The organism is Vibrio sp. J2-4 (genome assembly GCF_021728155.1).
Lineage (GTDB): Bacteria > Pseudomonadota > Gammaproteobacteria > Enterobacterales > Vibrionaceae > Vibrio > Vibrio diabolicus.
In genome coordinates this window covers 115344-173014 of record NZ_JAKKCN010000002.1, presented here as the reverse complement: position 1 = coordinate 173014, position 57671 = coordinate 115344, and the positions used below count along the sequence as shown (strand labels likewise).

Below are 57671 nucleotides of genomic sequence, written 5' to 3'. Positions count from 1 at the left end.
TCGTTATCAAAGGTTTAGCTATAGTTAATGAGTACTTACCTTTCGATAAAATCGAGCCAAAAGCCATTGCGGAAAAAATTGGTCAATTTGCCACATCGTTTGGCTCTAACCTAGTTGCTATCAGCGCCAAAATTTTAGGAGACGCCACCAACTTCCTAATGAACTTCTTCCTGATGCTGTTTGTGCTGTTTTTTCTGCTTCGTGACCACGACAAAATTATCTCTGCGATTCGTCATATTCTGCCACTCTCACGTAGCCAAGAAGACCGCATATTGACAGAGATAGAGCAAGTTTCTAAATCAGCCGTGATGGGCTCATTCATGACAGCGATTGCTCAAGGTCTGGCTGGCGGTATCGGTATGTGGCTCGCTGGTTTCCCGGGGTTATTCTGGGGAACGATGATGGGCTTTGCATCATTCATCCCTGTGGTCGGAACCGCACTAATCTGGATTCCTGCAGCGGCGTACTTGTTCTTAACAGGCGATATGACTTGGGCTATCTTCTTGACGGTGTGGAGTGTGGTCGTCGTTGGTTCTATTGATAACCTATTGCGTCCGCTGCTAATGCAAGGCAGCGCAGGCATGAATACCCTAATGATTTTCTTCTCGTTACTGGGTGGTCTGCATCTATTTGGATTGATCGGCCTGATTTACGGTCCACTGATTTTTGCCGTGACAATGGTACTGTTTAATATCTACGAAGAAGAATTCAAAGACTTCCTCAACCAGCAAGACAACAGCTAGTCACAGCTTAATCACTTCAAGCTTGGGGCAGATTGTGCGAAAATCTGCCCCAATTATTTCTGATGAACCCAATTTATGTCTGCTTATATCGCTCCTAGCCAAATAGCTCAGCGTCAGCTCGAGTACTTCAACGGAAAACATGTTTTAGTTGCAGGTGAAGTCGAAGATCTCTTTCCACTTGAACTGACCAAACACTGTGAATCTGTGGAAGTCTTCACTTCAAACTACAGCTTCTACCGTCAAATTCGCACTCATAACAAGGTTAAAAGCCATTTTGGTTCTGAGTTTAATACTGAGACACAAGCAGACATGGTGCTTTTGTACTGGCCTAAAGCCAAAGCCGAAGCCGAATACCTTCTGGCGATGTTGATGGCGAAACTAGGCGTGAACACTGAAATTGTAGTGGTTGGCGAAAACCGCTCAGGTGTTAAAAGCATCGAGAAGATGTTCAAAGAGTATGGCCCGGTCAATAAATACGATTCCGCTCGTCGTTGTTCATTTTACTGGGGCACTTGCCTCAATGAACCAAAGCCGTTCAATCAAGCAGACTGGTTTAAAACCTATACGGTCACACTTGGTGAGCAATCACTGACTGTTAAGAGTTTGCCTGGAGTATTCAGTCATGGCGAATTCGATTTAGGTAGCCGCCTATTACTCGAAACCTTACCTACTCTATCAGGTAAAGTCCTCGACTTTGGATGTGGTGCTGGGGTGTTAGGTGCTTTCATGGCAAAAGCCAATCCAGAAATTGCGATTGAGATGTGTGACATTAACGCGTATGCCATCACATCGAGTCAAGCCACACTAAAAGCCAATGGATTAACCGGCCATGTATTCGCCTCTGATATTTACTCAGACACTGCCGACGATTATCGTTTTATCATCAGTAACCCACCTTTCCACAGTGGTTTAGATACGAACTACAACGCAGCAGAAACACTCTTGGGTCAGGCTCCAAAGTATCTCGATAACCATGGTGAAATGATCATTGTCGCGAATAGCTTCTTAAAATATCCACCAATTATTGAGCGAGCGTTTAATAATTGCGAGACGCTAAATAAGACCAATAAGTTTTCTATCTACTACGCGAAAAAGTCATAATCTTCCCTCGCGCAGGTACAAACCTGCGCGATTTTTTCTCAAAAACTCAACACTCATAAGAAAAACTGCGTCACCCTGCACGCTTTACAACTAACTTTCTTGTCAAAGAAAAAAAACTCGTTAATTTTGTTAATTCTATCTAGTTGAACTTCTTATCCGTTTTTAACGAGAACCTCGGCAGCGAAGTACATTTTAGAACTGCCCTTTATGAGTTGTAATCTTATCCATGTTTAAATTCTACAAAAAACAGAAATTTAAGCGCCTTCAGAGTACACTGATGACCGCATTTCTGGTGCTCAGTATCACACCTCTTACCATTACTGCGATCTTTTTCCTACAGTCCCACAGTAAAGATCTGCAAGAACAAAGCACCTCACACTTGTTGTCTGTTCGAGATACAAAACAACAGCAAATTATCGACTACTTTGAGGCACGGGAAACCGAAGTCATGGGCTTTGTGCGCTCTGAACTGGCTTACGCCAGTGGTGGTCGATTCTACGGTCTCGTCAATGCTTTTAGTCGTTTAGGCAATGACATTGAAGAATCTCGTAAAAATGCCCAACAGCGCTACATTGAAGGCAGCGGAGATCAAATCAAAACGTCAACGTTACCCGAGTCTTCCAACTATGTCGGAAGTGAACGTTACCGACTCTTACATAAACGTTACCACTGGGCCTACTTGGAGCTCCTCAAGCGCTCTGATTTTAATGATATTTTGCTGGTCGATATCAACGGTAATGTCACCTACTCGATCAACAAAGACGATAACTACGGAACAAACTTATTATCAGGCCCCTACAAAGACTCAGCACTTGGCAAAACCTTCAAGCGTCTAGCTGATGACGTCACTGAACGCCGTAAGGTGAATGAAGACTACACCCCTGTGATTGTGTCTGATTTCGAACTGGAAGGTGGTAAACAAGTCGCTTGGTTAGGTGCTCCAATTGTTCAGCAAGGCTACCTACACAGCTATGCTATGTTCCGCTTACCAAATAATGGCATCACGAAGTTAGCCGCAGACGCCAACCGAGAGTCATCCATTAACACCTTACTGGTTGGAAATGATCACCAACCTCGCACAATTAACACCAAGCAAGATGACATTAAGAACAGCTTAGAAGTGATCGATAAAGCACTCTCTGGTGCATTTGGCGTCGGCACTTACACGAACGGTTTAGGTGAAGAGATCATCGCTGCTTATGCACCGATTGAAACGCGTGGTGTTATTTGGGCACTCGTCGTGCAATTACCAGAAAACGAAGCTTTCGCTCGTATTCATCAACTAGAAAAACTGTTTGTTATCGCCATGCTGATCGCCATCATTCTAGTGGTAATCGCTTCCCATTATTTATCAAACTTTATTACTTCTCCGTTGCTGAAGTTAACTTGGGCTGCCGAAAAAGTGTCTGCCGGAGATCTTGATGACACCACCTTTAATACGGTTCGCAAAGATGAAATAGGCCGTCTTGCGCTGAGTTTTGAACGAATGCAACGCTCTATTCGAGAGAAAATTCAAACCATTAAGAAGCAAAATGAAGAGCTCGAGAGCAACATACAGATCATTCAAAAACAAAATGATGAACTGCAATTGGCCGACAAACTTAAAGATGAGTTCTTAGCCACCACTTCTCATGAACTCCGCACACCATTGCACGGCATGGTCGGAATCGCTGAGACTTTAGCGTCCGGCGCTAACGGTGCTATTCCTGCTAGCCAAAAATATCAGCTTGATATCATCATTAAAAGTGGGCAACGTCTCGCAAACCTTGTTGATGACTTATTGGATTATCATAAAATGCGTTACGGAAGCATGGATATCCAGAAGTCAGCGGTGAGTTTAGCCAGTGCAACGCGACTGGTACTAGAGCTTTCCAGCCATTTACTCGGAAATAAAACCATCCGTATCATCAACCAAGTACCAGCGGATTTGAAAGCGGTGTCTGCCGATCCTCAACGCCTTGAACAAGTGTTATATAACCTGATCGGTAATGCGATTAAGTACACCTCAGAAGGTAAAATCGTTATCTCCGCCAATGTGGTTGATGATCATGTTCGTGTGCAAGTTGTGGATACTGGGCAAGGTATTCCCGCAGAACATCTTGAACATATTTTCGAACCACTTATCCAAGCAGGACAAGACGCAAGTCGCTATCGTCAAGGTGCGGGGCTCGGGCTTTCGATTAGCCGTCAATTGATTGAGTTGATGGGGGGCTCGTTATACGTCAGCAGCCAGCCTATGGTCGGCACCACCTTCAGTTTCACGTTACCACTTGCCAGTGAAGAAGAGATCCAAACAACTCAAACCCTTGCAGCGCACGGACACTTCCAGATTCCTGAAATCGATGTAGAGAACAATGAAGACTTATCACTGCCAGAGAATCCAGACGGCCCGTTACTGTATGTCGCTGACGATGAGCCAGTAAACCTGCGTGTGCTTGAGAGCTTCTTACGTTTAGAGGGCTATCGCGTACGTACCGTCTCTGATGGACCAGAAACATTAGCACTCGTTGAGCAGGAAAAACCGGAACTCCTATTATTGGATATCATGATGCCAGGCATGAGCGGCTATCAAGTCTGTAGTGAATTACGTGAAACTTATGACCATGCCGAGCTACCTATCATTATGCTCACCGCGCTTAGTCAAACAGAAGATCGTGTACGAGGCTTTGAAGCAGGAGCCAACGACTATTTATCTAAGCCATTCAATAAACAAGAGCTAGCTGCGCGCATCCAAGCGCACTTAACGGCAAGCCAAGCTGAAATGCGCCACATGGAGAATAAGATACTTGAATCTGAACTTCGCCAACGAGCGGCTGTAGAGGCAAGCTTATTAGAAACTCAAGGGCGATTGTTGGAACAACTGGAATCGGCTCCTGAAGCGATTATCTGTTTGCGTGAAGATAAACGTATCCGGTTTGCTAATGAAGCTGCTTGCAAGCTATTCAAGCGTAACTTAGAACAATTAAAACGTTCATCTGCCGATGAGTTGATTGCACCTAAATATCTGACCGTCAAACAACCTCATTACTGTGGCAAGATTGATATCTATATTGAAGATATTCGTCAAAACATCGAAGCAGACATTCTTAAACTACCTGAAGGCTCAGGCTTAGATGTCATGTATATCTTTAATGTTGGCGGAGGAGCCAATGCCGCTCGCATACACAACCTAGAAACCGCAGTAGAGGTGCTTTCAAGTTATGCTTTTGATGGCGATAAAGACCAGCTGCAGAAGCTGAAAGAACTCGGTGGAGAGTTTACACGCCTTGCAGACAAAGCGCTTGGTAACAAAAAAGACAAACAAGAGCTAATGCGAGAAATTCTGGTCGACGCAATGACACATGCCTTAGAGTATTGGGAGTCAGTCACTGGTGAAAGTAAATTCGCATTTGCCGAACAAAGTGGCTTATGGCGCGTTTATCTTGACCGTAGCACTCTGCAAACACGCACTTTGGATAAATACATGCGTATAGAAACGCTGCCGAAAACGCCACGTTGGAGAACGGTATTGAGCTCGATAGAATTCATCCTTGAACACTGTAAAGAACAGAGTCCTGAGCGTGCGTACATCGAAGCTCAACGAGATAAACTACAGCGACTGTTGACCAGCTAATACCTATCAAAAAAACTAGCCCAGCGCATACGCTGGGCTTTTTATTATCCAAGCCTTCTCTTTCTCTAAAGACGAACAATACAGCGACTCTCTACCGTTACCACATTAAGATGCCGAATAAGCCTCTGGACAAAGTTGTCCATGGTAGGCATTCCAAACATACGCTTCTATCGATATAACCTACCCAAACTAGGTTGAGTCGAGCGAATAAAACACTTCATTTTCATAATAAAAAAAGAGCAATAAATGAGAGAAAACTGTCGATAAAAGAGACTATTTTTCAGATAACAAACGGTTTTTAACCAACAATTGACAGAGATTGCGAACTCAATCACAACAGAACGGCAGATTAATTTTTAGCTAATTAATTAACACATTTTCTGCATGTGAGCGAGATCTCCGAACCAGGAAGGGAATCATAAGGCTTTTATTTTAAAAAGATTACAGGTTAGCAACCACTAACACTTACTATTAACAAGGATATAAACTGCGACGCATATCAACGTTTATTTTTTGGTCTATCTCTAGTCAAAATTAGCCAAAATAACGTTTATAACGGAGAGTGACGATATTTTAACGTTTTTAACGAGAATCGAGTTTGATTATTTTCTGGATAAGGTGTTTTCTTACTCCTGCCTAAGGCCTACAGGCCACTCTTGGCGAAACTCAATGTTGTAATGAGTAATGCATAAACAAGAGGTAGGTCTTGGAGAGTGTTTATCAATTGATGACATTCAATTCCATTTAGTGAAATGAAAGCAAATAGTAAGGAACAGCTATGCTTGCCAATATTAAAAAAACAGCACTAGCAACAGCAATTATTGCAACGGCTACTACAGGTTTTGCATCGGTAGCTACTGCGGCTGAACGCAGTGAACTGACTATCCACCCTAAAGAGTTTACAACTTTCGTTCGTAACTTTAACCCTTTCTTGGGTGCAACTAACCTGCACACAACAACCGACTTTATTTACGAGCCGCTCGTTGTTTTTAACGAAATGCACGGTAACACGCCAGTATTTCGTCTAGCAGAAAACTTCACCATGGCTGATGACCTAATGAGCGTGACCTTCGATATTCGTAAGGGCGTAAAATGGTCTGACGGCAAAGCGTTTACCGCTGATGACGTAGTTTATTCTTTCAACCTAGTTAAAGAGAAGCCAGAGCTAGACCAATCTGGTATCAACTCTTGGGTAACTGGCGTAGAGAAAGTTAACGACTACAAAGTTAAATTCCGTCTAAGCGAAGCAAACTCAAACGTTCCTTACGAAATTGCGAAAGTACCAGTTGTACCTAAGCACGTATGGAGCAAAGTGAAAGATCCAGCAACATTCACAAACGAAAATCCAGTAGGTAGTGGTCCATTTACCGAAATCGACACTTTTACACCGCAACTATACATTCAGTGTGAGAACCCGAATTACTGGGATGCTGATAACCTAGATGTAGACTGTCTACGAGTGCCACAAATCGCGAACAACGACCAATTCTTGGGCAAAATCGTTAACGGCGAAATGGACTGGACATCTTCATTCGTACCAGACATCGACCGCACTTACGCTGCTGCAAGTCCGAATCACCACTACTGGTACCCACCAGCGGGTACTCAAGCGTTTGTAGTGAACTTCAAAAACCCAGACGCGGCGAAAAACGAAGCACTTACTAACGTTGACTTCCGTCGTGCGTTCTCTATGGCGCTAGACCGTCAAACGATTATCGACATTGCATTCTACGGTGGCGGTACAGTAAATGACTTCGCTTCGGGTCTAGGCTACGCATTCGAAGCTTGGTCTGACGAAGAGACGCACAACAAGTACAAAGGTTACAACACATACAACGCCGAAGGTGCGAAAAAGCTTCTTGCTAAAGCAGGCTTCAAAGATGTAAACAAAGATGGCTTTGTAGATACACCATCTGGCAAGTCTTTCGAGCTTCTCATTCAATCGCCAAACGGTTGGACTGACTTTAACAACACTGTACAACTAGCTGTTGAGCAACTAGCAGAAGTAGGCATTAAAGCACGTGCTCGTACTCCAGATTTCTCGGTATACAACCAAGCAATGCTAGAAGGTACATACGACGTTGCTTACACCAACTACTTCCACGGTGCGGATCCACACTTGTACTGGGACAGCGGCTACAACTCGAAGCTACAGTCTGGTGACGGTATGCCTCGCTTTGCAATGCACTTCTACAAGAACGATAAGTTAGACGGTCTTCTTAACAGCTTCTACAAAACCGCTGATAAGCAAGAACAGCTAGAAATCGCTCATGGTATCCAGAAGATCATTGCTCAGGACCAAGTAACCATTCCTGTGCTATCAGGCGCGTACATGTATCAATACAACACAACTCGCTTCACTGGTTGGTGGAACGAAGAAAATCCTAAGGGCCGTCCAAACATTTGGGCAGGTATCCCAGAGCGCCTACTTCACGTGCTGGACCTAAAACCAGTTAAATAAGTAGAAGTTCATTTCAAGCGGCATACATCCCGTGTGCCGCCTATAAAAATCCCTTGTTAACGAAACCAATATGTGGCGCTCGTCGTCAGGGGATTTTTCGCTCTAAATTTCGCTAGGAGCGACCTGAAACCAGAAACAGGGAAAAAATCTGGGTGAGTAAGGTGTGAGTTATGGGTTATTTTTTAAGACGTTTGTCGTTCTATCTTGTCGCGCTCTTAGTTGCAGCGACGTTAAACTTTATTATTCCGCGAGCAATGCCTGGTGACCCAGTTACCATGATGTTTGCTAACGCTTCTGTACAGGTAACGCCAGAACGAATCGCAGCAATGAAAGAACTGCTCGGTTTCGTTGATGGGCCGATTTACATTCAGTACTTTTCGTACATTAAAAACATTCTAAGTTGGGAGCTAGGTACATCAATCCAGTTCTACCCTCTTTCAGTTAACTCTTTACTAGGTAGTGCATTTGGCTGGTCTCTCTTCCTAGCTGGTACTGCGGTTGTACTTTCTTTCTCAATCGCTTCTGTACTCGGTATTTTTGCCGCATGGAAGCGTGGTAGTAAATACGATGCATTCGTAACACCTGGTACATTGATCATTCAAGCTATCCCACAGATGGTTATCGCAATGTTAGCGCTGTTTACCTTTGCGATTGGCCTAAAATGGTTCCCATCTGGCTATGCTTACACGCCAGGTACTATCCCTGATTGGTCAAGCTGGGAGTTCATCAAAAACGTGGGTTACCACGCAGTACTCCCTCTATTCTGTGCAACCATCGTTCAGATCGGCGGCTTCCTCGTCAATATGCGTAATAACATGATCAACCTTCTTGCCGAAGACTACATCACGATGGCGAAAGGCAAAGGGCTTAGCGAGAACCGTGTCGTCTTCAATTACGCCGCACGTAACGCGCTACTTCCAAGTGTAACCGCGCTATCTATGTCTTTGGGTATGGCCATTGGTGGCCAATTGATCATCGAGATGATTTTCAACTACCCAGGTTTAGGCACCGTGCTACTTAACGCAATTCACGCTCGTGACTACCAAGTACTTCAAGGTCAGTTAATTATCATGACAATGTTCATGCTGTGCTTCAACTTAATGGCTGACATGCTGTACATGATTCTAGACCCTCGCCTACGTACGGGAGGCAAATAATCATGAAAGAACTATTCAAACTTATTTTAGGCAACTCATTCGCTCGAATCGGTCTTGGTATTGTTACCGTATTCGTATTCGTTGCGATCGCAGCTCCTTTACTTACGAAACATGCGCCAGACAAGCGAACCGGTAATCCACACGAATACCCAAGCTTTGTCGTAAAACAAGCGCAAAATAATCCTGATGGCTGGGTGGCTAAAAATCTAGCAGATGATCGTCGTACGCTGATTATGTCGAAAAAGGCTGATCACGTTCTAGGAACTTCACGTATGGGTCGTGATATTTGGTCACAAGTGGCTTACGGTGCTCGCGTATCGCTAGGTGTCGGCTTTGGTGCTGGCATCATCGTATGTTTCCTAGCAACGGTCATTGGTATCTCGGCAGGTTACTTCGGCGGCAAAGTGGATGACATATTGAGTGCAGCGATGAACATCATGCTGGTAATCCCTCAATACCCATTACTCTTTGTACTGGCAGCCTTTATTGGCGAAGCAGGTCCACTCACCATTGCCTTGATTATCGCTGGTACCTCTTGGGCGTGGGGCGCACGTGTTGTCCGTTCTCAAACCATGGCTCTGCGCGAGAAAGAGTTTGTGAAAGCCGCTGAAGTATTGGGCGAGTCTTCATTCCGCATCATCTTCGTTGAAATTTTACCAAACCTAATCCCGATTGTCGGTGCAAGCTTCATCGGCTCAGTAATGCTCGCTATCAATACTGAGGCTGTAATCTCGTTCTTGGGCCTGGGCGATGCCAACACCATCAGTTGGGGCATCATGCTCTACAACGTGCAAACCTCATCAGCAATGTTGATTGGCGCATGGTGGGAAGTATTAGCACCTTGTATCGCCTTAACTCTTTTGGTGACTGGTCTTGCTCTACTTAACTTTGCCGTTGATGAAATTGCTAACCCACAGCTTCGTTCTCACAAAGGCATGAAACGCTGGAAGAAACTGGCAGAGAAAGACAAGAAAGAGCGCGCGCCTGAAATGGCACCACAAAATGCACTATGGAGCGGAGATAAATAATCATGACTGCACCACTAATTTCTATCCGTAACCTATGCGTAGATTACATCACAGATGCGGGCGATGTCCGCGCCTGTAACAACGTTAGTTTTGACATTGCGCCAGGTGAAGTCTTTGGCCTGGCTGGTGAATCTGGCTGTGGTAAATCCACAGTTGCTTTCTCGCTCATGCGTCTTCATAAGCCGCCAGCATTCATCACTGGTGGTGAGGTCATCTTCAACGGAGAAGACATCATCAAGTACAGCGATGAACGTATGCAATCATTCCGCTGGAGCGAGATGTCGATGGTGTTCCAAAGTGCTATGAACGCATTAAATCCGGTGCTTACGATGGAAGAGCAGTTTTGCGATGTCATCATGCGCCATACCAACATGACACGTGAACAAGCGAAAAAGCGCGCCGAAGGATTGTTGGAAATCGTTGATATTCACCCAAGCCGCTTGAATGACTACCCACACCAATTTTCTGGTGGTATGCGCCAGCGCTTAGTCATTGCGATTGCTCTGGCTCTCAATCCAAAGATGATCATCATGGATGAGCCAACGACGGCACTCGATGTTGTGGTTCAGCGTGAGATCTTACAAAAAATCTATGCACTGAAAGAAGAGTTCGGCTTCTCGATCCTTTTCATTACCCACGACTTGTCACTCATGGTCGAGTTCTCGGATCGAATCGGCATTATGTACTCTGGTGAGTTGATTGAAGTCGCCCCTTCTAAGCAAATTCTGGAAAGTCCTTACCACCCTTACACCAAAGGTTTGGGTAGCTCTTTCCCTCCACTAACTGGTCCTAAAACCAAATTAACTGGTATTCCAGGCAACCCTTTGAACCTATTAGAGATTCCTCAAGGCTGCCGCTTCCAAGCTCGCTGCGACCGCGTCCACGAAGCTTGTACACGAGTACCAACTCAGCTGCGTCAAATTGAACCTGGTCGTTTTTCAAATTGCCACTTATACGGCGACACGATTGCTCAAGCTAAGGTTTAACAACAAAAAATAACGCTAGCTAAGAACAAAATTACACTGGAGAGAATTATGAGCAAACAACTCGGCGAACTGCTGATTGAGGGTAAACATGTCGTTAAGGACTTCCCTTTAAATAGTAACTCAATAAAGCAGTCAAAAATGCGCGCGATCAACGACGTATCATTCAAGATGTACAAGAGCCGCGGTTTGTCAGTAGTAGGTGAATCAGGCTCTGGTAAATCTACTACCGCTAAAATGATAGCTAAAATGTACGCCCCTACAGAGGGTGTGATCGAATACAGAGGTCGTGATATCCAAGATATTACCTCTCGACATGACTTGATGACATACCGTGAAGGCGTACAAATGGTATGGCAGGACCCATTTGGCTCACTAAACCCTACACACAATATCTTTCACCACATTGCTCGCCCGTTGCTGATCCATAAAAAGATTGCACCAGGCAACAAAAAGGAACTGGAAGAACGTGTGTATGACCTACTAGAACAAGTTGGTCTGATTCCGCCAAAAGAAACCGCGCAAAAGTTCCCGCACCAGCTATCTGGCGGTCAACGTCAACGTGTAAACCTAGCTCGTAACATCGCTGTAGGTGCAGAAGTGGTATTGGCAGATGAGCCAACATCAATGCTGGACGTGTCAATTCGTGCTGGTGTTTTGAACCTGATGGAAGAGATGAAGTTCGAGAAGCAAATGTCTCTGCTTTACATCACTCACGACATCGCAACGGCGCGTTACATTGCTGAAGATCTCGCGGTTATGTACGTAGGTCACATGGTTGAATGGGGGGATACTGAGGAAATCATTCACGATCCTCAACACCCATATACGCAACTGTTGGTATCTGCTGTGCCTGATCCATCGAAGTCTATTCACGAGAAGCTGAAAGGCAACAAAGGGGAAATCCCACTTTGGACACCGGATTCAGTCGGCTGCCCATTTGCAGGACGCTGCGTACACGCAACCGATAAATGTCGCGAACGACTACCAGGCGTCACTCAGCTTTCTGAGAACCACTTTGTTCGCTGTTACTTATTTGAAGATTAATTATAACGAGGGTCAGGTTCAGCCTGACCCATTCCTGTTTTATCGTTTCCCGGAGACATTGAATGCTGCTACTGACTAACCACATTGGTTATGAACATCTGGGCCCAAAGAAAGCCATTGTCCAGACCGAACAACCACACTTGTCTTCTTACACTGCTCAATTGATTTGTGCCACTAGCGAGCAAACCGTGGCAACTTTTGCGGTTGAAGAACAAGGTAAAGTGGCGAACTGGCATCAGGGCTATTTCTACCTCATCGACTTTTCATCTTTCACAGATTCAGGCGACTATTTCCTGCAAGTGGAAGATACGCGCTCTTCCTCTTTCACCATTGGCGAACATATTCTGTTGGATCAAACTTTGTCGGATGTGATCCACTACTTCAAATCACAACGTTGTGGTGGAATTTTCGATCAACAAGATCGACAAGTTCCAGTGCTCAACGCCAACCAAACGGTTGATGTACACGGAGGCTGGTACGACGCATCTGGAGACGTTAGCAAATATTTAAGTCATCTTTCATACGCTAATTATTTGAACCCTCAACAAACCCCAATGGTGGTTTGGAACATCCTAAAAGGGCTTTCATTGCTTGAAGGAAGCGAAGACATTGCAGCCTTCACACGTACACGTCTTATTGAAGAAGCCCTGTTCGGTGCAGACTTCCTTGTTCGTATGCAAAACGAAAAAGGCTTCTTCTACATGACGGTCTTTGATAAGTGGAGCAAAGATACTGCGCAACGAGAAATCTGTGCCTACGAAACGCAACTTGGTCACAAATTTGATGACTACCAAGCAGGCTTTCGACAAGGTGGCGGTGTCGCCATCGCAGCGCTGGCCGCGGCGTCGCGTTTAGGTGTTCACGGCGAATACGATCAACAGAAATACCGCAACGCTGCTGAAAATGGTTACTGGCACTTAAAAGAGCACAATACGCAGTACCTCAATGATAATGAAGAAAACATTATCGACGAATACTGTGCGCTACTAGCCAGTGTAGAACTGTTTAAAGCCACCAAAGAAACTCGCTACTTGGAAGAGAGCCGTTTGTGGGCACAACGCTTAGTTGTCCGCCAAATGAGCGACGAGCAGATTCAACACTTTTGGTCAGCAAACCAAGACGGCAGTCGTCCATACTTTCACGCAGCTGAAGCTGGCCTACCCGTTATTGCCTTGTGCGAATATCTATCAATTGAAGACGACTCCGTACAGACAGAATCTGTAAAACGCATCGTTAACCGAGCGTGTGAGTTTGAGATCAAAATATCGAATAAAGTGACCAACCCATTCGGTTACCCTCGCCAGTATGTTAAAGGCGTAAATGAGTCAAAACGCGATGCATTTTTTGTCGCACACAACAATGAATCCGGCTATTGGTGGCAAGGCGAGAATGCTCGATTGGGCTCACTCGCGACCATGGCGTATCTTGCTCAACCGCATATAGCGTCGCAAGAAATACAGCAACAACTTTCCGTATTTGCTCAAGATGCATTGAACTGGATTGTAGGCTTAAACCCATATGACATGTGCATGCTTGATGGTCATGGTCGTAACAACCCTGATTACCTTCCTCAATATGGTTTCTTCAACGCTAAAGGCGGTGTGTGCAACGGAATCACTGGCGGCTTTGAAGACGAGGAAGACATCGCATTTAACCCACCAGCACAAAAAGACGACATGTTACAAAACTGGCGCTGGGGTGAACAATGGATCCCGCATGGCGCTTGGTACTTACTCGCGATAATGAGTCAAGCTCAGCATATTTCTCAGTTGGCAACCTCTAAAAATATTAAGGAACAATAATCATGGGGATGTATTTTGTTGGTATCGATGGTGGCGGCACGTCATGTCGAGCCAGGATTAAAGATTCACAAGGTAATTTTCTTGGCGAGGCCAAAAGCGGAAGCGCCAACATCATGCTAGGCGCTGAAATTGCAATGGCTTCGATTCTTGAATCCATCACTTCAGCTGCCGAGCAAGGCGGCCTGACACAACAAGATTTTGCATCGATGCATGTCGGCTTAGCCCTTGCAGGTGCTGAGCACAAAGCATCTTGGCAAGCCTTCATGTCTCTTCCTCATCCGTTTGCCAGTATGACTCTTAATACTGATGCTTACGGCGCGTGCGTTGGTGCACACAATGGCGAAGATGGCGCAATCATGATCGCAGGAACGGGCTCTTGTGGCATCTATCTTAAAGGATTGGAGCAGCACGTTGTCGGTGGTCGTGAATTCCCTATTTCGGATCAAGGTGGCGGCGCAGTGATGGGGCTTCACCTAGTTCAACAAGTTTTGTTAGCAGAAGATGGCATCAGAGAGAAAACGCCTCTAGCACAACACGTCATGGCGCATTTCGAAAATGACGTTGATAACGTGGTGGCTTGGTCTAAACAAGCGCTTCCTCGTGATTATGGGCAGTTTTCTCCTGCAATTTTCCAACATGCAGAACAAGGTGATGCACTGGCAATTGAGATGCTGAAGCAAACTGCAGCTGATATAGAAATGTTTCTCGTGGCATTAAACAAGCGCGGCGCAACGCGTATTTGTTTAATGGGCAGCATTGCTGAACGTATTTTACGTTGGCTTTCGCCACCCGTTCAGCAATGGGTTGTTGAACCACAGTTTGACGCGATTGAAGGCGCAATTATGTTTGCAGGGAAGCCTGAACATAACCTTTACTCGCTCAATGCGGCGTAGGAGTAGATATGGAATATCGTGTTGATCTCGTCGTCCTATCAGAGCAAAAGCAAAACTGCCGTTTTGGACTGACTTTCCATAACTTGAGCGATCAAGATCTCCACAATTGGAGCCTGATTTTTGCTTTTGATCGCTACATTCTGCCGGATAGTATTTCGAATGGTCAGCTCAAGCAAATTGGCAGCTACTGCACCCTCAAACCAGAAGGGTTGGTGCTGGCAGCTAACCATCATTTTTACTGCGAGTTCAGTATTGGTTCGAACCCATTCCGTTACTATTCTGATGGATTCAATGAAGCCTTGGTCAACTTTGAAGTCAACGGCAACCTTCAGCGAGCTCAAGTCGATGTCACGCCGATCGTATTGGCTTCACCGTACCGTGAACGTAATGAGATCCCTTCCAGCTTGACGCATGCACAGCCTTTATTGCCAAAACCAAACCATATAGAAGTCAGCGATCACTGCTTTAGCTTTAATCATCAAGCTGGCGTTGCGGTTTATTCAAACCTAGCCAATGCAGCTAAAGAGTGGTTACTTGAAGAGCTTAAGCGCATTCATCAATTTGAGTTCGCGTCAGACAATGGCAGTCAGATCATCTTCAAAGGCAACCCAACCTTGGATGAAGGCGCTTACAAGCTGAAGGTAGCAGAAGAGTCGATCAAAATTGAAGCTGGCTCTTCGTCTGGTTTTACCCATGCTTGTGCAACGTTATTGCAACTGATCAAAGTTGGCGATCAACCAGCCTCAATGGAAGTGGTTTGCTGTTCAATCAAAGACCGACCACGTTTTCGTTACCGCGGTATGATGCTAGATTGTGCACGCCATTTTCACTCCGTTGAGCAAGTCAAACGTTTGATCAACCAGTTGGCTCACTACAAGTTCAATACATTCCATTGGCACCTTACCGATGATGAAGGTTGGCGAATTGAGATCAAATCATTGCCTCAACTAACCGATATTGGCGCATGGCGTGGGTTGGATGAAACCAATGAGCCACAGTACACGCACCTTGCTGAGCGTTACGGCGGTTTTTACACTCAAGAAGACATCAAAGACGTGGTTGCCTTTGCTTCGAAACGAGGCATCACTGTAATCCCTGAAATCGATGTACCAGGCCACTGCCGAGCTGCCATCAAGTCGTTACCACACCTATTGGTAGAAGCAGAAGACACCACCGAATACCGCAGCATTCAGCATTACAACGACAACGTCATTAACCCAGCTCTGCCGGGGAGCTATGAGTTTATCGACAAAGTGTTGGAAGAAGTCTCCGCGTTGTTCCCTGCCCCTTATGTTCATATCGGTGCGGATGAAGTACCTAACGGCGTATGGTCAAAAAGCCCTGCGTGCCAAGCCCTAATGGAGCAACAAGGTTACAGCGACTACAAAGAGTTGCAAGGGCACTTCTTGCGTCATGCCGAAGACAAACTTCGCAAACTTGGCAAGCGCATGCTGGGCTGGGAAGAAGCACAGCATGGCGACAAAGTCAGCAAAGATACGGTGATCTATTCGTGGTTAAGCGAAGAAGCGGCGTTGAACTGCGCGCGCCAAGGTTTCGATGTGGTGCTACAACCGGCACAAACCACCTACCTAGATATGACCCAAGACTACGCACCAGAAGAACCGGGCGTGGATTGGGCGAACCCGTTGCCGCTAGAAAAAGCTTACAACTATGAACCACTCGCTGAAGTGCCAGCCGACGATCCAATACGTAAACGCATTTGGGGCATTCAAACAGCATTGTGGTGCGAAATCATCAACAACCAGTCTCGTATGGACTACATGGTCTTCCCGCGCTTAACCGCAATGGCAGAAGCATGTTGGACAGACAAACAACACCGAGACTGGACCGACTATTTATCACGTTTGAAAGGACACCTACCTCTGCTTGATTTGCAGGGAGTGAATTACCGTAAACCGTGGAAGTAATACAAAACTGATGTCGAAACATCACGCTTGAAGAGTTTTTAAATTTTGGCTGCAGATGCAGCTTTGTAAAAAGGAAAGACACAAATGAAATACGGCTATTTCGATAACGAGAATCGTGAATACGTCATTACTCGCCCTGATGTACCTGCTCCTTGGACCAACTACCTAGGTACAGAAAAATTCTGTACCGTTATCTCGCATAACGCAGGTGGCTATTCGTTCTACAACTCTCCAGAATACAACCGTGTTACTAAGTTCCGTCCAAATGCGACATTCGATCGCCCAGGACACTACGTTTACCTACGTGATGATGAGACGGGTGATTACTGGTCAATCTCTTGGCAACCAGTTGCCAAAAGCCTAGACGAAGCGAACTACGAAGTTCGTCATGGTTTGTCGTACTCTAAATTCAAGTGCGAATACAGCGGCATTAGTGCAACCAAAACACTCTTTGTACCAAAAGGCGAAGATGCAGAAATTTGGGATGTGGTCATCAAGAATACCTCTGACAAACCGCGTACGATCAGCGCATTCTCATTTGTTGAGTTCTCGTTCAGCCACATTCAATCTGATAACCAAAACCACCAGATGTCTCTCTACTCTGCTGGTACGTCATACAACGAAGGCGTGATTGAATACGACCTGTACTACAACACTAACGATTTCGAAGGCTTCTACTACCTAGCGTCGACGTTTGATCCAGATTCATACGACGGTCAACGTGATAGCTTCCTAGGTCTATACCGCGACGAAGCAAACCCACTAGCAGTAGAACAAGGTAAGTGTTTTAACACCGCACAAACGTGTTACAACCACTGTGGCTCTCTGCACAAGCAATTTACTATCCAACCAGGTGAAGAAGTTCGCTTTGCTTACATTCTGGGTATCGGTAAAGGTAACGGTGAACGTCTGCGTGCTAAGTACCAAGACCTTGCAGAAGTCGATAATGCATTTGCTGGCATCAAAGCACACTGGGATGAGCGTTGTGGCAAGTTCCAAGTGAAATCGCCAAACGAAGGCCTAGACACCATGATCAATGCTTGGACGCTATACCAAGCAGAAACATGTGTGGTTTGGTCTCGCTTTGCTTCGTTCATTGAGGTCGGCGGGCGTACTGGCCTTGGTTACCGCGATACGGCGCAAGACGCAATATCCGTTCCTCACGCGAACCCGAAAATGACTCGTAAGCGCATCGTTGATCTACTGCGTGGTCAAGTAAAAGCGGGTTACGGCCTACACCTATTCGATCCTGATTGGTTCGATCCTGAAAAAGCAGATGTTAAACCATCTAAGTCTCCAACAGTTGTTCCTACTCCATCTGATGAAGACAAGATCCACGGTATTGAAGACACTTGCTCTGATGATCACCTATGGCTAGTACCAACCATCTGTAAATACGTGATGGAAACCGGTGAGCACAGCTTCTTCGACGAAGTGATTCCTTACGCGGATGGTGGTGATGCAACCGTGTATGACCACATGAAAGCTGCGCTAGACTTCTCTGCTGAATACGTGGGTCAAACGGGCATCTGTAAAGGTCTGCGTGCCGACTGGAACGACTGTCTAAACCTAGGTGGCGGTGAATCTTCAATGGTGTCTTTCCTACACTTCTGGGCGCTACAAGAGTTCATCGACCTTGCAAAATACCTAGGCAAAGACGCTGACGTTGAGAAGTACACCGAGATGGCGGCAAACGTGCGTGAAGCGTGTGAAACACACCTTTGGGACGAAGAAGGCGGCTGGTATATCCGTGGTCTAACGAAAAATGGCGACAAGATCGGTACTGCGCAGCAAAAAGAAGGTCGTGTACACCTTGAGTCAAACACGCTAGCGGTTCTGTCTGGCGCGGTTTCTCAAGAGCACGGCGAAAAAGCGATGGACGCGGTCGACGAGAACCTCTTCTCTGAGTACGGCCTTCACCTAAACTCACCATCTTTTGCAACACCGAATGATGATATCGGCTTCGTAACTCGCGTTTACCAAGGCGTAAAAGAGAACGGTGCAATCTTCTCGCATCCAAACCCATGGGCTTGGGTTGCTGAAGCAAAATTGGGGCGCGGTGACCGTGCAATGAAATTCTACGATGCACTAAACCCATACAATCAGAACGACATCATCGAAAAACGTATTGCAGAACCATACTCATACGTTCAGTTCATTATGGGTCGTGACCACCAAGACCACGGTCGTGCAAACCACCCATGGTTAACAGGTACATCTGGCTGGGCTTACTTCGCTGTTACCAACTTTATCCTTGGTGTGCGTACCGGCTTCGATGGTCTGACTATCGATCCATGTATCCCAACGGACTGGCCGGGCTTCGAAGTGACTCGCCAATGGCTAGGTGCAACTTACAACATCAAAGTCGTTAACCCAGACTCAGTCAGCAAAGGCGTGAAGTCGATTACTGTGAACGGTAAAGCAGTAAATGGTGCCTCTGTACCAGTTCAAGCGGAAGGTTCAGTAAACGAAGTGATCGTAACACTAGGTTAATCGCTTAAAAATGCCCCAATGCACTTTTGCTCTTTAGCTTGTGCATTGGGCTCGCTAGCAAAATTTTAAGGCGCGGTGTATTGCCGCCCTTATTGAGGTTCGAATCATGATCAAATTTGGTACAGGCGGTTGGCGCGCATTCATCGGTGAAGAATTCACTAAAGATAATGTTCGTTTGGTTGCTCAAGCAGTTGCAAACATTACGAATAACGAATCTGTTGCTGATCGCGGCTTTGTCATTGGCTATGACCGACGTTTTCTGTCTGACAAAGCTGGCCGTTGGTTTGCCGAAGTTTTAGCAGCAAACGGCATCGTCGTTAGCTTTATCGATAAGTTTGTTCCAACGCCTATCGTAATGTTTAAAGCGAAGGAAATGGGCTGCGCTTACTCTGCATGTATTACGGCATCGCACAACCCGGCCGATTACAACGGCATTAAAGTCTTCATTGAAGGCGGTCGTGATGCAGATGAAATCATCACCCAAAAAATCGAATCACAAATCGATACGCTCACTGCACAAGATGTAAAAAGTGTCGATTTTGAACAAGCGGTTGAAGATAAGCTGATTCAAATTATCAACCCGATGAACGAATTCGTAGATTCGATCATTAACTTTATTGATATCGAGTCGATCAAAAAAGCCAACCTACGCGTTTTGATTGACCCGATGTTCGGTGTTGCAAAAAATGCGCTGCAAACCGTATTAATCAATGGCCGCTGTGACGTAGATGTGATTAACGATGGAAAAAACCCAGACTTCGGTGGGTTAATGCCTTCGCCAAGTGCTGCAACACTCTACCGTTTGATGCACCTAGTAAAAGAGCAAGGTTACGATATTGGCATCGGTACCGATGGCGATGCGGACCGTCTTGGTATTATTGACGAAAAAGGTAACTTCATTCATCCGAATGAAGTCCTGATTCTACTTTATTATTACTTATTGGAGTACAAAGGTTGGACAGGTTCCGTGGTACGTAACATCGCGACGACTCATCTTCTCGATAAAATTGCTGAAGACCATGGTGAAAAATGCTTTGAGGTACCAGTAGGCTTTAAGCACATCAGTTCTCAAATGGAAGCGGATGACTCACTGATTGGTGGGGAAAGCTCTGGCGGCCTAACCATTCGCGGCCACATCAAAGGTAAAGACGGCGTATTCGCATCAAGCCTATTGGTGGAAATGATTTCAGTAACAGGCAAGAAACTTTCTGAGCTACTGGATGAAATCTATGGCAAGTACGGCTACGCGTACATGGCAGAAGGTGATTGCAAGTTCAAACCGGCGCAAAAAGAGGTACTGTTCAACAAAATTTATATTGAAAAGCAGTTGCCTGAGTTTGAGTTTGAAATCGAAAAAGTCAGCTATGAAGATGGTGCGAAAGTCTACTTCAAGAACGGCGGTTGGATCATCGCACGCTTCTCTGGTACTGAGCCGTTACTACGTATTTTTGCAGAAATGCACGATAAGGACACTGCGGAACGTGTTCTTCAACAGTTTAAAGACTTCTTATCTTTATAACTGACCTTGTGCCCGAGCACTTCGGATAAGCTTGTCATGTAATTCAAGCTGTCGCTAAGGGGAAGAATACTTGCCCGGCATCACTGCCGGGCTTTTTTATTGTGTAGGAAGACATAAGAGAATAGTAATTATGCGAATGCCAGCACGCCCTGCGTTTCAATTTTCACTGCAACAGACTCACCAATATTTAATGCCTGCGATGCTGTAGCCAACAAACGGTCGCCATTCGCATCAATCACGTAACGGCAATGGTCACCCATAAAGTGCTGCTCCAGCACCGTTACTGAGCTCTCTTCATCGGATTGAATTTGTACATGTTGCGGCCTTAGCAACAAAGAGCATTCAGACTGCACTGGGATCTCTTGTTGGGCTGTGGCTTCAACCACACCCAAGTGGGTTTCATATTCTGAATCCGAAACTCGTTTAGCGGCCAGATAGCTACCACCACCTAAGAAATCCGCAACAAACTTACTTGAAGGCTGGTAGTAAAGCTCAGATGCCGTGCCATATTGCTCGATAACACCATTGTTCATCACTGCCATTTTATCAGCGAAGGCAAAAGCCTCTTCACGGCTATGCGTAACAAAAATGGCAGTCACGCCTTGCGCCTTAAAAATCTTACGGATCTCACTTATCAGCTCATGGCGAACTTGCGTATCAATATTAGAGAACGGCTCATCTAGCAACAATAAGTCTGGGCTGTAAGCTAATGAGCGAGCAATCGCAACACGCTGCTGCTGTCCACCAGACAACTGATGTGGATAACGATCGCCATAGCCTTGCAAATGCACGAGCTCGAGCATCTCTTGAACTTTGCCATTTTTCTCTTTTGTCGAGTAATGCTTTAAGCCAAAGGCAATATTTTGCTCCACCGTCAGGTGAGGAAAAAGCGCATAATCTTGGAAAATCATCCCGATATTACGCTGTTCTGGTGGCAACCAGTTCTCCCCATCATCAATCGTGACGCAATTTAAGCTCATTTCGCCTGACGTTAATGGCAATAGCCCTGCAACGGCTTTTAATAGTGTTGTTTTTCCGCAACCACTTGCACCTAGTAAACAGACAATTTGCCCTTGTTCTACCTCAAGAGATAATGATTCGAGTACGGTTTGATCATCATATTGGCAAGTTAGGTTTTTAATTGATAATGCGCAGCTCATCAGTGATTTTTCTCCAGTGAACGGTTAACAACAACAAGCGGGATCAACCCAACAAGAACCAACAGAACCGCAGGCAAAGCGGCCAATTCTAAATGCTCATCCGAGGCGAAGTTATAAACGTATGTGGCTAGTGTTTCAAAGTTAAATGGACGAAGTAATAGAGCCGCATTGAGCTCTTTCATCGACTCGATAAACACTAACAGAGCCGCAATCAGTGCACCACGTTTAACCAGCGGAAAGTGCACACGCCACAGCATGGCATTAGGCTTACAACCCATGGTGCGAGACGCCATATCTAACGAAGGCGAAATTTTATTTAAATTACTTTCGATACTACCAATCGCCACCGCTGAAAAGCGCACAACCATGGCAAAAACCAGGGCGAACATGGAGCCAGAAAAAATAAGTCCCGGTCTTCCCCATTCCATGGCTTTAGCAAGGTCGTTGACGCGGTGATCCATAAACAGTACTGCGACCATCACACCAATCGCTAATACGGTTCCTGGCACTGCATACCCCATCGAAGAAAGACGCATAAATGCCAAGCTTTCGCGCTTGCCATTGACGCGATGGGTAAAGTTAACGATCAGTGCGACAGCAACACCAATAATGGCGGCAATAACCGACACGACCAAACTATTCCATGCGTATTCACGAAACTCGGGGGTCCAACTCTGCGCAAAGTAAGTTATCGCATAATCAATCAGCTGTAGTAATGGCAAAATAAACGCGACCGAAACCAAGCCCCAACACCAAACCAGCGCGGTCCACTTTTTCCAGCCCGTCAACTCATAACGAAAATCTTCGTGACTGTTAAATTGGCTTTGAAAAAGCTTTTGTTTACGACGACTGTAGCGTTCGGCACTGAGAAGCAGTACTACAATGACGAGCATCATGGCAGAAATCTTGGCTGCAGCATTAAGATTAGAGTACCCCAACCAAGTATCGTAGACCGCTGTGGTTAACGTATTCACAGCGAAGTAACTTACAGTACCAAAGTCACCGATAGTCTCCATTGCGACCAATGATAACCCCACTGCGATAGAAGGTCTTACTAACGGCATCGAGATGCGCCAAAAGCTTTCCCATGGAGAGCATTTGAGCAAACGCGCGCTTTGCAACAAAGAGACATTTTGCTCCATAAATGCAGCTCGACACAGCAAATACACATAAGGGTACAGCACTAAAGCCAACACAAAGGTCGCGCCAGGCAAGGTGCGAATATCAGGGAACCAATACTCGCCAGGTCCCCATCCGGTTACATCACGCAAAAAGATCTGAATCGGTCCTGCAAAATCAAACCAATCAGTAAAAATATAACCAATGATATAACCTGGCATCGCAAGAGGTAGCACCAATGCCCACTGCAACCATTTTTCGGTCGGCAGTTTACACATGGCCATTATCCAAGCGCTTGGTATACCAAGAATTAAGGACAACACCATTACGCCAATAGTGAGCGCAACCGTGTTAAAAATATAAGTCGGCATGACTGTCGCCATTAAATGGGCAAACAAATCATCCGTTTCACCAATTGCGGTGTAGAAGATCGCTAAGATCGGCAAAACCAGTAACAGAGTTATTACCCCACTACTGGTTTTCCATAAAGAGTGTTTATCTTTCATCGCCTAATTACTGCAAGGCTGTATGAAATACAAATGCTGTTGCAAATACATCTCATATCCTTTAATCAAATGGGGGTACTGTTATACCCCCACAAGGAATTAAAGGTCAAATTTCACTTCGTCTAATAGCTTAATTGCCGCTTCGTGGTTGGCTGCAATATCGTCTAGAGAAAGCTTGTCTGCTTTAAAGTCACCCCAAGATTCCACAAGTTCAGAACGCTTCACGCCTTCTTTAACAGGGTACTCGTAGTTAACTTCTGCGTACATCTGCTGCGCTTTGTCACCCGTTAGGAATTCCATTAGCTTCACAGCATTGTCTTTGTTTGGAGAGTACTTCGCCATCGCCATACCAGAGATGTTTACGTGAGTGCCTGTAGTCTCTTGGTTAGGGAAGTTGATGTAAACTGCATCTGCCCAAGCTTTTTGCTCTTTGTCATTAACCATTTTACCTAGGTAGTAGCTGTTACCTAGAGAAACATCACATAGACCTTCTTTGATCGCTTTAACTTGTGCACGATCGTTGCCTTGTGGTTTGCGAGCAAGGTTTGCTTTCACGCCTTCCAACCACTCTTTGGTTTCTGCTTCGCCATTGTGAGCAATCATTGCTGAAACTAGAGAAACGTTGTACGGGTGCTTACCGCTACGAGTACAAATTTTACCTTTGAACTCTGGCTTAGCCAGATCTGCATAGTTGAAATCTGCGCCTAGTTTACCTACGCGATCACGTGAAGAGTAAACACTACGTGAGCGTAGAGTTAGAGCAAACCACTCATTCTCTTTATCTTGGTATTGAGCTGGTACGTTTTCTTCAATGATTTTGCTATCTACTTTCTGAACTAAACCTTTGTTTGTCAGTTCAGCTAGACGACTGATGTCTGTCGTAAGGATAACGTCAGCTGGGCTGTACTCGCCTTCTTGAGCTAGCTTTTCTGCTAAGCCTTTTTTAGCAAATTTTACGTTTACTTTGATGCCAGTTTCTTTAGTGAACTCGTTGAACATAGGTTCAACTAGGAAAGGTTGACGGTAAGAGTAGACGTTCACTTCTTCAGCAGCCATTGCTGTTGGAGCTAAGGTTGCGCAAGTTAATGCTGAAAGAGTTAGCAGTTTTTTCATTGTTTAATCCTTTACCATGCTAATGATAACGTTTATCAGTTGCGTTATTATATGTATGTTCAATAAGAAGACAATGACAAATATTAAAAAACCTGCTCATCGGAGCAGGTTTTTATATGTTGAGAGTGTAACTATTTATTACAGGCTATTGATTACTTCACAGTGACAAATTCTGGGTACGCACCGACGCCACAATCATGCATGTCCATACCTTCCATTTCTTCATCTTCCGTGACGCGAATTCCAACGGTTGCTTTCAAGATAGCCCACACCACTAGGCTAGCACCAAATACCCAAGCAAAGATAACGACAGCACCTAAAAGCTGTGCACCGAATGTAGCATCGCCGTTACTTAGTGGTACGACCATCAAACCAAAGAAGCCACAAACACCGTGCACTGAAATCGCACCGACTGGGTCATCAATTTTCAGTTTATCTAGGCCAATGATGCTGAATACGACTAGCGCACCAGATACTGCACCGATAGCAACCGCATATAATGGCGATGGTGATAGAGGATCTGCAGTGATGGCAACCAAGCCAGCTAGCGCACCATTGAGAATCATCGTTAAGTCCGCTTTGCCCCAAGTTGTTTTACATACAAATAGCGCCGCAATAGCACCTGCAGCAGCAGCTGCGTTGGTGTTTAAGAAGATCTGACCTACCGCTGTTGCGTTCTCAAAGTCTGAAACCATCAACTGAGAACCACCGTTAAACCCAAACCAACCAAACCAAAGGATGAAAGTACCTAGTGTTGCCAAAGGCATGTTTGAACCTGGAATCGGGTAGATTTCACCGTTTTTGCCATATTTACCTTTGCGAGCACCAAGAAGCAATACACCAGCAAGAGCTGCAGAAGCACCAGCCATATGTACGATACCTGAACCTGCAAAGTCGCTAAATCCAGCTTCTGCTAGGAAGCCACCGCCCCATGTCCAATAACCTTCCATTGGGTAGATAAATGCGGTCAAAATTGCAGAGAAAACCAAGAAAGACCAAAGCTTCATACGTTCAGCCACCGCACCAGAAACGACGGACATTGCCGTTGCAACGAAGACGACTTGGAAGAAGAAGTCAGATTCTAGAGAGTGATCAGCCCCTTCTCCTTGGGTACCAATCAACGCACCAAATGAAGGTAACCAGCCTCCTTCTCCGTTGTCGACATACATGATGTTGTAACCAACGATCAGAAACATCGTACATGCAATTGCGTACAAACAGATGTTCTTCGTAAGAATTTCTGTTGTGTTCTTAGAGCGCACAAGACCAGCCTCTAGCATCGCAAAACCAGCTGCCATCCACATTACCAACGCACCGGAAATGAGGAAGAAAAAGGTGTCAAGTGCGTAACGTAACTCGGTTACTGTTGTTGTTAATTCCATAATAAGTTTCTCCAATCCCTTGAATTCTTAAAGTGCTTCTGCGTCCATTTCGCCCGTTCGGATACGCACCGCTTGGTTCAGGTCGTAGACAAAAATTTTACCGTCACCAATCTTTCCTGTTTGCGCAGCTTTTGTAATCGCTTCAACCACTCGCTCAACATTATCCGCGTGAGTAGCGATTTCAATTTTCACTTTTGGTAGGAAATCGACCTGATACTCAGCGCCGCGATACAGTTCCGTGTGGCCTTTTTGACGACCAAACCCTTTAACTTCTGATACTGTCATCCCTTCGATACCGACGTTAGCCAATGCTTCTCGCACATCGTCTAATTTAAACGGCTTAATAATGGCATTGATTATTTTCATTCAATTCTCTCCGAAGCTTTCATCCTGAAACACTTCTAATAATCCAATCTACGTGCCAAGTTTTTAAGTCATTGAATAATAAAAACTAACGTCAATTTACATATCTATAAACAAAAAGGGCGCACCATATCGGTGCGCCCTTTTCACAAATTTAAAGCAACAGAAGGAAAGTTACCCAAAACTGTGCACTAAATGTTCAAAAAGTCTTTCCATCGCTCGATAAGAATCATGAAGTCCTCTATTCCACAGCTTGCTGTACTTTCTGCATTGTAGAAATCGAATTCACTTTCCATCTCAACATCATGGTCATGGGCCAATGCGTTTTCTTGCACTAGGACTTCATCGCCCTGAATCATCAAGCTAATTTCTGTACCTGTTAGGTTATGCTCTTGAGAAGGCGCTGAAAATGACTGCTCAATTAGCTTTTCAACCTGAGCAATCTTCATAGGATCTTTGCCAATTTCTTCTTGCAGCCAGCGCCCAACAATCTCATGCCCCATGCTGCATTTTACGTAGTACTCGCCCATTAAAGTGTTACGGATGAATTCAAATTCCATCGAGATTGCCTTTTCGTATCAATTTGGTGCGGAGTATAGCGAATTGCACCCATAAAAAAAGCACCTCGTTTGAGGTGCTTTTTAATTGTGCAGTTAAGCTTATGCAGGCTCTTGGAAGATCACTTCATCCGCTTTCTTGGTGTACTGATCCATTTTATGGAAGTTCAAGTAGCGGTAAGTATCTGTAGCGGTTGCATCAATTTGCTTCGCATACTCCAAGTACTCTTCTTTGGTTGGAATCTTACCAAGGATTGCACCTACGGCAGCTAGTTCCGCAGACGACAGGTAAACATTCGCACCAGTACCTAGACGGTTCGGGAAGTTACGCGTTGAGGTCGACATCACTGTTGATTTGTCTGCAACACGCGCTTGGTTACCCATACATAGTGAACATCCTGGTGTTTCAATTCGAACCCCAGCACGGCCAAAGATACCGTAATAACCCTCTTCCGTTAGCTGATCCTTGTCCATCTTCGTTGGCGGAGCGATCCATAAACGAGTTGCAAGCTGTCCGTTGAACTTATCTAGCAGCTTACCGGCAGCGCGGAAGTGACCGATGTTCGTCATACAAGAACCGATGAACACTTCATCAATCGCTGTGCCTTGTACTTCAGACAACAAGCGAGCGTCATCCGGATCATTCGGTGCACATAGTACTGGCTCGTTGATTTCAGCCATATCGATTTCAATCACATGTGCGTATTCAGCATCTTTATCCGCTTGCATCAGCTCAGGATTTGCCAGCCACTCTTCCATCGCTGTAATACGTCGTTCGATAGTACGGCGGTCACCGTAACCTTCAGAGATCATCCACTTCAGCATTACGATGTTAGAGTTTAGGTACTCTTCGATCGACTCTTGCGACAGTTTCACAGTACAACCTGCCGCCGAACGCTCTGCAGATGCATCAGACAGCTCAAATGCTTGCTCAACAGTTAGCGTTTCTAGGCCTTCAATCTCAAGGATACGACCAGAGAATTCGTTGATCTTGCCCGCTTTCTCTACTGTTAGTAGACCTTGCTGAATCGCGTAGTAAGGGATGGCATGAACAAGGTCACGCAGTGTGATACCCGGTTGCATTTCACCTTTAAAGCGAACCAAGATTGACTCAGGCATATCTAGTGGCATAACGCCTGTCGCAGCTGCAAAGGCAACCAAGCCCGAGCCGGCTGGGAATGAAATACCTAGCGGGAAACGAGTATGTGAGTCACCACCCGTACCGACTGTATCCGGCAGTAGCATACGGTTTAGCCATGAGTGGATAATACCGTCACCCGGGCGAAGAGATACGCCACCGCGGTTCATGATAAAGTCCGGAAGTGTGTGGTGCGTGTTTACGTCTACTGGTTTTGGGTACGCAGAGGTGTGACAGAAAGACTGCATGACAAGGTCAGCAGAGAAGCCCAAACACGCCAAGTCTTTAAGTTCATCACGAGTCATAGGGCCGGTAGTATCTTGCGAGCCTACTGTCGTCATCTTCGGCTCACAGTAGGTACCAGGGCGAATGCCTTCTACGCCACACGCTTTACCAACCATTTTCTGTGCAAGCGTGTAACCCTTGCCAGAATCTGCAATTTCACCAGGTTTACGGAATACATCCGAAGGCTCAAGACCTAGCGATTGACGCGCTTTGTCTGTCAAACCACGACCGATGATCAATGGGATACGACCGCCAGCACGAACTTCATCAATCAGTACTTCCGTTTTCAGCGAGAACTCAGCTAAAACTTCACCTGTTTCGTGATTACAAACTTTACCTTCATATGGGTAAACATCGATAACATCGCCCATGTTGAGCTTAGTCACGTCGACTTCGATTGGTAGTGCGCCCGCATCTTCCATTGTGTTGAAGAAGATAGGTGCAATTTTACCACCAAGCACGTAACCACCAGCACGTTTGTTTGGAACGTAAGGGATATCATCTCCCATGAACCAAAGTACTGAGTTGGTTGCAGATTTACGTGAAGAACCAGTACCAACAACATCACCAACGTAAACCAATTGGTGACCTTTTTCTTTCAATTCTTCAATTTGCTTGATCGGACCAATATTGCCCGGTTGATCAGGATTGATGCCTTCACGCTCGTTCTTCAGCATCGCAAGTGCGTGCACTGGGATATCAGGACGAGACCAAGCATCAGGTGCAGGTGAAAGGTCATCCGTGTTCGTTTCACCTGTTACTTTAAATACAGTTAGAGTGACTTTTTCTTCAAGCTTAGGCTTAGAAAGGAACCACTCAGCATCAGCCCATGACTGAAGTACTTTCTGTGCATGCGCATTGCCTGCTTTTGCTTTCTCTTCTACATCATAGAAAGCATCAAACATCAGAAGTGTATGAGACAGTGCTTCTACAGCAATCTCTGCCAGTGCTTCATCATCCAATAGCTCAACTAGCGGTTCGATGTTGTAACCACCTTGCATAGTGCCTAGCAGTTCAGCCGCTTTTTCACGACTCACTAATGGTGATTTAACTTCACCTTTTGCTACTGCCGTTAGGAAACCCGCTTTTACATAAGCAGCTTCATCAACACCTGGAGGGATACGGTTTTCAAGTAGGTCAAGAATGACTTCTTCTTCACCTTGTGGGGGATTTTTCAGAAGTTCTACAAGTCCAGCAACTTGTTCTGCGTCTAGCGGTTTAGGAACAACTCCTTCAGCAGCACGCTCTTCGACGTGTTTACGGTAGGCTTCAAGCACGACTTTTTCCTCTCATTGCGGTTCCTCCTCTATTATTACTATTGTTAAAGTAAAGGAGTGAACATCCTTGGAAACTTGGCTCTCCATTGCCCTTGTTTTCATTCAATTATGATTGAGAAACAGCGCCGTAGAGGCCAAACTGTGGGCAAAATAATAGCAAATTTAACCTTAAATTAAAATCTTATCATTTTGACCAACATAGCAACTTACGACTAAAGTTCTGCTAATTTTGACCAAATATGCCAAGTTTTTGCTTTCTCATACCCGATTAATTAAACGATGTTCCTACGATCAAATACACAGCATCCAAATCTTGCTCGGTACGACCGTATGCCAACATTATTGGTCCTATTGGTGAGTCAACACCGAAGAAGATGGAGCCTGCATTGTAAAGCGGCGCTTCGTTTAGTTTCAGATCATTATCAGACCAAACACCCCCATATTCGACCGATGCGCCCAGGTAGACTGGAGCTTCAAACAGTCCGAAATCATTATCAAACCACTTATATCGGTACACCAAACTGCTGAAAAATAAGTTCTGTCCGATCAGGCTATTTCTTGGGATTCCCGATAGGCTTAAAAAGCCGCCCAACTCTCTGGGATCAAGCGGTAAAGATGAGTTTTTACTCTCTACAAAACTATATTCAGCATGTCCGACTAAAGTATGACGCTGATGACTCACTGCACCTTTAAATCGTGCAGAGATTTCATACACGGTATCTTCAATAATTTTGTCAGTCTCTAAAAGGCTAACGCCTTGAGGACTTTGATCATGAGACACTAAATATTCGAGATCGACTAAAAGTCCACGAGTCGGAAATGCGAAATCATCAAGTGTATCTAGGCGATAGTTGGCAAACAGGCCACGACGTTCAAAATCCAATTTACCAGCAGAAGCCAAAGTAGAAAGCTCAATATCTCCGGTTGAGTAGCGAGCGCCAAATCGAAGTTCTTGCCACAATGTGGGTTGGATACCTATCGCTAACTCTGTTGTAAAATCATCGTAAGTGACCGGAAAAAAGTCATTTACTGACTCTAAATCTGGTGCTTGAGGCTCTGTTAAAGGTAAGTTTCGGCTCTCACTACCATAGGAAATTCGCCCCGATACAAAAAGTTCTTGGCTAGATAAAACAGGGGAATACAACTCAGCTTCAATCAGCTTATCCGTGCCCATTTCTACGTTGAACGCCAACTCCGCGCCATGAGAGTTTAAATTGGTAAAGTTGGTCGATATTCCTATGCCGTACTGGCTATCTGTATCGAAGTCATCTTCAAGAAAAAATCGGAAGTTGAGATAATTAGGCCCCCACGACTTCTCGTTAACATCAAAAACCAACAATGTCTCACCATCCACCTCTTCAAAGTGATAAGTGATGAGCTCGAACCGATCTAACGCGTAGAGGTTTTCAACGGCTTTCTCAATTTCGGCCGTTGAAATACGACGTCCGGTTTCTAGTTCAATACGATTCGTCAATAGCACATCGCTGTAGTGCGTGTTATTTACAATCACAATGTCATCAACCACACGCTGATCGCCATAAATCAAAGTTTTACGAACTTCTTGTTTGCGATCGATGTATTTTTGATAGTCCGCGTTGGACAAGCGCAACCCTTTCAGCTTGTCTTTTAACTGCTTGGTAATATCGTAACCCGCTTGAAAAGCCCAAGGCATTTTGTCGAACTCGACGGTTTCCATGGTGCCCACATTGGGACGGATATAAATATCTTGAGGTTCAAGCTCGTCCACTTGCTGTTGTGTACTACGACGAACGAGATAGTTAGAGAGTTGGTCCGCGACAGTAAACAGCCCGGTAAATTCATCTTCGGTTTTGTAGTCGGTGCTAATATCGACAGCAATAACAACATCTGCCCCCATGGCGCGAGCCACATCGACAGGCATGTTATTAACGACGCCACCATCGACAAGCATATGGCCATTGAGCTTATAGGGAGGAAGCGCTCCTGGTACAGACATACTGGCCATCATGGCGTCCACAAGGTAGCCATTGCCAAGAACCACTTCCTCTAGCGCAAGAATATCTGTCGCCACAGAGCGGTAAGGAATGGCAAGATCATCAAAAGAATCGAATCGCCCTAAGTTCCCCGTAGTCTCACGCAATACGCGCAACATGTTCTGGCCTTGCACCACACCAGTTGGGGCACGCACCTCACCAAATCTTAAGCCGAGGTCAGTGTTAGTTTGATAGCGGTCTTCATACTCTTTATCACGAACTCGGCGTTGACTGCGGTCGACACGATCTCGATAGCCACTGCTCCAATCCACGGTGTAGATAAAACTTTCAATTTCATCAGCGCTCATCCCCGTGGCATAGAGACCACCAACATAAGCGCCCATACTAGTGCCCGTTACAATATCGACCGGGATCTGCATCTCTTCTAACGCTTTAAGGACGCCGATATGCGCAGCGCCTTTTGCTCCGCCACCAGCGAGCACAACTGCCACCTTTGGACGAGGCTCCACGTCATCCGTTTTTGCTAGAGAGTTTGCGAGGGAAACTGAAGGAGTGGTGATCAAAAAGGCACTAACCCAAAGCGCGAAATGGCGAGTCGACGGGCTTGATAACAGCTTTTTGAACATTCACTTCTTCCTTTGTTGAATTTCTTATCAAGTAGGGCGTGCTAGCAGCACCGTACTAACACGCCCTAATATGTACTAAGAATTGACCAGAGAGACAAGCTAATGTTGTTGATTTGGCGATGCTACCAATCAAATAAGCTGTTAAGCCAGTTTGATTTCTTCTCACACTGCTGCTTTATTTGACCCGTTTTATCCCAAACTGGCAGTTTATAATCACTACGACAGTTCATTTCTAAACCACCATCTGATGTCGGCTTAAATCCTAACGTGGTGATCTCTCTTGGCCATGGAAGCTCTAAACGCTCAGGAATGCGTTGCTTCAAATACTCTGCGTACACTCGTAATGCACCGCTCGATCCCGTTAGATGAACCGGTTTGTTATCGTCGCGGCCTAGCCAAATTGTCGTCACTTCACGGCCATCAACACCGACAAACCAGCTATCGCGGTTATCGTTACTGGTACCCGTTTTTCCTGCCAGTGCAGCCCAACCAAACTGGCTTTGTAAGAAGCGGCCTGTACCTTGAGCAACCCCCTGTTTCATCGCGTAGGTCGTTAGCCATGCTGCTTGCTCATCCACGGCTCTTGATGAACGAGGCAAGGATTGATAAAGCACATTACCTTCCATATCCATCACTGAACGCAGAGCGGTCAGTTTCGCACGTTTGCCTGAGTTCGTCAGTGTCTGATACATCTGCGCGACTTCAAACGGCGTCAAAGAAAACGAGCCCAAAAACATCGAAGGCACTGGGCGGATTTCGTCTTTGTTGACGCCCAAACGTTCTAAAGTATTGGATACTTCTGGGATACCAAGCGCCATGCCTAAGCGCACAGTTGGCACGTTGAGTGACTTCGCTAAAGCAATGTAGAGTGGCACATCACCACGGTATTTTCGGTCGTAGTTACGCGGTGTCCATACATTACCTTTACTGCTTTTCAGGCTTAGCGGCGTGTCGTGCAGCGTCGTGCCTAGGTTATATTTTTCCGGTTGTTCTAAAGCCGTCAAGTAAATCGCTGGTTTAACTAGAGAACCAATTGGACGACTGGCATTGAGCGCGCGGTTAAAACCTTCATAACCAACACGTTTACCGCCAACCATGGCACGGATTTCACCACTATGACGATCAACCGCGACTGCAGCGGCTTCTAATTCTTTACCGCCTCGTTTAGCTAGCTCCGGGATCTTTTTCGCGATGGCTTGCTCCATTTTGCTTTGCGATACCGGATCCAGAGACGTAAACACGCGCAGCCCGGTTTCCGCTTTAAATCGCTCCCCCACTTTTTCTTTCAATTCAATGCTCAATTGTTGGAAATAAGCGGGCTGACGGCTCGCAATACGTGGTTTGCTCTGCGTATCAAGCGAACGACTGACGGCTTGCTCATACTGCTCAGATGTCAGCATGTTTTGCTGCATCAACAAACGTAATACAAGATCGCGGCGCTCTTTCGTGCGCTCAGGGTAACGAATTGGATTGTAGTAAGATGGTCCTTTTACCATCCCAACTAACATTGCCAACTGATCGATTCGCAGCTCTTGGATCGGTTGTCCAAAGTAATAACGCGATGCCAAGCCAAACCCGTGGATCGCTTCACCACCGCTTTGCCCCAAGTACACTTCGTTAAGGTAGGCTTCCAAAATACGATCTTTGCTGTAACGGTAATCCAAAATTAACGCGATATACGCTTCTCTAACTTTGCGCCACAGCGTTTTATCACGGGTCAAAAACAGGTTTTTCGCCAACTGCTGAGTTAGCGTACTACCACCTTGAACAGTACGACCCGCTTTAATGTTTGCAACCATTGCTCGTGCAATCGCGAGTGGAGACACCCCATCGTGTTGATAAAAATCCCGGTCTTCGGTCGCAAGCAGTGCATCAACTAAAATTTCTGGGAACTGATCACGACGCAAGAACAGACGCTGCTCATCTTGATCTTTCTCCAGCATCCCCAACATCTTCGGTTCTAAGCGTAAGTAACCAAGATCGCCTCGGGACTCTAAAGACTGAATACGCTGTAAGCCAGAATCTGAAAAATGGAGCATCACGTGACGATCCGGTTCAGGACCATCGGCAAATTCGAATGGACGGCGAATCAATTCAATCCGAGTGGAAGAAGAAGAGTACTCACCAGGGTAGCGAGGCTGACTTACCTTACGGTAATTCAGTACATCCAGCTCGTTACGAAGTTCTTGAATGGTGATATTTTCACCCGGATTTAAGTTCAAGATGCGAGCATAAACCACCGTTGGCAGTTCAAACAGCTGGCCTTCAAAGCGCTCTTTCACAACACTATCTAAATAAATACCCACAAACAGCAAAACAGCGGCAAGCGCAACACCGGCTTTCCAGCTAAATGACCACAAAACTTTCAGCCACGAACGTTTCTCGTTAGCCGGCTTTTTACTCGGTGTGCGTCGAGTCTGTTTTGTCGTTCCTTTATTGGTTGTACTTTTCTTCGCTGGCGCTTTTTTCGCGCTAGGCTTCTTGCTGTTAGTCATTATTCAATTGTCTTTTTGTTTTCGTAGTTGCTACATGATTGGCAGGGTCATCTGGCCAAACGTGTTTTGGGTAGCGCCCTTTCATCTCTTTTTGAACGTCTTTATAGCTTCCGTTCCAGAAAGCCGCCAAGTCAGACGTCACTTGCAGCGGACGTTGTGCCGGCGAAAGCAGTTCAAGCACCAAACGCTTACGACCAAGTGCTACCGTAGGAGAGCCACTCTCACCAAATACCTCTTGCATACGCACCGATAGTTTCGGCTCATGGCCATACTGGTAACGGATACGCTTCTTTGAACCTGTCGGCAGTTGGTAATGCTCTGGTAACCATTCATCCAGCTGTTGATTGAGTGGCCAACCTAATCGAGCGTTCAGCGCTTCGACCAAGTTTATCTTGCTCAAATCGTTAACCGAACTGACGGACGTCATGTACGGCTCTAACCACTCTTCTAATGAATCCAACAAACTGGCTTCATCAAACATTGGCCATGATTGCTCGGGTAACCATTCCACCGCACAACGAATCCGAGCCAACAAGCTCTCCGCTGCCGGTGTCCAGTTTAGACTCTGTAAGCCCTGGCGGCGGACATACGTGAGTAAAGCTTGTGTCATTTTTTCTTTGCCAGGGCTTGGCAACGGCTCGCGTTCAACCACCAGCTGACCGAGTTTTGTTTGTCTCTCAGCCATTAGACGCCCTCTTTTTTCATCCCAGTCTACAACTTCTTCAGACGAAAATAGCGCTTCAAAGGTCGCTCGCAATATATTGACATCCAATTCACATGCCGAATGAATTTGACTGGAGTTAGAATGAGAACGCATTAAGTCAACGGCAACCAAATACTCACAGCCACCTAGCATGTCTTCCTGACGACATTCTGCACCATGACCATTAGCCAAAGTAAATCGCCCAAATTGATTTGTGCGCTGCTGCGCAATGCGATCTGGAAATGCCAAACTTAACACCAGCGGTAATGCCTCTTCATCCACGCCTTTCAGGTCAAATACCGTATCTAATTTGTACGCCAGAGATTGAGCACGCTTGAACAACATCGACTTTTTTGGATGAGTACCAACAAGCCAACGATGCAAACTATGAGCGATATTGGTGACGTTTCTTTCTGGCTCTTCAATCAGTGCGACCGCCGCCAAAGCAGCATTTAACATCTTATCACTGTAAGATTGCGCTTTAATTAGCATCGCAGCCGCACGAGGCTCAACGCCTAGTTCATGCGCCTGTTTTCCTTCGGACGTTAATTGCCCTTTTTCCGTCAGTAGTCCCAATGACACCAATAGCTGCTTCGCTTGTTCCAATGACGCATTAGCGGGAACATCAAGCCACTTGAGATCGTTGATATCACTCGCTCCCCAAAATGCGAGCTCCATAACTAAACTAGCCAAATCGGAATGCAAAATTTCGGGCTGGGGAACCAGAGGTTGCTGCTTGAACTGACTTTCAGAATAGAGGCGAACGCAAATGCCCTCTTCTATTCGTCCCGCTCGTCCTGCACGCTGAATCGCTGAAGACTGTGCAATGCGTGTTTGCTCTAAGCGTGTTAAACCGTTTTTCAAATCAAACCGGGCAATACGCTCTAACCCAGAATCAACCACAAGGCGAATGCCTTCAATCGTCAGTGAAGTTTCTGCAATGTTGGTCGCGAGTACGACTTTACGCTTGCCGTGTTCTGCCGGCGTGATGGCTTTTTGTTGCTCAGTAAAGCTCTGTTGCCCATAAAGCGGACACACTTCAATATCATCCGCCAAATGAGATAAACGTTCTTCGACTTGTTTAATGGCCCCAACGCCCGGTAGGAAAGCCAACAAAGAGCCGGACTCTTTGTTCATAAGACTTTCTATTGTTTTTGCCATACTCCTAGGTAAATGATCATTCACACCTAACGGTTGGTAACGCATGTCTACGTCGAAACTGCGTCCTTCTGATTCAATGTAACTGGCTTCCGGCAACAACGACTGTAAGGCTTGTTGATCAAGCGTTGCCGACATTACCACCAGCTTGAGATCGTCTCGCAATGCCTCTTGAACTTCTAAACTGAATGCCAAAGCGGTATCGGCATGAATGCTGCGTTCATGAAACTCATCAAAGATCAGCAGTTCAACACCATCCAGTTCAGGGTCAGTTTGGATCATCCGAGTCATGATCCCTTCGGTTACGATCTCCAGCTGCGTTGCAGAACTTACCTTTGCCTCGCCACGAACTCGATAACCCACGCGTTGCCCTACTTGCTCTCCCAATTGCTCAGCAAGATAACGGGCAATGTTACGCGCCGCGAGTCGTCTTGGTTCGAGCATGATGATTTTTCCAACAACCGAATGGTTTAAGAGGAGCTGTAAAGGGAAGTAGGTCGACTTACCGGCACCAGGCGCCGCTTTTAAGATCACTTGATGTTGATTTTTGACCGCCGTCAGCAACTCAGGCATCACGGCTTCAATCGGCAATTGTGACAAAGGAAATACCTTATGGTGTAATGGTGGCAACATTGTACATAAAAAAATTTTTGTCTAAATAAGCAAATGCATTTCACACCCGCTTTAGAGTCCGCCACTCTACTCAAACGCTATAAACGCTTTCTTGCCGATATCGAACTCGATACCGGTGAAATTCGTACTATCCACTGCGCAAACACTGGCGCTATGACAGGTTGTGCGACACCCGGAAACAAAGTTTGGTTTTCCACTTCCGACAACCCGAAACGAAAATACCCCAATAGTTGGGAGTTGAGTGAAACCGAACAAGGCCACCGTATTTGTATCAATACCGCGCGCGCCAACCAATTAGCCGTTGAGGCTATTGAAAATAATGTCATTTCAGAGCTTTGTGGTTATGACACACTTCAAACTGAGGTGAAATACGGTAATGAAAATAGCCGAATTGATATCTTGCTCAGCGCAGACAACAAGCCAAAGTGCTATATAGAAGTGAAAAGCGTCACTCTTCTTGATGAGACCGACTCTATTGGACAAGGATACTTCCCAGATGCGGTCACGACTCGGGGACAAAAGCACCTGAGAGAGCTCACAGAAATGGCACAAAATGGAAGTAGAGCCATACTTTTATTCACTGTTTTACATTCAGGTATTGAAAAAGTATCCGCGGCGCACCATATAGACGCGAAATATTCACTATTACTCAAACAAGCACAAGACGCTGGAGTGGAAGTTCTCTGCTACAAAGCTGAACTGAGCGATACTGGAATGAAGCTGATTTCCGCTATTGATTTTATCAATTAAGAGAAAAAATGATGTCGTCTTCACATTGACGATAACTTTGCGATTCAGTATTTGCTTGCACCGCCTCTTTTTGCTATAGATACCCGCCTTAAATTGACTGCGTAGCAGTTGACTAGGTGTAAGTAGGAGATGCTGTATGCCAGAATCAAAGAAGAAAACGATAGGCATCCTAGCCATTGCCGGCGTGGAGCCATATCAGGAAAAACCTGGTGAAGAGTACATGTCACCAGAGCAGGTTGAACACTTTACGAAAATCTTAACAGCTTGGCGCGACCAGCTGAGAGCTGAAGTGGATCGTACCGTTCACCACATGCAGGACGAAGCAGCAAACTTCCCAGATCCAGTTGACCGCGCCTCTCAAGAGGAAGAGTTCAGCCTAGAACTGCGTAACCGCGACCGCGAACGCCGTTTGATCAAGAAGATTGAAAAGACTTTGGATAAAATCAAAGAAGACGATTTTGGCTTCTGTGAGTCTTGTGGCGTAGAGATTGGCGTTCGCCGTCTTGAAGCACGTCCAACCGCTGACCTATGTATTGACTGTAAAACACTTGCAGAAATCAAAGAGAAGCAAATGCAAGGTTAATCAACCAAGCATTATGATTATTGAAGGGAGCTCAGGCTCCCTTTTTGTTTTGACTACCTTTGCATCCCATTTGTTTACTAAATTCGAGATACACGCATGACACGCTATGTAGGTCGATTCGCCCCATCTCCTTCTGGTCCTTTACATTTTGGTTCACTGATTGCCGCTCTTGGCAGCTATTTTCAAGCGAAAGCACACAACGGAACCTGGTTAGTACGTATTGAGGACTTGGACCCACCAAGAGAAATGCCAGGTGCGGCGCAACTTATCCTAGATGCGCTCAAAGCCTATCAGCTGCATTGGGATGGAGAGGTGGTATACCAGAGTGAACGTCATGACCTTTACCAAGCTCAAATAAATACATGGCTCGAAAATGGTGAGGCCTATTATTGCCAATGTACTCGAAAGCAAATTAAAGAGCATGGCGGGTTTTATCCTGGCACTTGCCGCGATAAAAACTTGAAAGACGGCGCGATTCGCCTAAAAATGACCAAGCCTGTCGCTCATTTCTTCGATCAGAAGCGTGGAACAATTAAGATTCCAGAGCAACTCGTTAATGAAGATTTCATTATTAAACGTCGAGATGGATTATTTGCTTATAATCTTGCGGTAGTATTGGACGACATCAACCAAGGCGTCACAGAAATCGTGCGTGGTGCAGACTTAATCGAGCCAACAGGGCGTCAAATCAGTCTGTACCAGATACTTGGGCAGCCTGAAGTCAGCTACTTGCATTTACCATTGGCGATGGACAACAACGGCAATAAACTGTCGAAACAAAATCACGCGACGGCTATTGATATAGAAACACCAAAGCCTACTCTATTACGCGCCATGACATTTTTGGGCTTCGAGATACCTGAAGCCATAAAAGCGGCCAACATAGAAGAGATTCTTCGTTGGGGCTGCGAAAACTGGCGCTTGGAACAGCTTCCAACAGAGATCGAGATCACAGCGTGATTCTCAAATGGCATTGTGTAGGCTATCATTAGCCGCAAATTAGGCCCTAGAGGCGCAAAAACTAACCAAAGCAAGATTGGACTAAACCCAGTTATTGCCAGATGCACATGAATACAAACGACTATACACCAAGCGAACCTGCCACTATTCCAGAGCTCGCTCTCAATGTAATAACTCGTGAAGAGCACAACATTTCGCGTAAGCAGATCAGTGATAATGCACTGAAGGTACTGTACCGCCTAAATGGTGCTGGTTTCGATGCTTTTCTTGTGGGTGGCGGGGTTCGAGACTTACTGCTTGGACAGAAACCAAAAGATTTTGACATTGCGACCAACGCAACGCCGGAACAGATCAAACAGCTATTTCGTAACTGCCGTTTGATTGGTCGCCGCTTCCGCTTGGCTCACATTATGTTTGGCCGAGATATCATTGAAGTAGCGACATTCCGCGGTCACCACCAAGAGCAAAAGAATAAGAGCATCTCTCAGCAATCGAAAGAAGGAATGCTGCTGCGGGACAATGTCTACGGCACCATCGATGAAGATGCTGAGCGCCGTGATTTCACGATTAACTCGATGTACTACAACATCGCGGATTACTCGATTCACGACTACGCACGTGGTATTGAGGATTTAGAAGATCGCCTCATTCGACTGATTGGCGATCCAGAAACACGCTACCGTGAAGATCCAGTACGTATGTTGCGTGCAGTTCGCTTCGCGGTAAAACTGGACTTTGATATTGAAGAAGACACCGCGGCGCCAATCGAACACATGGCACCGTTGCTCGGTGACATTCCGTCAGCGCGTCTTTTTGAAGAGTCACTCAAGTTATTGCAATCCGGTCACGGCTTAGAAACCTACCACCTACTGCGTGAGTACAACCTATTCCAACAGCTCTTCCCGACGATTGCAGCGCACTTTACAGAAGATTACTCCTCTCACACTGAGCAAATGTTGGATCTTGTCCTAGATTCTACCGACATGCGCATCGAAGATGGGAAACGCATCAATCCAGCATTTATGTTTGCTGCAATGCTGTGGTACCCACTGTGTGCGAAAGCCGATGAACTGATGGAAGAGCGCAACCTAGGCCATTACGACGCTATTATGGAAGCGAGTAACATCATTCTTGATGAACAAGTTCGTACAATTGCCATTCCAAGACGCCACACAGCAACCATTCGCGAGATTTGGCAGCTGCAGCTGCGCCTTCCTCGACGTAACGGTAAACGTGCATTCCGCCTGATGGAGCTCAATAAATTTAGAGCTGGCTTTGATTTTCTTGAAATGCGCGGTGAAATTGAAGGTGGTGACACTCAGAAGCTTGCCAAGTGGTGGGAAACTTTCCAAAATGCAGGCCGAGAAATGCGTCAAGCAATGGCTGCCGACCTAGACGGTCAATCACCGAAGAGTGGTCAGCGCCGCCGTAAAACCTATCGCAAGAAAAAGAGTAAGCCTAAGTCATGATCACAGCGTACATTGCGGTAGGCAGTAACTTGGCTGATCCTGTCAGCCAAGCGAAGCAAGCGATTGAAGCGTTAAAAACGCTGCCTGAATCAGAATTTGTTCAGGCTTCTTCGCTATACAGCAGCACGCCAATGGGACCACAAAACCAACCGGATTACATCAATGCGGTTGTGTCAATTAACACCAGTTTGACGCCTCTTGAGCTGCTCGATTGCACACAAGCCATTGAGCAAGAACAAGGGCGTGTCCGTAAAGACGAACGTTGGGGACCAAGAACCTTGGACCTCGACATTGTTCTTTATGGCAATGAGGTGATTAATTCCGAGAGGCTGATCGTTCCTCATTATGGAATGAAAGAGCGTGAATTCGTACTCTACCCTCTTGCGGAAATTGCACCAAGTTTACAACTCCCCGATGGGACCGAGGTCTCTGAACTACTGGAACAAGTAGATAGAAACGGCCTCAGTATCTGGCAGTCATAGCCAACTCCTAGTAAGGATAAAACCATGAAAAAAATGACCATCAACGACCTGATCAAGTGGAAGCAAGAAGGTCGTAAATTTGCTACTTCAACCGCTTATGATGCGAGCTTTGCCCAACTGTTTGAAAGCCAAGAAATGCCAGTACTTCTTGTTGGTGATTCTCTAGGTATGGTTTTGCAAGGTCACAACGATACTCTACCAGTAACGGTCGATGATATCGCTTACCATACTCGTTGCGTACGCGCAGGTAGCCCAAATTGTTTGTTGATGGCTGACATGCCATTCATGAGCTACACCACGCCAGAGCAAGCTTGCGAAAATGCGGCTACACTGATGCGTGCGGGTGCCAATATGGTGAAAATTGAAGGTGGTGACTGGCTAGTCGACACTGTAAAAATGCTCACTGAACGCTCGGTTCCAGTTTGTGCTCACCTTGGTTTAACTCCTCAAGCCGTGAATATTTTTGGTGGTTACAAAGTCCAAGGTCGCGATCAAGAAAAAGCGGACCGCATGGTGAAAGATGCCTTAGCACTGCAAGAAGCAGGCGCTCAAATCGTCTTACTAGAGTGCGTGCCTGCTGAGCTTGCTGAGCGTATTACGCAAGTGCTCGACGTCCCTGTTATCGGTATTGGGGCTGGTAACGTGACAGATGGTCAAATACTCGTGATGCATGATATGTTCGGTATCTCTGCCAACTACATGCCGAAATTCTCCAAAAACTTTCTTGCTGAAACAGGTGATATGCGCAAAGCCGTTGCTAAATACATTGAAGATGTAGCCAACGGTGTATTCCCAGACGACGCTCATACCATTGCCTAGAGGATAAATGCATGCAAACTTTTGCGGAAATCTCAGCAGTTCGTGAACACCTTAAAGCCTTTAAACGTGAAGGTCGTAAAATTGCGTTTGTCCCAACCATGGGCAACCTTCACGAAGGTCACTTAACTTTAGTGCGTAAAGCACGCGAACACGCTGATATCGTTGTCGTAAGCATCTTTGTTAATCCGATGCAGTTTGATCGTGCAGACGATTTAAATAATTACCCGCGTACGCTAGAGGAAGACTTAAGCAAGTTAACCTCTGAAGGGGTCGATGTGGTATTTACGCCGACACCAGAAGTTATCTATCCTGAAGGGCTTGATAAACAAACGTTTGTTGATGTTCCGGGTCTATCGACTATTTTAGAAGGGGCTTCACGCCCTGGTCATTTCCGTGGCGTCACAACCATCGTAAACAAGCTATTTAACATCGTTCAGCCAGATGTGGCCTGTTTTGGTGAGAAAGATTTTCAACAACTTGCTGTTATCCGCAAGATGGTTGTCGATCTTGCGATGGACATTGAAATCATTGGTGTACCGACCGTACGTGAAATGGACGGTTTAGCAATGAGCTCACGCAATGGCTTGCTTACGCTGGACGAACGTCAACGTGCGCCAGTGCTTGCTCGTACAATGCGTTGGATCAGCAGTGCCATTCGCGGTGGCCGTGATGACTACGCATCGATCATCGAAGATGCGAGCGACCAACTTCGAGCTGCAGGTTTGCACCCTGATGAGATCTTCATTCGTGATGCTCGTACTTTACAAGTGATCACGCCAGAAACGACACAAGCCGTCATTCTGATGTCTGCGTTCTTAGGCAAAGCGCGTCTTATCGATAACCAAACGGTAGATATGGTTGTCGAAGCGAAGGAAGAAGCAGAGTCTAGTAATACAAACTCAGAGAGCGCAGAGTAAGCTCTGAGCCATCAAGACGTAAAAAGGTCGACTCTTAGTCGACCTTTTTTATTTTCTACGTATAGACGCAATCTAATCCTTCAGGACGTGTTTTAAAGCGCTTGTGCAGCCACATCCACGCTGGAATATCACGTTTTATCATTTTCTCGAGTTCTTGATTCAAGATACTTGCCGCTTTAATCGCATTACGCCTCTCGAAACGCTCACTGATATCTTTTCCAATATACAACGTGTAATGGTGATTCTTGCTCACTGTGACGCCAGATATGACCGCACACTTTGTTGCGTCTATAAGCACACTAGAGCCCACGATACTCGCGGCTTGTTCAACAGCAAAGAACGGCGCAAAAACAGAATGGCTGACGCCATAATCATGGTCGGGCAAATACCACAGTCGATGACCATTTTTCAGTACTTTGAGCATTGATTTCACGTCTTTTCGATCAATCATTTGATGCCCCAAACGAGTTCGACCTCGATGTTGAATAAACTCATAAGCAGGATTCGAATTTGGGCGATAAACGCCATAACCTTTGGCAAACTGGCTAAAAATACGAGCGGTTATCTCCAAGTTTAAATGGTGACTGCACACCACCAACACACCACGCCCATTCTTTTCCTCAGCGAGTAAACGATCTTTCCCAACAATAGAGGTTATCCGACGTATCCGCCAATCTGGCCAAAACCAGGCGATCCCCGTTTCGATGATCGCCATTCCCGTATATTGAAAGTTTTTTCGTACTACGTCCTTACATTGCCAATCCGTAAAATCAGGGAAACACAGCTGGAGATTACGCAGAGCGATCTTGTGTCGACGCTTCATTACATGCATCGCAACACAGCCGATGCTTCTACCTAAGATTCGCAATACTATGTATGGCAGTACATTAACAAGAATCGCTAAAGATCCAAATGCCAGCCATACAGACCAATATTTGGGCTTAAGTAACTGATAGGAGAAAGGCGGCGGCGGGACAATATTCATAGGATTACTCATTTATTACAAATGATTGAAACCTATCATGATAAAAACTGAAAAATTGTATGGGTATGTATTGTTATGCATGCCAAAGAGCAGCATGATTCGCTGCTCTTTGTTGTGTGGGAGAGTCTTAGCTTCTTAGCCCAATACCTTTCGTTACTAAGTAATGAGCAACGGCATACAGCGCTATCACAAACACCGCAAGCACACTGAATGAGGTGACAATACCCACATCCGATACGCCTAAAAAACCATAACGGAACGCATTCACCATGTAGACGATTGGGTTAATCTTAGAGACACCTTGCCAAAATTCAGGCAGTAAGCTGATGGAATAAAAAACACCACCCAAGTAGGTTAACGGGGTCAACACAAATGTAGGAATGATCGAAATATCATCAAACGTTTTTGCATAGACCGCATTGATCAACCCGCCTAGAGCAAATACAACGGATGTCATGAAGACGGTCGCAACAATAATGCCCCAGTGTTCAACTTGCAGATCCACAAACAATAGAGACACACAGGTAACAATAGCGCCTACTAACAAACCTCGAGTCACACCGCCCATTACGTATCCAGCAATGATCACGTAATTTGGCACTGGTGCCACCAGCAGCTCTTCAATGTTCTTCTGTAGTTTTGCACTAAAGAACGAAGACGCCACATTCGAGTATGAATTGGTGATCACCGACATCATGATCAAACCTGGAACTATGTACTCCATGTAGCTAAAGCCGCTCATCTCACCGATTCGAGAGCCAATAAGATTACCGAAAATGATGAAATACAGTGTCATTGTGATTGCAGGCGGAACTAAAGTTTGCACCCAAATACGCGTAAAACGGGTGATCTCTTTGCTCAGCAAGCTACGAAATGCCGTCCAATATAAACCGTACATTTACTTACTCCCTTCTCTTACAATGCTGACAAACAACTCTTCCAGTCGGTTGGCTTTGTTACGCATTGAAAGAACTTTAATACCATGCTCTGTTAACTGACTGAACACTGAATTCAATCCTTGGCTTTTATCTAGCTCTATCTCTAAAGAGCCATCAACAATACTTTGTCGATTGACGCCTTCAAGCTCAGGCACCTCGCCTTCAGATTCAATGTCTAGGATAAATGTCTCGACGCTTAACTTACCTAGCAACGCCTTCATGGTGGTGTTTTCGATCAACTCACCTCGGTTAATAATGCCGATATTTCGACACAGCATCTCCGCTTCTTCTAGGTAGTGCGTCGTCAAAATAATCGTAATCCCTTGCTCTTGGTTGATCTCTTTCAGAAATTCCCACATTGAGCGGCGTAGTTCAATGTCCACCCCAGCCGTTGGCTCATCCAAAATGAGCAACTGCGGCTCGTGCATCAAAGCTCGGGCGATCATCAAACGGCGCTTCATCCCGCCAGATAAATTACGGGCACGCTCTTTACGTTTTTCCCATAAATCGAGTTTTTTCAGGTACTTTTCAGCTCGTTCTTTGGCTAATACTTTAGACACACCGTAATAGCCCGCTTGCTGCATCACGATTTGTTCAACAGTTTCAAACTGATTGAAGTTGAACTCTTGTGGCACCAAGCCTAAATTCTGTTTGGCCAACTCAAGGTCGGTATCAATGTCATAACCGAAAACTTTCGTCGTCCCAGAAGTTTTGTTCACTAAGGAAGAGATGATGCCGATCGTGGTCGATTTTCCTGCACCATTGGGACCTAGAAGCGCGTAGAAGTCACCCTTTTTCACTTGGAGACTAATACCTTTTAACGCCTCAAAGCCACCTGCATACGTCTTGCGCAACTGTTCAATTTCTAATGCGTACATAAGGTCGTGATTGCCGTTTGTTTGTGATTACTAATACCGACTCGATGTTTATCAGCGGTTTACTACGAAATCGCCTTGGGTATTGTACTGGAGGTCCATCAGTTTATCGTTGAATAACGATGATTACAATTAAACCTTTCGATAATATTGGAAATATAGTCCCTATCAACGTAAAGGTTATCTACAAGTAAGGAAAAGTTAGGGAATAAAAAACGCAACAGAGCGCTGTTGCGTTTTTAACGATCAGAGTGATTACGCCGTTATACGCTGATACTGGTCCGCCTCGACATGAGCTACCGCCGCATTTAATGCTTCATAACGGAATTGGTACATATTGTCATTCGGGACAAGATCAATAACGTGGAACTTTTCTAGCTGTTCTCGCGTGCGCTCATTTGGACACAACAAATACACGGCACAATTAGCATCGAGCGCATCTTTAATCGCGTTTTCTAACGCTAAACCGACAGTAACATCAATCATAGGTACATCGGTAAGATCGAGAATCATCACATCATAATCCGAAATACTGGAGTGCTGGCGTGAAATTGCCTTAGAAACACTGAAGATCATTGGACCCGAAAGATAAAAGAACAGTACTTTGCCATTGGCGCGATCAAGCAAGCCACGCTCGCTGTCAGTTAGCGGCACATCGTCTTCATCCGCGTCACTGATCGCTTTCACTTGCCTCGCCTGTTCTCGGCTCAGACGCTCAATGATAATAATGTTGGAAATAAAGACGCCCAAGCCCACGGCAATGATAAGATCAACAAACACTGTGAGCAACATAACGCCATACATTACCGCCATTCCGGAAAAGCTAACCTTGTGTGCTCGTTGAATAAAACTCCAATCCAAAATGTTAAAGCCGACATATACTGCAATGCCAGCCAACACAGCCATTGGGATCGGCTCCGTTAATCCACCAGCAACCAATACGACCAATGCAAGCATAAGTGCACGAATCACACCGGACAATGGCGAACGAGCCCCAACTTGAATGTTAGTCACAGTGCCCATCGTTGCGCCCGCGCCAGGTAGTGCACCGAACAAGCCTGAGATCATGTTGGCAAGACCTTGGCCTCGCAGTTCTTTGTCTGAGTCGTGCTCTTTACGAGTCAAGGAGTCACCGATAACCGCCGTCAACAAAGTATCGATACAACCTAAGGTGCCGAGCACCAGCGCATCAATAACCATCTCAACAAACATATCTGGATCAATATGAGGTGCAACGAGAGAAGGCAATCCTGCCGGGATTTCACCGATACGACGAATGTCTTCCGTATCGAAGAACATCACAGACAACAAAGTCACCGCAACCAACGCCACGAGTTGCGCTGGTACGTATTTTCGATATTGCTTAGGGAAGAAAAAGAGAATCCCCAAAGTCAGTAGACCTAAAAACAGTTCACTGAACTTAAGGTTAGAAATGGTGTCCGGCAAAGCAGATAATGTTCCGAGCACTCCTCCAGAAGGAGCAGCATGCCCCATCAAAGGTGATAGCTGCAAAATGATAAGAATCACGCCAATCCCTGACATAAAGCCCGAAATCACGCTATATGGCATCAAGGTAACGTATTTACCCAGTTTTAACGTCCCTAATAGGATTTGGAACGCGCCAGCCATCATAACAACCGTGAAGGTCATGGCCATGCCCGTTTCTGGATACTTCGCCATCATACTGGTTAATACAGCGGTCATGATTACCGTCATTGGCCCTGTTGGTTCTGATATTAACGTATTAGAACCACCAAACAACGAAGCAAACAGACCGACCATTATTGCGCCCCAGAGGCCTGCTTCTGCCCCTGCACCGGATGCAACACCGAACGCTAACGCCAAAGGAAGAGAGATAATCGCTGTGGTTACCCCGCCAAATACATCCCCTTTGAAATTAATATCTTCAAAACGACTACCGAACACTGCTGATTTCCCTGCATTCAATTTTAAAAAGTAAAATGTCATTACTTTAACGAGCCAGGCGAAAATTTAAACCATAAATAGATTAAGGCTAAATTCACACCACAAATAATTAGGCCTAATTTTACGTTTTTATTGATGAAAACTAGTCAGATGAGTCCTGTCTGACGAATATTTAACGAGATCGAAATTGTAACATTGTGTATAGTTACAACACTGATCGCTTGCATGTTCATATAAGCGGCAGCGCTTTTGTCTTTTAAGGGAAGTAGTTTGCAAGATGCCGGAAATTAAACAGTTATTTGAAAATAATTCAAAATGGTCTCAAGAGATCAAATCTGATCGACCTGAATACTTCGCAAAACTCGCAGAGGGTCAAAAGCCCGATTTTCTTTGGATTGGCTGTTCTGATAGCCGTGTCCCTGCCGAGCGACTAACCGGACTATACTCGGGTGAACTATTCGTTCATCGGAATGTTGCAAACCAAGTCATCCATACTGATCTCAACTGTCTGTCCGTCGTTCAATACGCCGTAGACGTTCTTAAGGTTAAGCACATCATTGTCTGTGGACACTATGGCTGTGGTGGCGTAAACGCTGCCATTGATAACCCTAAGCTAGGTCTTATTAATAATTGGCTGTTACATATAAGAGATATCTATTTCAAACACCGCACTTACCTAGATCAAATGCCGCAGCAAGATCGAGCGGATAAACTAGGTGAGCTTAATGTTGCAGAGCAAGTGTACAACTTGGGTAACTCAACCATCCTGCAAAACGCTTGGGAGCGTGGGCAAGATGTTGAAATTCATGGCGTGGTATACGGCATTGAAGATGGTCGTTTAGAGTACTTAGGCATTCGTTCTAACTCTAAGGAAACCGTAGAAGCGTCTTATCAGAAAGCCCTTTCGACGATTCTAAATACAGACAACAAGCTGCTTTGTCGCTAAGCTACATCTAAGAGTTGAACAAAAAACGCCCATCTGAGATGGGCGTTTTTTATATTTTTAATGCTGCTCTCAATGATTATTCTTGAGGTACAACTTTACCGATGTATGGTAAGTGGCGGTATTTCTGCGCGTAATCAATACCCACACCAACGACAAACTCATCTGGGATTTCAAAACCAATCCAATCCACAGGAACATTCACTTCACGACGAGATGGTTTATCTAGGAGCGTACAAATCGCGATAGACTTCGGCTCACGCAGCGATAAGATCTCACGGATTTTATTTAGTGTGTTACCAGTATCAATGATGTCTTCAACAAGCAAAATGTCTTTGCCTTTGATGTCATCATCCAAATCTTTCAAGATACGAACGTCACGTGAACTTTCCATTGTGTTGCCGTAGCTTGACGCTGTCATAAAATCAACTTGGTGAGTCAGTTCGATAGCACGTGCCAAGTCTGCCATAAATACAAATGAGCCACGCAATAAGCCTACCAACACAAGATCTTCACTACCTTGATAACGCTCTGTAATTTGTTTGCCTAATTCACGAACTCGTTCCTGAACTTCTTGCTCAGAAATCATGACTTCTATTGTATGTTTCATACTGTGCTCAATCTAATTTGTGGGTTGAGGTAAGTCGCACGCAAACGATCACCTAATCTTACGGCGTGTAGTGTATCACCACGTTCATTGGGTTGAAAGTCACATCCTGTTGCCAAAAAATCTTGGAAGAAGGTCTTAGTTTTATAAAGTTCATAGCTAATTTTATCAATAATAATGACATTACTGTATATAAATTGTTCTACAGATGTTGACCTTGTTGATATGCACCATTACACTCATCACTGCTTTAAGCAACTATTAAAATAATCAATTAGGGGGTTACCCCCAATATCAACTCAAATGGCAAGGAAAATGGATATGGACTCAATTGCAAAGAGACCTAGAACTAGGCTTTCCCCGATCAAACGTAAGCAACAGTTAATGGAAATCGCATTGGAAGTGTTTGCGCGCCGCGGCATCGGTCGTGGTGGTCACGCAGATATCGCAGAAATTGCTCAAGTTTCTGTGGCGACCGTTTTTAACTACTTCCCGACTCGTGAAGACTTGGTGGATGAAGTACTCAACCACGTCGTACGTCAGTTCTCGAACTTCCTATCGGATAACATTGACTTAGACTTACACGCGCGTGAAAACATCGCCAATATCACTAACGCGATGATTGAGCTTGTCAGTCAAGACTGTCACTGGCTAAAAGTTTGGTTCGAGTGGAGTGCTTCAACACGTGATGAAGTATGGCCATTGTTTGTTTCAACTAACCGTACTAACCAGTTACTGGTACAAAACATGTTCATTAAAGCAATTGAACGTGGCGAAGTGTGTGACCAGCACGATTCAGAACACTTGGCAAACTTGTTCCACGGTATTTGTTACTCACTGTTTGTCCAAGCGAACCGAGCAAAAAGTGAAGCGGAACTTAAGCACCTTGTTAGTTCATACTTAGACATGCTCTGCATTTACAACCGTGAACACTAAAGCTTAACTCGCAATATATGTCAGCCCACCGTTTGGTGGGCTTTTTATTGTCTGCTGTCAGCCGAGCACACGTTTATATTCCTACCTAACAAACATAAAAAAACCGCTGCAATGCAGCGGTTTCTATCATTCAGTCAGAAAAAGCTTACTTCTTCTTAACTGCTTTTTTGTTTGGCAGGTCAGTGATTGAACCTTCAAATACTTCAGCAGCTAGACCTACAGACTCATGTAGAGTTGGGTGAGCGTGGATAGTCAGAGCGATATCTTCTGCATCACAGCCCATCTCAATTGCAAGGCCGATTTCACCAAGTAGTTCACCACCGTTAGTACCAACGATAGCACCACCGATTACGCGGTGAGTTTCTTTGTCGAAGATTAGCTTAGTCATACCGTCTGCACAGTCAGATGCGATTGCACGACCTGATGCTGCCCATGGGAATGTCGCCACTTCGTACTTGATGCCTTCTTCTTTCGCTTCTTTTTCAGTCTTACCAACCCAAGCTACTTCTGGCTCAGTGTACGCAATTGAAGGGATAACTTTAGGGTCGAAGTAGTGCTTCTTACCAGAGATAACTTCAGCAGCTACGTGACCTTCATGCACACCTTTGTGAGCAAGCATTGGTTGACCAACGATATCACCGATCGCGAAGATGTGAGGAACGTTAGTACGCATTTGCTTATCAACGTTGATGAAGCCACGCTCGTCAATTTCTAGACCCGCTTTTTCACCGTCGATTAGCTTACCATTTGGTACACGACCGATAGCAACTAGAACCGCATCGTAACGCTCAGCTTCAGCTGGCGCTTTCTTGCCTTCCATTGAAACGTAGATACCGTCTTCTTTTGCTTCAACTGCTGTTACTTTCGTTTCTAGCATTAGCTTGAACTTGTCTTTGATACGCTTAGTAAATACTTTCACGATATCTTTGTCTGCTGCAGGAATTACCTGGTCAAACATTTCAACAACTTCAACTTTAGAACCTAGAGAGTGGTAAACCGTACCCATTTCTAGACCGATGATACCACCACCCATGATAAGCAGTTTTTCTGGCACTTCTTTTAGTTCAAGAGCGTCAGTAGAGTCCCAAATACGTGGGTCTTCATGCGGGATAAATGGCAGTTTGATTGGACGAGAACCAGCCGCAACGATTGCGTTGTCAAAGTTAACAACTGTTGGCTCACCTTCGCCTTCTACAAGGATAGAGTTAGGGCCAGTGAACTTACCGTAACCGTTAACTACTGTAACGTTACGCATCTTAGCCATGCCGCTTAGGCCGCCAGTTAGTTGGTTAACAACTTTTTCTTTCCAGATGCGGATTTTGCTGATGTCTGTTTGAGGCTCACCGAACACAACGCCGTGGTCAGCCATCGCTTTCGCTTCTTCAATTACTTTAGAAACGTGAAGCAGTGCTTTAGATGGGATACAACCCACGTTCAGACATACACCGCCAAGCGTGCTGTAACGTTCAACTAGTACAGTTTCAAGACCTAAGTCCGCACAACGGAATGCAGCGGAGTAACCAGCAGGACCAGAACCAAGTACAACAACTTGGGCTTTAATTTCTTTGCTCATTTTGACCTCTTGTAGTCATTATCCCTAACAGGCTGAGTGGGTATCGATTTTTTATGTTTAAGAGAGATTTGTTTTAAACAGTTATTTTCAGACCGCTAACAGTTTACAGAGATGTTAATGGTGTGAAAAGTAAATCAATTTAGCCTGTGAGCTAGACAACAATTCGATTGTGAAAACCCTGAACGAAGCAAGGCTGATAACCAAATTGTCGGTAATTATGATTAGCAGAGGCGGCTAAGTTGCCGCCTCTCATTCATCTAATTTCTATTACAGAACTAGACGACGAATGTCAGATAGACATGAGTTTAGGTAAGTGATGAAGCGCGCACCTTCAGCACCATCGATCACACGGTGGTCGTATGATAGAGATAGTGGAAGTTGTAGACGCGGTTCGAACTCTTTACCGTTCCATACCGGTTTCATTTCTGACTTAGACACACCTAGGATACCAACTTCTGGCGCGTTTACGATTGGAGTAAACGCCGTACCGCCGATACCGCCTAGGCTAGAGATAGTGAAACAGCCACCTTGCATGTCAGCAGCAGTTAGCTTACCTGCACGTGCTTTCTTAGAAACAGCCATTAGCTCTTCAGATAGCTCGTAGATGCCTTTCTTGTTCACGTCTTTAAATACCGGAACAACAAGACCGTTTGGTGTATCTACCGCGATACCAACATTCACGTATTTCTTCAGAATTAGGCTCTCACCGTCTTCTGATAGAGAAGAGTTGAACGCTGGGAACGCTTCAAGCGCTTTAGCTACCGCTTTCATGATGAACACAAGTGGAGTGATCTTCATGCCAGTGTCTTTCTTCGCTTCAATCGCGTTTTGCTCTTTACGGAATGCTTCAAGAGCCGTGATGTCTGCGTTATCCCACTGTGTAACGTGCGGGATCATTACCCAGTTACGGTGTAGGTTTGCACCAGAGATCTTCTTAATGCGAGATAGCGGTTGAACTTCTGTCTCACCAAACTTGCTGAAGTCCACTTTTGGCCATGGTAGTAGACCAAGAGCCGCGCCGTCACCTTTGCCAGATGCTGCTGCACCTGCGCCAGACTCAAGACGCTTAAGCGCATCTTTCACGTAAGCTTGAACGTCTTCTTTTAGGATACGGCTCTTACGACCAGAACCTTTAACCTTAGAAAGGTTAACGCCAAATTCACGCGCTAGACGACGAACAACTGGAGACGCGTGAGCATACTCGTCGTTCTCTTTGAAGTCGCCAGTCGCTGCTGGAGCTGCTGCCGCTGGAGCTTCTGCTTTAGGAGCTGGAGCTGCAGGTGCTGCTGCTTGAGCTGGAGCCGCTGCAGGAGCTGGAGCTGCGCCCGCCACTTCGAATACCATGATTAGTGAGCCAGTAGACACTTTGTCGCCAGCTGCAATCTTGATTTCTTTCACTGTACCAGCGAATGGTGCAGGAACTTCCATAGAAGCTTTGTCACCTTCAACAGTGATTAGAGATTGCTCTTCTTCTACTGTGTCGCCAACGGCAACCATGATCTCAGTAACTTCAACTTCGTCGCCGCCGATATCTGGAACGTTCACTTCTTTTGCCGCAGACGCTGCTGGAGCTGCTGCCGCAGGAGTTTCAGCTGCCGCTGGTGCTGCTGGAGCGCCTGAACCTGCTGTTTCGAATACCATGATAAGTGAGCCAGTCGATACTTTATCGCCAGCTGCAACTTTGATCTCTTTTAGCGTACCTGCGAATGGCGCTGGAACTTCCATAGAAGCTTTGTCGCCTTCAACAGTTAGAAGAGATTGCTCTTCTTCGATGCTGTCGCCAACGGCAACCATGATTTCAGTAACTTCAACTTCATCACCACCGATGTCTGGTACGTGAACTTCTTTTAGTTCTGCCGCTGCTGCTGGAGCTGGAGCTGCTGCTGGAGCTGCTTCTGCCGCAGGAGCAGGTGCAGCGTCAGCTGCACCCTCGGCTTCGAAAATCATGATTAGAGAACCAGTAGAAACCTTGTCGCCTTCTGCAACTTTGATTTCTTTAACGATACCCGCTTGAGAAGCAGGAACTTCCATAGAAGCTTTATCGCCTTCAACTGTGATCAGAGACTGCTCTTCTTCAACCTTGTCGCCAACGCTTACAAGAATCTCAGTAACTTCAACCTCATCCGCACCGATGTCTGGTACATTAATTTCGATTGCCATTTCTTATCTACCTTCTTAATTAAGCGTATAGCGGGTTTGTTTTCTCTGTGTCGATGTCGAATTTCTTAATTGCTTCTGCAACTACAGATTTCTCAACTTCGCCACGTTTCGCTAGTTCAGTTAGCGCTGCTACTACTACGTAACCTGCGTTCACTTCGAAGTGACGACGTAGGTTTTCACGGCTGTCTGAACGACCAAAGCCATCAGTACCAAGAACTTTGAAAGATTCAGCAGGAATGTATGCACGAACCTGCTCTGCGTAGTTCTTCATGTAGTCAGTTGCTGCGATAGCAGGCTCAGTACCCATTACTGTTTGGATGTAAGGTACTTTCGCTTCCGCTTCTGGGTGAAGCATGTTGAAACGCTCTGCATCTTGGCCATCGCGAGTTAGTTCGTTGAATGACGTTACCGAGTAAACATCAGAAGCAACACCGTAATCTTCGCTTAGGATTTGAGCTGCTTTACGTACTTCATTCATGATAGTACCAGAGCTCATTAGCTGAACTTTCGCTTTGTCGCCCGTGTAAGTTTCTAGCTTGTAGATACCTTTACGGATGCCTTCTTCAGCGCCTTCTGGCATTGCTGGCATTGCGTAGTTTTCGTTCATTAGCGTTAGGTAGTAGAACACGTTTTCTTGTTCTGGACCGTACATGCGACGGATACCGTCTTGCATGATTACTGCTACTTCGTACGCGAATGTTGGGTCGTAAGAAATACAGTTAGGAACCGTACCCGCCAAAATGTGCGAGTGGCCGTCTTCGTGCTGTAGACCTTCACCGTTCAACGTTGTACGACCCGCAGTTGCACCTAGTAGGAAACCACGTGCTTGTTGGTCACCAGCCATCCACGCCATGTCGCCAACACGTTGGAAGCCGAACATTGAGTAGTAGATGTAGAACGGGATCATTGGTAGATCGTTTGTCGAGTACGAAGTCGCAGCAGCAACCCATGAAGACATAGCGCCTAGCTCGTTGATACCTTCTTGTAGAACCTGACCTGAAGTCGCTTCTTTGTAGTAAGAAACAACGCCACGGTCTTCTGGTGTGTAAGTTTGGCCGTGCGGGTTGTAGATACCGATTTGACGGAACAGACCTTCCATACCGAATGTACGCGCTTCGTCAGCAATGATAGGAACGATGTTCTTACCAATGTTCTTGTTCTTAAGTAGAACGTTTAGTGCACGTACGAATGCCATAGTAGAAGAGATATCACGCTTCTGTTCTTCTAGTAGTGGCTTGAATTCTTCTAGCTCAGGAACGATGAATTCTTGAGTGAATTTTGGTAGACGCTGTGGTGTGTAGCCGTGTAGCGCTTTACGACGAGCGTGTAGGTATTCGTACTCTTTTGAACCTTCTTCAAGTTTCAGGTACGGAAGTTCTTTCACAGCTTCGTCAGTTAGGATGTCTTGAAGACCTAGACGATCACGTAGGTGTAGTACGTGAGTCATGTCCATCTTCTTAACTTGGTGCGCGATGTTCTTACCTTCAGCCGCTTCACCCATGCCGTAACCTTTAACAGTCTTAGCTAGGATTACTGTTGGACGACCTTTAGTTTCTGCCGCGTTTTTGTATGCCGCGTATAGCTTAGAAGACTCGTGACCACCACGCTTAAGTGCGAAGATTTCGTCATCAGTCATGTCAGCAACAAGTGCCGCTGTCTCAGGGTACTTACCAAAGAAGTGCTCACGTACGTACGCGCCATCTTTTGATTTGAATGTTTGGTAGTCGCCATCGATCGTTTCGTTCATAAGCTGTAGAAGCTTACCAGAAGTATCTTTAGCTAGTAGTGAATCCCAGTTGTTACCCCAGATTACCTTCACTACGTTCCAACCAGCACCTTTGAACAGACCTTCAAGTTCTTGAATGATCTTACCGTTACCCATTACAGGGCCATCTAGGCGCTGTAGGTTACAGTTGATTAGGAAGCATAGGTTGTCTAGTTTCTCACGCGCAGCGAAAGAGATAGCACCACGTGATTCTGGCTCATCCATCTCACCGTCACCTAGGAACGCGTAAACGCGCTGCTCTGAAGTATCTTTAAGACCACGGCCTTCTAGGTACTTAAGGAAACGAGCTTGGTAGATAGAAGCGATTGGACCTAGGCCCATCGATACTGTCGGGAACTGCCAGAATTCAGGCATCAGTTTAGGGTGCGGGTATGAAGGAATACCTTTGCCGTCTACTTCTTGACGGAAGTTGTCTAGCTGCTCTTCAGTTAGACGACCTTCAACGAATGCACGTGAGTAGATACCTGGTGAAATGTGACCTTGGTAGTAAACTAGGTCGCCACCGTCCTTCTCGTTTGGCGCACGGAAGAAGTGGTTGAAACATGTCTCGTAGAACGCAGCAGAAGACTGGAAAGACGCCATGTGGCCGCCTAGCTCTAGGTCTTTCTTAGATGCACGTAGAACGATCATGATAGCGTTCCAACGAATAATTGAGCGAATACGACGCTCAAGTGTTGTGTCACCTGGGTATGCTGGTTCTTGGTCTGCAGGAATCGTGTTGATGTAGTTAGTTGTGATACCTGTTGGCATATCAACACCGTCTAGACGTGCTTTATCTAGAACTTGCTCTAATAGGAATTGAGCACGCTCTAGACCTTCTTCACGTACAACTGACTCAAGCGCTTGTAGCCATTCTTGAGTTTCCAGTGCATCTACGTCATGCTTCATATCAGACATGGCGATCTATCCTTCTGTTGGTTGGATCTACTTATTTAAGTAACGCTCTTACGAGTCATTACCCTGCTGAATTCGACGTAGAGAACGCTCTCGTCGAGACTCTTCTCGAGTCAAATCCAACAATGTTTCTTCGATGTAAGCCAAGTGCGAGTGGGACATTTCTCGCGCCTTTTCAGGCTGACCAGAAACAATCGCATCCACGATATTGGCTCGGTGTTTACTGACTTTCTCGACCGCTTCTGGGCGGCGACGTAGTAATTTAAAATTTTGTAGAATATTTTGCTCAAGCAAAGGTGCTAAGCTTCGAACAATGTGCAACAAAACCACGTTGTGCGCGGCTTCTGTCAAAGCGATCAAAAATTGCATCACTTCCGCAGATTCAGCTTCGATATCGTTGTTTGCTTGCTCTTGGCTAATGCGCTCAAGGCAACCTTGAATACGCGCAAAATCTTCTTCGGTACCACGTAAAGCTGCAAAGTAAGCTGAAATTCCTTCCATTGCATGACGAGACTCAAGCACATCAAGCTGGGTTTCAGAATGACTAGACAACAAATTCAACAAGGGATCTGAAAAGCTCTTCCAGATATTCTCACTTACGAATGTTCCGCCACCTTGGCGACGAGTTAACAAACGCTTCGCTTCTAAGCGTTGAATGGCTTCTCGGACTGAAGGACGAGACACATCGAACTGTCTTGCCAGTTCACGCTCTGGAGGCAGTTGTTGCCCCGGAGACAATGTTCCTTCCACTATCAACCTTTCTAACTCTTGTTCGATAACATCAGAGAGTTTTGGCTGACGAATCCTTTGAT

General features: G+C 45.7%; 41 protein-coding genes (2 of these 41 cut by a window edge). 22 read left to right on the top strand and 19 right to left on the bottom strand.

Annotated features, from left to right (window positions below):
• The 13 genes from L3V32_RS06170 to L3V32_RS06110 form a co-directional block, all read left to right on the top strand.
• A protein-coding gene (locus tag L3V32_RS06170; RefSeq protein WP_048625951.1) for an AI-2E family transporter crosses the window boundary here: on the top strand, positions 1–743 show its 3' portion. The gene continues 343 nt to the left of window position 1, outside the view; the window shows 743 of its 1086 coding nt (coding positions 344–1086); its start codon lies off the left edge, out of view; the stop codon is at positions 741–743.
• Between the two features lie 75 nt (positions 744–818).
• Complete coding sequence (gene rsmC / locus L3V32_RS06165; protein WP_005394693.1) at positions 819–1844, top strand: 16S rRNA (guanine(1207)-N(2))-methyltransferase RsmC; 1026 nt, start codon at positions 819–821, stop codon at positions 1842–1844.
• 226 nt (positions 1845–2070) lie between these two features.
• A complete protein-coding gene (locus L3V32_RS06160; RefSeq protein ID WP_048625952.1) occupies positions 2071–5457 on the top strand; it encodes a response regulator in 3387 nt (1128 codons plus the stop codon).
• A 778-nt stretch (positions 5458–6235) separates the two neighbouring features.
• Complete coding sequence (locus tag L3V32_RS06155) at positions 6236–7918, top strand: ABC transporter substrate-binding protein (RefSeq protein ID WP_005394703.1); 1683 nt, start codon at positions 6236–6238, stop codon at positions 7916–7918.
• 170 nt (positions 7919–8088) lie between these two features.
• Positions 8089–9075 (top strand): ABC transporter permease, encoded by a 987-nt coding sequence (locus L3V32_RS06150; RefSeq protein ID WP_005394705.1) that lies wholly within the window; start codon positions 8089–8091, stop codon positions 9073–9075.
• Positions 9076–9077: 2 nt separating this feature from the next.
• Positions 9078–10103 carry an ABC transporter permease gene (locus L3V32_RS06145; protein ID WP_005394707.1) on the top strand — a complete coding sequence of 342 codons (1026 nt, stop codon included), beginning with the start codon at positions 9078–9080 and terminating at the stop codon, positions 10101–10103.
• A 2-nt stretch (positions 10104–10105) separates the two neighbouring features.
• Positions 10106–11089 (top strand): ABC transporter ATP-binding protein, encoded by a 984-nt coding sequence (locus L3V32_RS06140; protein WP_005394709.1) that lies wholly within the window; start codon positions 10106–10108, stop codon positions 11087–11089.
• Positions 11090–11137: 48 nt separating this feature from the next.
• A complete protein-coding gene (locus tag L3V32_RS06135) occupies positions 11138–12133 on the top strand; it encodes an ABC transporter ATP-binding protein (protein ID WP_005394711.1) in 996 nt (331 codons plus the stop codon).
• A gap of 62 nt (positions 12134–12195) precedes the next feature.
• A complete protein-coding gene (locus L3V32_RS06130) occupies positions 12196–13935 on the top strand; it encodes a glycoside hydrolase family 9 protein (RefSeq protein WP_237283985.1) in 1740 nt (579 codons plus the stop codon).
• Between the two features lie 2 nt (positions 13936–13937).
• Positions 13938–14828, top strand: a complete 891-nt coding sequence (locus L3V32_RS06125) for an N-acetylglucosamine kinase (RefSeq protein ID WP_182019887.1) — start codon at positions 13938–13940, stop codon at positions 14826–14828.
• 8 nt (positions 14829–14836) lie between these two features.
• Positions 14837–16756 (top strand): beta-N-acetylhexosaminidase, encoded by a 1920-nt coding sequence (locus tag L3V32_RS06120; protein WP_237283984.1) that lies wholly within the window; start codon positions 14837–14839, stop codon positions 16754–16756.
• 84 nt (positions 16757–16840) lie between these two features.
• Positions 16841–19249 (top strand): GH36-type glycosyl hydrolase domain-containing protein, encoded by a 2409-nt coding sequence (locus L3V32_RS06115; protein ID WP_237283983.1) that lies wholly within the window; start codon positions 16841–16843, stop codon positions 19247–19249.
• A 106-nt stretch (positions 19250–19355) separates the two neighbouring features.
• Positions 19356–20768 carry a phosphoglucomutase/phosphomannomutase family protein gene (locus L3V32_RS06110; protein WP_237283982.1) on the top strand — a complete coding sequence of 471 codons (1413 nt, stop codon included), beginning with the start codon at positions 19356–19358 and terminating at the stop codon, positions 20766–20768.
• 128 nt (positions 20769–20896) lie between these two features.
• On the opposite strand, the gene L3V32_RS06105 is transcribed toward L3V32_RS06110, so the two are convergent.
• The 10 genes from L3V32_RS06105 to hrpB all read right to left on the bottom strand — a co-directional run bounded on the left by L3V32_RS06105 (position 20897) and on the right by hrpB (position 37223).
• Positions 20897–21928 (bottom strand): ABC transporter ATP-binding protein, encoded by a 1032-nt coding sequence (locus tag L3V32_RS06105; protein ID WP_005396732.1) that lies wholly within the window; start codon positions 21926–21928, stop codon positions 20897–20899.
• The gene (locus tag L3V32_RS06100; protein WP_237283981.1) at positions 21928–23553 is read right to left on the bottom strand and encodes an iron ABC transporter permease; all 1626 of its coding nucleotides are present in this window, start codon (positions 23551–23553) and stop codon (positions 21928–21930) included. The genes L3V32_RS06105 and L3V32_RS06100 overlap by 1 nt, the downstream gene beginning before the upstream one ends.
• A 99-nt stretch (positions 23554–23652) precedes the next feature.
• Positions 23653–24666 (bottom strand): Fe(3+) ABC transporter substrate-binding protein, encoded by a 1014-nt coding sequence (locus L3V32_RS06095; RefSeq protein WP_005386566.1) that lies wholly within the window; start codon positions 24664–24666, stop codon positions 23653–23655.
• Positions 24667–24818: 152 nt separating this feature from the next.
• Complete coding sequence (locus L3V32_RS06090) at positions 24819–26048, bottom strand: ammonium transporter (RefSeq protein WP_046875065.1); 1230 nt, start codon at positions 26046–26048, stop codon at positions 24819–24821.
• A gap of 27 nt (positions 26049–26075) precedes the next feature.
• Entirely contained in the window at positions 26076–26414 is a 339-nt protein-coding gene (locus L3V32_RS06085) for a P-II family nitrogen regulator (protein ID WP_005396729.1), read from the bottom strand.
• A 188-nt stretch (positions 26415–26602) separates the two neighbouring features.
• Positions 26603–26971, bottom strand: a complete 369-nt coding sequence (locus L3V32_RS06080) for a YacL family protein (RefSeq protein WP_012841428.1) — start codon at positions 26969–26971, stop codon at positions 26603–26605.
• Between the two features lie 99 nt (positions 26972–27070).
• A complete protein-coding gene (gene acnB, locus L3V32_RS06075; RefSeq protein ID WP_047008968.1) occupies positions 27071–29668 on the bottom strand; it encodes a bifunctional aconitate hydratase 2/2-methylisocitrate dehydratase in 2598 nt (865 codons plus the stop codon).
• Positions 29669–29936: 268 nt separating this feature from the next.
• Positions 29937–32267: a patatin-like phospholipase family protein gene (locus tag L3V32_RS06070; RefSeq protein ID WP_237283980.1), complete on the bottom strand. Its 2331-nt coding sequence runs from the start codon at positions 32265–32267 to the stop codon at positions 29937–29939.
• Between the two features lie 122 nt (positions 32268–32389).
• Positions 32390–34762, bottom strand: a complete 2373-nt coding sequence (gene mrcB / locus L3V32_RS06065) for a penicillin-binding protein 1B (protein ID WP_104970932.1) — start codon at positions 34760–34762, stop codon at positions 32390–32392.
• Positions 34755–37223 (bottom strand): ATP-dependent helicase HrpB, encoded by a 2469-nt coding sequence (hrpB, locus tag L3V32_RS06060; RefSeq protein WP_237283979.1) that lies wholly within the window; start codon positions 37221–37223, stop codon positions 34755–34757. The genes mrcB and hrpB overlap by 8 nt, the downstream gene beginning before the upstream one ends.
• 66 nt (positions 37224–37289) lie before the next feature.
• Between hrpB and sfsA the strand changes: the two genes are divergently transcribed.
• The 7 genes from sfsA to panC all read left to right on the top strand — a co-directional run bounded on the left by sfsA (position 37290) and on the right by panC (position 43236).
• Positions 37290–38006, top strand: a complete 717-nt coding sequence (gene sfsA, locus L3V32_RS06055; RefSeq protein WP_114323612.1) for a DNA/RNA nuclease SfsA — start codon at positions 37290–37292, stop codon at positions 38004–38006.
• Between the two features lie 136 nt (positions 38007–38142).
• The gene (dksA, locus tag L3V32_RS06050) at positions 38143–38589 is read left to right on the top strand and encodes an RNA polymerase-binding protein DksA (RefSeq protein ID WP_005386584.1); all 447 of its coding nucleotides are present in this window, start codon (positions 38143–38145) and stop codon (positions 38587–38589) included.
• A gap of 96 nt (positions 38590–38685) precedes the next feature.
• The gene (gluQRS, locus tag L3V32_RS06045) at positions 38686–39549 is read left to right on the top strand and encodes a tRNA glutamyl-Q(34) synthetase GluQRS (RefSeq protein WP_237283978.1); all 864 of its coding nucleotides are present in this window, start codon (positions 38686–38688) and stop codon (positions 39547–39549) included.
• Between the two features lie 101 nt (positions 39550–39650).
• Positions 39651–41018: a polynucleotide adenylyltransferase PcnB gene (gene pcnB / locus L3V32_RS06040; protein WP_046875073.1), complete on the top strand. Its 1368-nt coding sequence runs from the start codon at positions 39651–39653 to the stop codon at positions 41016–41018.
• The gene (folK, locus tag L3V32_RS06035; protein ID WP_237283977.1) at positions 41015–41500 is read left to right on the top strand and encodes a 2-amino-4-hydroxy-6-hydroxymethyldihydropteridine diphosphokinase; all 486 of its coding nucleotides are present in this window, start codon (positions 41015–41017) and stop codon (positions 41498–41500) included. Before pcnB ends, folK begins: the two co-directional genes overlap by 4 nt.
• 24 nt (positions 41501–41524) lie before the next feature.
• Positions 41525–42319 (top strand): 3-methyl-2-oxobutanoate hydroxymethyltransferase, encoded by a 795-nt coding sequence (panB, locus tag L3V32_RS06030; RefSeq protein WP_005396718.1) that lies wholly within the window; start codon positions 41525–41527, stop codon positions 42317–42319.
• A gap of 11 nt (positions 42320–42330) precedes the next feature.
• Complete coding sequence (gene panC, locus L3V32_RS06025) at positions 42331–43236, top strand: pantoate--beta-alanine ligase (protein WP_193447920.1); 906 nt, start codon at positions 42331–42333, stop codon at positions 43234–43236.
• A gap of 55 nt (positions 43237–43291) precedes the next feature.
• Here the strand turns inward: panC and L3V32_RS06020 are convergent, their stop codons facing one another.
• The 4 genes from L3V32_RS06020 to L3V32_RS06005 all read right to left on the bottom strand — a co-directional run bounded on the left by L3V32_RS06020 (position 43292) and on the right by L3V32_RS06005 (position 47960).
• Positions 43292–44221, bottom strand: a complete 930-nt coding sequence (locus L3V32_RS06020) for a Kdo(2)-lipid IV(A) acyltransferase (RefSeq protein WP_237283976.1) — start codon at positions 44219–44221, stop codon at positions 43292–43294.
• A gap of 127 nt (positions 44222–44348) precedes the next feature.
• Positions 44349–45119 carry an ABC transporter permease gene (locus tag L3V32_RS06015; RefSeq protein WP_005396714.1) on the bottom strand — a complete coding sequence of 257 codons (771 nt, stop codon included), beginning with the start codon at positions 45117–45119 and terminating at the stop codon, positions 44349–44351.
• Positions 45120–46037, bottom strand: coding sequence for an ABC transporter ATP-binding protein (locus L3V32_RS06010; RefSeq protein ID WP_005396713.1), 918 nt, complete (start codon positions 46035–46037; stop codon positions 45120–45122).
• Positions 46038–46289: 252 nt separating this feature from the next.
• Positions 46290–47960, bottom strand: a complete 1671-nt coding sequence (locus tag L3V32_RS06005; protein ID WP_237283975.1) for a SulP family inorganic anion transporter — start codon at positions 47958–47960, stop codon at positions 46290–46292.
• 277 nt (positions 47961–48237) lie between these two features.
• Between L3V32_RS06005 and can the strand changes: the two genes are divergently transcribed.
• Positions 48238–48906 (top strand): carbonate dehydratase, encoded by a 669-nt coding sequence (gene can / locus L3V32_RS06000; RefSeq protein WP_005379996.1) that lies wholly within the window; start codon positions 48238–48240, stop codon positions 48904–48906.
• Positions 48907–48982: 76 nt separating this feature from the next.
• On the opposite strand, the gene hpt is transcribed toward can, so the two are convergent.
• A complete protein-coding gene (gene hpt / locus L3V32_RS05995) occupies positions 48983–49513 on the bottom strand; it encodes a hypoxanthine phosphoribosyltransferase (protein ID WP_005379995.1) in 531 nt (176 codons plus the stop codon).
• Positions 49514–49831: 318 nt separating this feature from the next.
• Between hpt and opaR the strand changes: the two genes are divergently transcribed.
• Complete coding sequence (opaR, locus tag L3V32_RS05990; protein ID WP_031780576.1) at positions 49832–50446, top strand: transcriptional regulator OpaR; 615 nt, start codon at positions 49832–49834, stop codon at positions 50444–50446.
• 145 nt (positions 50447–50591) lie between these two features.
• Here the strand turns inward: opaR and lpdA are convergent, their stop codons facing one another.
• The 4 genes from lpdA to pdhR form a co-directional block, all read right to left on the bottom strand.
• Positions 50592–52019, bottom strand: coding sequence for a dihydrolipoyl dehydrogenase (lpdA, locus tag L3V32_RS05985; protein WP_005379993.1), 1428 nt, complete (start codon positions 52017–52019; stop codon positions 50592–50594).
• Between the two features lie 267 nt (positions 52020–52286).
• The gene (gene aceF / locus L3V32_RS05980) at positions 52287–54179 is read right to left on the bottom strand and encodes a pyruvate dehydrogenase complex dihydrolipoyllysine-residue acetyltransferase (protein WP_237283974.1); all 1893 of its coding nucleotides are present in this window, start codon (positions 54177–54179) and stop codon (positions 52287–52289) included.
• A 19-nt stretch (positions 54180–54198) separates the two neighbouring features.
• On the bottom strand, positions 54199–56862 hold the full coding sequence (aceE, locus tag L3V32_RS05975; protein ID WP_005396679.1) for a pyruvate dehydrogenase (acetyl-transferring), homodimeric type: 2664 nt from the start codon (positions 56860–56862) through the stop codon (positions 54199–54201).
• Between the two features lie 48 nt (positions 56863–56910).
• Positions 56911–57671: the 3' portion of a pyruvate dehydrogenase complex transcriptional repressor PdhR gene (pdhR, locus tag L3V32_RS05970; RefSeq protein WP_005396680.1), read on the bottom strand. It continues 7 nt past the right edge of the window; 761 of the gene's 768 nt are visible here — the last part of the coding sequence; its start codon lies beyond the right edge, outside the window; its stop codon occupies positions 56911–56913.

What these genes read in the sequence shown, in the direction of transcription:
- rsmC (WP_005394693.1), top strand. Translation starts at nt 819, where the DNA reads ATGTCTGCTTATATCGCTCCTAGCCAAATAGCTCAGCGTCAGCTCGAG.
- L3V32_RS06160 (WP_048625952.1), top strand. Translation starts at nt 2,071, where the DNA reads ATGTTTAAATTCTACAAAAAACAGAAATTTAAGCGCCTTCAGAGTACA.
- L3V32_RS06155 (WP_005394703.1), top strand. Translation starts at nt 6,236, where the DNA reads ATGCTTGCCAATATTAAAAAAACAGCACTAGCAACAGCAATTATTGCA.
- L3V32_RS06150 (WP_005394705.1), top strand. Translation starts at nt 8,089, where the DNA reads ATGGGTTATTTTTTAAGACGTTTGTCGTTCTATCTTGTCGCGCTCTTA.
- L3V32_RS06145 (WP_005394707.1), top strand. Translation starts at nt 9,078, where the DNA reads ATGAAAGAACTATTCAAACTTATTTTAGGCAACTCATTCGCTCGAATC.
- L3V32_RS06140 (WP_005394709.1), top strand. Translation starts at nt 10,106, where the DNA reads ATGACTGCACCACTAATTTCTATCCGTAACCTATGCGTAGATTACATC.
- L3V32_RS06135 (WP_005394711.1), top strand. Translation starts at nt 11,138, where the DNA reads ATGAGCAAACAACTCGGCGAACTGCTGATTGAGGGTAAACATGTCGTT.
- L3V32_RS06130 (WP_237283985.1), top strand. Translation starts at nt 12,196, where the DNA reads ATGCTGCTACTGACTAACCACATTGGTTATGAACATCTGGGCCCAAAG.
- L3V32_RS06125 (WP_182019887.1), top strand. Translation starts at nt 13,938, where the DNA reads ATGGGGATGTATTTTGTTGGTATCGATGGTGGCGGCACGTCATGTCGA.
- L3V32_RS06120 (WP_237283984.1), top strand. Translation starts at nt 14,837, where the DNA reads ATGGAATATCGTGTTGATCTCGTCGTCCTATCAGAGCAAAAGCAAAAC.
- L3V32_RS06115 (WP_237283983.1), top strand. Translation starts at nt 16,841, where the DNA reads ATGAAATACGGCTATTTCGATAACGAGAATCGTGAATACGTCATTACT.
- L3V32_RS06110 (WP_237283982.1), top strand. Translation starts at nt 19,356, where the DNA reads ATGATCAAATTTGGTACAGGCGGTTGGCGCGCATTCATCGGTGAAGAA.
- L3V32_RS06105 (WP_005396732.1), bottom strand. Translation starts at nt 21,928, where the DNA reads ATGAGCTGCGCATTATCAATTAAAAACCTAACTTGCCAATATGATGAT.
- L3V32_RS06100 (WP_237283981.1), bottom strand. Translation starts at nt 23,553, where the DNA reads ATGAAAGATAAACACTCTTTATGGAAAACCAGTAGTGGGGTAATAACT.
- L3V32_RS06095 (WP_005386566.1), bottom strand. Translation starts at nt 24,666, where the DNA reads ATGAAAAAACTGCTAACTCTTTCAGCATTAACTTGCGCAACCTTAGCT.
- L3V32_RS06090 (WP_046875065.1), bottom strand. Translation starts at nt 26,048, where the DNA reads ATGGAATTAACAACAACAGTAACCGAGTTACGTTACGCACTTGACACC.
- L3V32_RS06085 (WP_005396729.1), bottom strand. Translation starts at nt 26,414, where the DNA reads ATGAAAATAATCAATGCCATTATTAAGCCGTTTAAATTAGACGATGTG.
- L3V32_RS06080 (WP_012841428.1), bottom strand. Translation starts at nt 26,971, where the DNA reads ATGGAATTTGAATTCATCCGTAACACTTTAATGGGCGAGTACTACGTA.
- L3V32_RS06070 (WP_237283980.1), bottom strand. Translation starts at nt 32,267, where the DNA reads ATGTTCAAAAAGCTGTTATCAAGCCCGTCGACTCGCCATTTCGCGCTT.
- mrcB (WP_104970932.1), bottom strand. Translation starts at nt 34,762, where the DNA reads ATGACTAACAGCAAGAAGCCTAGCGCGAAAAAAGCGCCAGCGAAGAAA.
- sfsA (WP_114323612.1), top strand. Translation starts at nt 37,290, where the DNA reads ATGCATTTCACACCCGCTTTAGAGTCCGCCACTCTACTCAAACGCTAT.
- dksA (WP_005386584.1), top strand. Translation starts at nt 38,143, where the DNA reads ATGCCAGAATCAAAGAAGAAAACGATAGGCATCCTAGCCATTGCCGGC.
- gluQRS (WP_237283978.1), top strand. Translation starts at nt 38,686, where the DNA reads ATGACACGCTATGTAGGTCGATTCGCCCCATCTCCTTCTGGTCCTTTA.
- pcnB (WP_046875073.1), top strand. Translation starts at nt 39,651, where the DNA reads ATGCACATGAATACAAACGACTATACACCAAGCGAACCTGCCACTATT.
- folK (WP_237283977.1), top strand. Translation starts at nt 41,015, where the DNA reads ATGATCACAGCGTACATTGCGGTAGGCAGTAACTTGGCTGATCCTGTC.
- panB (WP_005396718.1), top strand. Translation starts at nt 41,525, where the DNA reads ATGAAAAAAATGACCATCAACGACCTGATCAAGTGGAAGCAAGAAGGT.
- panC (WP_193447920.1), top strand. Translation starts at nt 42,331, where the DNA reads ATGCAAACTTTTGCGGAAATCTCAGCAGTTCGTGAACACCTTAAAGCC.
- L3V32_RS06020 (WP_237283976.1), bottom strand. Translation starts at nt 44,221, where the DNA reads ATGAATATTGTCCCGCCGCCGCCTTTCTCCTATCAGTTACTTAAGCCC.
- L3V32_RS06015 (WP_005396714.1), bottom strand. Translation starts at nt 45,119, where the DNA reads ATGTACGGTTTATATTGGACGGCATTTCGTAGCTTGCTGAGCAAAGAG.
- L3V32_RS06010 (WP_005396713.1), bottom strand. Translation starts at nt 46,037, where the DNA reads ATGTACGCATTAGAAATTGAACAGTTGCGCAAGACGTATGCAGGTGGC.
- can (WP_005379996.1), top strand. Translation starts at nt 48,238, where the DNA reads ATGCCGGAAATTAAACAGTTATTTGAAAATAATTCAAAATGGTCTCAA.
- hpt (WP_005379995.1), bottom strand. Translation starts at nt 49,513, where the DNA reads ATGAAACATACAATAGAAGTCATGATTTCTGAGCAAGAAGTTCAGGAA.
- opaR (WP_031780576.1), top strand. Translation starts at nt 49,832, where the DNA reads ATGGACTCAATTGCAAAGAGACCTAGAACTAGGCTTTCCCCGATCAAA.
- lpdA (WP_005379993.1), bottom strand. Translation starts at nt 52,019, where the DNA reads ATGAGCAAAGAAATTAAAGCCCAAGTTGTTGTACTTGGTTCTGGTCCT.
- aceF (WP_237283974.1), bottom strand. Translation starts at nt 54,179, where the DNA reads ATGGCAATCGAAATTAATGTACCAGACATCGGTGCGGATGAGGTTGAA.
- aceE (WP_005396679.1), bottom strand. Translation starts at nt 56,862, where the DNA reads ATGTCTGATATGAAGCATGACGTAGATGCACTGGAAACTCAAGAATGG.